51 protein-coding genes and 1 tRNA gene (2 of these 52 only partly in view) are annotated in these 56,387 nt (G+C 73.2%); 33 read left to right on the plus strand and 19 right to left on the minus strand.

All coding sequences use genetic code 11. The features are described 5' to 3' along the window. Together ABH931_RS02140 and ABH931_RS02145 are read left to right on the plus strand one after the other, a co-directional pair. Positions 1-432, plus strand: partial view of a (Fe-S)-binding protein gene (locus ABH931_RS02140; RefSeq protein ID WP_370109242.1) — the end only. 1,767 nt of this gene lie to the left of the window's left edge; only the last 432 of its 2,199 coding nucleotides appear in the window; its start codon lies beyond the left edge, outside the window; the stop codon is at positions 430-432. 80 nt (positions 433-512) lie between these two features. Continuing rightward, positions 513-1,355 (plus strand): LamG domain-containing protein, encoded by an 843-nt coding sequence (locus ABH931_RS02145; RefSeq protein ID WP_370109243.1) that lies wholly within the window; start codon positions 513-515, stop codon positions 1,353-1,355. A 47-nt stretch (positions 1,356-1,402) separates the two neighbouring features. On the opposite strand, the gene ABH931_RS02150 is transcribed toward ABH931_RS02145, so the two are convergent. Genes ABH931_RS02150 through ABH931_RS02160 form a run of 3 tightly spaced genes read right to left on the minus strand, consistent with a single transcriptional unit; the run spans position 1,403 to position 5,726 of the window. Beyond that, the gene (locus ABH931_RS02150; RefSeq protein ID WP_370109245.1) at positions 1,403-3,091 is read right to left on the minus strand and encodes an ArnT family glycosyltransferase; all 1,689 of its coding nucleotides are present in this window, start codon (positions 3,089-3,091) and stop codon (positions 1,403-1,405) included. Next, a complete protein-coding gene (locus tag ABH931_RS02155; protein ID WP_370109247.1) occupies positions 3,091-4,104 on the minus strand; it encodes a glycoside hydrolase family 26 protein in 1,014 nt (337 codons plus the stop codon). The genes ABH931_RS02150 and ABH931_RS02155 overlap by 1 nt, the downstream gene beginning before the upstream one ends. Positions 4,105-4,118: 14 nt before the next feature. Further along, a complete protein-coding gene (locus tag ABH931_RS02160; protein ID WP_370109249.1) occupies positions 4,119-5,726 on the minus strand; it encodes a glycosyltransferase family 2 protein in 1,608 nt (535 codons plus the stop codon). 214 nt (positions 5,727-5,940) lie between these two features. Between ABH931_RS02160 and ABH931_RS02165 the strand changes: the two genes are divergently transcribed. The 6 genes from ABH931_RS02165 to ABH931_RS02190 all read left to right on the plus strand — a co-directional run bounded on the left by ABH931_RS02165 (position 5,941) and on the right by ABH931_RS02190 (position 12,870). Continuing rightward, positions 5,941-7,176, plus strand: a complete 1,236-nt coding sequence (locus tag ABH931_RS02165) for a ricin-type beta-trefoil lectin domain protein (RefSeq protein WP_370109251.1) — start codon at positions 5,941-5,943, stop codon at positions 7,174-7,176. A gap of 79 nt (positions 7,177-7,255) precedes the next feature. Further along, positions 7,256-8,509, plus strand: a complete 1,254-nt coding sequence (locus ABH931_RS02170; protein WP_370109253.1) for a LamG domain-containing protein — start codon at positions 7,256-7,258, stop codon at positions 8,507-8,509. Further along, positions 8,506-10,167: a hypothetical protein gene (locus tag ABH931_RS02175; RefSeq protein ID WP_370109254.1), complete on the plus strand. Its 1,662-nt coding sequence runs from the start codon at positions 8,506-8,508 to the stop codon at positions 10,165-10,167. The genes ABH931_RS02170 and ABH931_RS02175 overlap by 4 nt, the downstream gene beginning before the upstream one ends. Before the next feature lie 4 nt (positions 10,168-10,171). Continuing rightward, entirely contained in the window at positions 10,172-11,098 is a 927-nt protein-coding gene (locus ABH931_RS02180) for a LamG domain-containing protein (RefSeq protein WP_370109255.1), read from the plus strand. A 75-nt stretch (positions 11,099-11,173) separates the two neighbouring features. Further along, positions 11,174-11,917, plus strand: a complete 744-nt coding sequence (locus ABH931_RS02185) for a Yip1 family protein (protein ID WP_370109257.1) — start codon at positions 11,174-11,176, stop codon at positions 11,915-11,917. Between the two features lie 86 nt (positions 11,918-12,003). After that, positions 12,004-12,870 carry a metal-dependent hydrolase gene (locus ABH931_RS02190; RefSeq protein ID WP_370109259.1) on the plus strand — a complete coding sequence of 289 codons (867 nt, stop codon included), beginning with the start codon at positions 12,004-12,006 and terminating at the stop codon, positions 12,868-12,870. On the opposite strand, the gene soxR is transcribed toward ABH931_RS02190, so the two are convergent. After that, a complete protein-coding gene (gene soxR / locus ABH931_RS02195; RefSeq protein WP_370109261.1) occupies positions 12,867-13,328 on the minus strand; it encodes a redox-sensitive transcriptional activator SoxR in 462 nt (153 codons plus the stop codon). The genes ABH931_RS02190 and soxR overlap by 4 nt on opposite strands. 104 nt (positions 13,329-13,432) lie before the next feature. Here soxR and ABH931_RS02200 point away from each other — a divergent pair, with 104 nt between their 5' ends. Beyond that, positions 13,433-14,404: a zinc-binding dehydrogenase gene (locus ABH931_RS02200; protein ID WP_370109263.1), complete on the plus strand. Its 972-nt coding sequence runs from the start codon at positions 13,433-13,435 to the stop codon at positions 14,402-14,404. 15 nt (positions 14,405-14,419) lie between these two features. On the opposite strand, the gene dcd is transcribed toward ABH931_RS02200, so the two are convergent. Then, positions 14,420-14,995 (minus strand): dCTP deaminase, encoded by a 576-nt coding sequence (gene dcd / locus ABH931_RS02205; RefSeq protein WP_370109265.1) that lies wholly within the window; start codon positions 14,993-14,995, stop codon positions 14,420-14,422. A gap of 83 nt (positions 14,996-15,078) precedes the next feature. After that, the gene (locus ABH931_RS02210; RefSeq protein WP_370109266.1) at positions 15,079-15,297 is read right to left on the minus strand and encodes a hypothetical protein; all 219 of its coding nucleotides are present in this window, start codon (positions 15,295-15,297) and stop codon (positions 15,079-15,081) included. 201 nt (positions 15,298-15,498) lie between these two features. Between ABH931_RS02210 and ABH931_RS02215 the strand changes: the two genes are divergently transcribed. The 9 genes from ABH931_RS02215 to ABH931_RS02255 all read left to right on the plus strand — a co-directional run bounded on the left by ABH931_RS02215 (position 15,499) and on the right by ABH931_RS02255 (position 25,655). After that, a tRNA-Gly gene (locus tag ABH931_RS02215) sits at positions 15,499-15,572 on the plus strand. A gap of 208 nt (positions 15,573-15,780) precedes the next feature. After that, entirely contained in the window at positions 15,781-16,113 is a 333-nt protein-coding gene (locus tag ABH931_RS02220; protein WP_370109471.1) for an ArsR/SmtB family transcription factor, read from the plus strand. Then, positions 16,097-18,814 (plus strand): HAD-IC family P-type ATPase, encoded by a 2,718-nt coding sequence (locus ABH931_RS02225; protein ID WP_370109268.1) that lies wholly within the window; start codon positions 16,097-16,099, stop codon positions 18,812-18,814. The genes ABH931_RS02220 and ABH931_RS02225 overlap by 17 nt, the downstream gene beginning before the upstream one ends. A 122-nt stretch (positions 18,815-18,936) precedes the next feature. After that, a complete protein-coding gene (locus tag ABH931_RS02230) occupies positions 18,937-20,604 on the plus strand; it encodes an LCP family protein (RefSeq protein WP_370109269.1) in 1,668 nt (555 codons plus the stop codon). A 213-nt stretch (positions 20,605-20,817) separates the two neighbouring features. Next, positions 20,818-21,621 carry an ATP-binding cassette domain-containing protein gene (locus ABH931_RS02235; RefSeq protein WP_370109271.1) on the plus strand — a complete coding sequence of 268 codons (804 nt, stop codon included), beginning with the start codon at positions 20,818-20,820 and terminating at the stop codon, positions 21,619-21,621. Beyond that, positions 21,621-22,268 (plus strand): ABC transporter, encoded by a 648-nt coding sequence (locus tag ABH931_RS02240; RefSeq protein WP_370109273.1) that lies wholly within the window; start codon positions 21,621-21,623, stop codon positions 22,266-22,268. The genes ABH931_RS02235 and ABH931_RS02240 overlap by 1 nt, the downstream gene beginning before the upstream one ends. Positions 22,269-22,497: 229 nt before the next feature. Beyond that, the gene (locus tag ABH931_RS02245; protein ID WP_370109275.1) at positions 22,498-23,445 is read left to right on the plus strand and encodes a hypothetical protein; all 948 of its coding nucleotides are present in this window, start codon (positions 22,498-22,500) and stop codon (positions 23,443-23,445) included. After that, the gene (locus ABH931_RS02250) at positions 23,438-24,097 is read left to right on the plus strand and encodes a class F sortase (protein WP_370109276.1); all 660 of its coding nucleotides are present in this window, start codon (positions 23,438-23,440) and stop codon (positions 24,095-24,097) included. The genes ABH931_RS02245 and ABH931_RS02250 overlap by 8 nt, the downstream gene beginning before the upstream one ends. Before the next feature lie 190 nt (positions 24,098-24,287). Continuing rightward, entirely contained in the window at positions 24,288-25,655 is a 1,368-nt protein-coding gene (locus ABH931_RS02255) for a S8 family serine peptidase (RefSeq protein ID WP_370109278.1), read from the plus strand. 117 nt (positions 25,656-25,772) lie between these two features. Here ABH931_RS02255 and ABH931_RS02260 read toward each other — a convergent pair whose 3' ends face one another. Further along, entirely contained in the window at positions 25,773-26,648 is an 876-nt protein-coding gene (locus ABH931_RS02260; RefSeq protein WP_370109280.1) for an NAD-dependent epimerase/dehydratase family protein, read from the minus strand. 62 nt (positions 26,649-26,710) lie between these two features. Here ABH931_RS02260 and ABH931_RS02265 point away from each other — a divergent pair, with 62 nt between their 5' ends. The 3 genes from ABH931_RS02265 to ABH931_RS02275 all read left to right on the plus strand — a co-directional run bounded on the left by ABH931_RS02265 (position 26,711) and on the right by ABH931_RS02275 (position 29,406). After that, on the plus strand, positions 26,711-27,355 hold the full coding sequence (locus ABH931_RS02265) for a DedA family protein (RefSeq protein WP_370109282.1): 645 nt from the start codon (positions 26,711-26,713) through the stop codon (positions 27,353-27,355). Positions 27,356-27,417: 62 nt separating this feature from the next. Next, positions 27,418-27,723, plus strand: a complete 306-nt coding sequence (locus ABH931_RS02270; protein WP_370109284.1) for a hypothetical protein — start codon at positions 27,418-27,420, stop codon at positions 27,721-27,723. A 159-nt stretch (positions 27,724-27,882) separates the two neighbouring features. After that, positions 27,883-29,406: a hypothetical protein gene (locus ABH931_RS02275; protein WP_370109286.1), complete on the plus strand. Its 1,524-nt coding sequence runs from the start codon at positions 27,883-27,885 to the stop codon at positions 29,404-29,406. A 37-nt stretch (positions 29,407-29,443) separates the two neighbouring features. Here ABH931_RS02275 and ABH931_RS02280 read toward each other — a convergent pair whose 3' ends face one another. Beyond that, positions 29,444-29,884, minus strand: a complete 441-nt coding sequence (locus ABH931_RS02280; protein WP_370109288.1) for a hypothetical protein — start codon at positions 29,882-29,884, stop codon at positions 29,444-29,446. A gap of 238 nt (positions 29,885-30,122) precedes the next feature. Here ABH931_RS02280 and ABH931_RS02285 point away from each other — a divergent pair, with 238 nt between their 5' ends. Beyond that, positions 30,123-32,723 carry an ATP-binding protein gene (locus ABH931_RS02285; protein WP_370109289.1) on the plus strand — a complete coding sequence of 867 codons (2,601 nt, stop codon included), beginning with the start codon at positions 30,123-30,125 and terminating at the stop codon, positions 32,721-32,723. Next, positions 32,720-33,406 carry a response regulator gene (locus tag ABH931_RS02290; protein WP_370109291.1) on the plus strand — a complete coding sequence of 229 codons (687 nt, stop codon included), beginning with the start codon at positions 32,720-32,722 and terminating at the stop codon, positions 33,404-33,406. Before ABH931_RS02285 ends, ABH931_RS02290 begins: the two co-directional genes overlap by 4 nt. A gap of 220 nt (positions 33,407-33,626) precedes the next feature. Here ABH931_RS02290 and ABH931_RS02295 read toward each other — a convergent pair whose 3' ends face one another. Together ABH931_RS02295 and ABH931_RS02300 are read right to left on the minus strand one after the other, a co-directional pair. Beyond that, on the minus strand, positions 33,627-34,559 hold the full coding sequence (locus ABH931_RS02295; RefSeq protein ID WP_370109292.1) for an SDR family oxidoreductase: 933 nt from the start codon (positions 34,557-34,559) through the stop codon (positions 33,627-33,629). Further along, positions 34,556-35,329, minus strand: a complete 774-nt coding sequence (locus ABH931_RS02300) for an SDR family oxidoreductase (protein ID WP_370109294.1) — start codon at positions 35,327-35,329, stop codon at positions 34,556-34,558. The genes ABH931_RS02295 and ABH931_RS02300 overlap by 4 nt, the downstream gene beginning before the upstream one ends. Before the next feature lie 103 nt (positions 35,330-35,432). Between ABH931_RS02300 and ABH931_RS02305 the strand changes: the two genes are divergently transcribed. The 4 genes from ABH931_RS02305 to ABH931_RS02320 are packed head-to-tail and all read left to right on the plus strand — an operon-like array spanning position 35,433 to position 38,860. After that, entirely contained in the window at positions 35,433-36,185 is a 753-nt protein-coding gene (locus ABH931_RS02305; RefSeq protein WP_370109296.1) for an enoyl-CoA hydratase family protein, read from the plus strand. 1 nt (position 36,186) lies between these two features. Further along, positions 36,187-37,035: a CoA transferase subunit A gene (locus ABH931_RS02310; RefSeq protein WP_370109298.1), complete on the plus strand. Its 849-nt coding sequence runs from the start codon at positions 36,187-36,189 to the stop codon at positions 37,033-37,035. Next, positions 37,032-37,784 carry a CoA-transferase subunit beta gene (locus ABH931_RS02315; RefSeq protein WP_370109299.1) on the plus strand — a complete coding sequence of 251 codons (753 nt, stop codon included), beginning with the start codon at positions 37,032-37,034 and terminating at the stop codon, positions 37,782-37,784. The genes ABH931_RS02310 and ABH931_RS02315 overlap by 4 nt, the downstream gene beginning before the upstream one ends. Further along, entirely contained in the window at positions 37,781-38,860 is a 1,080-nt protein-coding gene (locus ABH931_RS02320) for an NAD(P)H-dependent flavin oxidoreductase (protein ID WP_370109301.1), read from the plus strand. Before ABH931_RS02315 ends, ABH931_RS02320 begins: the two co-directional genes overlap by 4 nt. Here ABH931_RS02320 and ABH931_RS02325 read toward each other — a convergent pair. The 4 genes from ABH931_RS02325 to ABH931_RS02340 form a co-directional block, all read right to left on the minus strand. After that, the gene (locus ABH931_RS02325) at positions 38,857-39,213 is read right to left on the minus strand and encodes a winged helix-turn-helix domain-containing protein (RefSeq protein ID WP_370109303.1); all 357 of its coding nucleotides are present in this window, start codon (positions 39,211-39,213) and stop codon (positions 38,857-38,859) included. The genes ABH931_RS02320 and ABH931_RS02325 overlap by 4 nt on opposite strands. Next, a complete protein-coding gene (locus tag ABH931_RS02330; protein WP_370109305.1) occupies positions 39,210-39,938 on the minus strand; it encodes a hypothetical protein in 729 nt (242 codons plus the stop codon). The genes ABH931_RS02325 and ABH931_RS02330 overlap by 4 nt, the downstream gene beginning before the upstream one ends. Before the next feature lie 95 nt (positions 39,939-40,033). Then, the gene (locus ABH931_RS02335; protein WP_370109307.1) at positions 40,034-41,191 is read right to left on the minus strand and encodes an acetyl-CoA C-acetyltransferase; all 1,158 of its coding nucleotides are present in this window, start codon (positions 41,189-41,191) and stop codon (positions 40,034-40,036) included. A gap of 32 nt (positions 41,192-41,223) precedes the next feature. Next, complete coding sequence (locus ABH931_RS02340; protein ID WP_370109309.1) at positions 41,224-42,027, minus strand: SDR family oxidoreductase; 804 nt, start codon at positions 42,025-42,027, stop codon at positions 41,224-41,226. Positions 42,028-42,074: 47 nt separating this feature from the next. Between ABH931_RS02340 and ABH931_RS02345 the strand changes: the two genes are divergently transcribed. Genes ABH931_RS02345 through ABH931_RS02355 form a run of 3 tightly spaced genes read left to right on the plus strand, consistent with a single transcriptional unit; the run spans position 42,075 to position 45,061 of the window. Further along, entirely contained in the window at positions 42,075-42,941 is an 867-nt protein-coding gene (locus tag ABH931_RS02345) for an enoyl-CoA hydratase (protein ID WP_370109311.1), read from the plus strand. Positions 42,942-42,944: 3 nt separating this feature from the next. Further along, entirely contained in the window at positions 42,945-44,087 is a 1,143-nt protein-coding gene (locus tag ABH931_RS02350; protein ID WP_370109313.1) for an acyl-CoA dehydrogenase family protein, read from the plus strand. A 2-nt stretch (positions 44,088-44,089) separates the two neighbouring features. After that, entirely contained in the window at positions 44,090-45,061 is a 972-nt protein-coding gene (locus ABH931_RS02355; RefSeq protein WP_370109315.1) for an acyl-CoA dehydrogenase family protein, read from the plus strand. Positions 45,062-45,065: 4 nt separating this feature from the next. Here the strand turns inward: ABH931_RS02355 and ABH931_RS02360 are convergent, their stop codons facing one another. The 3 genes from ABH931_RS02360 to ABH931_RS02370 form a co-directional block, all read right to left on the minus strand. Continuing rightward, positions 45,066-45,500 carry a hypothetical protein gene (locus ABH931_RS02360; protein ID WP_370109316.1) on the minus strand — a complete coding sequence of 145 codons (435 nt, stop codon included), beginning with the start codon at positions 45,498-45,500 and terminating at the stop codon, positions 45,066-45,068. A 151-nt stretch (positions 45,501-45,651) separates the two neighbouring features. Further along, positions 45,652-49,167, minus strand: a complete 3,516-nt coding sequence (locus tag ABH931_RS02365; protein WP_370109317.1) for an FG-GAP-like repeat-containing protein — start codon at positions 49,165-49,167, stop codon at positions 45,652-45,654. Between the two features lie 249 nt (positions 49,168-49,416). Beyond that, positions 49,417-51,279: an APC family permease gene (locus ABH931_RS02370; RefSeq protein ID WP_370109319.1), complete on the minus strand. Its 1,863-nt coding sequence runs from the start codon at positions 51,277-51,279 to the stop codon at positions 49,417-49,419. 218 nt (positions 51,280-51,497) lie between these two features. On the opposite strand from ABH931_RS02370, the gene ABH931_RS02375 reads away from it, so the two are divergent. Then, positions 51,498-53,522: an APC family permease gene (locus ABH931_RS02375; RefSeq protein WP_370109321.1), complete on the plus strand. Its 2,025-nt coding sequence runs from the start codon at positions 51,498-51,500 to the stop codon at positions 53,520-53,522. On the opposite strand, the gene ABH931_RS02380 is transcribed toward ABH931_RS02375, so the two are convergent. Continuing rightward, positions 53,503-53,886: an ArsR/SmtB family transcription factor gene (locus tag ABH931_RS02380; protein WP_370109323.1), complete on the minus strand. Its 384-nt coding sequence runs from the start codon at positions 53,884-53,886 to the stop codon at positions 53,503-53,505. The two genes, ABH931_RS02375 and ABH931_RS02380, sit on opposite strands and share 20 nt — an antisense overlap. Positions 53,887-53,977: 91 nt before the next feature. Here ABH931_RS02380 and ABH931_RS02385 point away from each other — a divergent pair, with 91 nt between their 5' ends. Both ABH931_RS02385 and ABH931_RS02390 read left to right on the plus strand, forming a co-directional pair. Then, entirely contained in the window at positions 53,978-55,021 is a 1,044-nt protein-coding gene (locus tag ABH931_RS02385; RefSeq protein WP_370109325.1) for a P1 family peptidase, read from the plus strand. A gap of 51 nt (positions 55,022-55,072) precedes the next feature. After that, a complete protein-coding gene (locus ABH931_RS02390; RefSeq protein ID WP_370109326.1) occupies positions 55,073-55,894 on the plus strand; it encodes a protein phosphatase 2C domain-containing protein in 822 nt (273 codons plus the stop codon). Positions 55,895-55,949: 55 nt separating this feature from the next. On the opposite strand, the gene ABH931_RS02395 is transcribed toward ABH931_RS02390, so the two are convergent. After that, positions 55,950-56,387 carry the end of a pirin family protein gene (locus ABH931_RS02395; protein WP_370109327.1) on the minus strand. Its footprint extends 522 nt past the window's final position, so the window shows 438 of its 960 coding nt (coding positions 523-960); the start codon falls outside the window, past its right edge; it ends in the stop codon at positions 55,950-55,952.

Raw genomic sequence — 56,387 nt, forward strand, 5'->3', positions numbered from 1 at the left:
AACCCGGTCGAGGGTCTGATCACCTACCACGACCCCTGCTACCTGGGCCGCCACAACAAGGTCTACAGCCCGCCGCGCGAGATCATGGACAAGGTCCCGGGTCTGCGCCAGCAGGAGATGCACCGCCACAAGGAGCGCGGCTTCTGCTGCGGCGCCGGCGGCGCGCGGATGTGGATGGAGGAGCGGATCGGCAAGCGCATCAACACCGAGCGCGTGGACGAGGCGCTGTCGCTCAACCCCGACATCGTCTCCACCGCCTGCCCGTTCTGCCTGGTGATGCTCTCCGACTCGGTCAACGGCAAGAAGAACGACGGCGCCGCCAAGGAGTCGCTGCGCGTCGTGGACGTGGCCCAGCTGCTGCTGGAGTCGGTCAAGGCCGACCCGGCCGCGCCGGAGGCCACGGCCGAGGAGCCGGAGCCGGTCTCGTCCTGAGCGGCTGCCGCGCGAACCACTGACGGCCCGCCAGAACCTGGTTCTGGCGGGCCGTCAGCGTGTGGTTATGATCATCGGCCATGACCGATCACACGTACGACAACGAGCACGGTGGCCGGACGCGGGGGAAGCGGGGCATCGCCGGCGTGCTGAAGCGCGCGCTGGTGCCGGTGGCGGCCGTGGCCGCGCTGGCAGGCGGCATGGCCGCCGTCGCGCCGACGGCGTCCGCGGCGTCGCAGACCGGCCCCACCGTCCCGGGCCACCCGAACGAGCTCGCCGACGCCACCGGCCACCTGCCGCTGACCGTCCACGGGCCCAAGGGCGCCGTCAAGCACATCAAGGGCGGCTGGGTGCTGAACAGCAGCCGGTCCGCCGTCGCCGTCGCGCAGTCCGGCACCGCGGCGGTCGACGTCAAGCACGCCTTCACCGTCTCCACCTGGGTCTGGACCGGCAACGGCCGCGACCCGGGCGTCGCGGTCAGCCAGGGCACCGGCGAGAACTCCTCGTTCGAGCTCGGCCGCACCTACGACGACGCCCACCCGGGCGGTCCGGCGCTGTGGAGCTTCGACGTCAACGGCCAGGTGGGCGGCCAGTACACCGCCTACGCCCCGGCGGCCCGCTTCCACGCCGCCAACACCTGGGCGCTGCTGACGGGCGTCTGGAACCCGGCCCAGCACCGGGCCTATCTGTACGTCGACGGCGTCCTCGCCGCCTCGCACTACGCGCCCAACGTCACCACCAACCCGGGCGGACTGGTCCTCGGCGCGGCCCGCGAGGGCGGCGGCTGGGACAAGGCGTGGGAGGGCCTCATCGGCCACGTCCAGGTCTGGAACCAGGCGCTGACCTCCGCCCAGATCCTGCAGATCGCCAAGTACGGCGGCCCGCAGCACCTGAGGGCCACGCACTCCTGGCTCGTCGCCTGACCCTGATCCTGACCCTCTGATCGCCGCGTCGGCGCCCGGGGCACCCCTCAGTGGGTAGCGGGCGCCTTCGTCGTCTTCTTGACCGTGGTCCCGGTCTTCGCGGTGCCGGTCTTCGTCGCGCCCGGCTTGGCCGTCCGGGTGGGACGGTGGGCGTGGACGGGCTTCTTGGACGCCGGCGGCGTCAGCACGTAGACCCGGTAGCTGTACACGTGGCCGCCCGCGCCCAGGTAGTGGATCTCCTTGAGCAGCGTGTACCGGTGCGAGCCGGTCACCGCGGCCGCCAGGCCGGAGGAGGTGGGGCCGGTGACGGCGCTGTCCAGGACGACGACCTGGAACGAGCCGGAGCGCACCGCCGCCAGCGTGGCGTCCTGGCCGGTCGGCAGGCCGACCGCGGCGGAGACCCACTGGCCCGGGGTGGTCCTCGCGTCCAGGTAGTAGGCCCCGAGGCCGTCCACCTGGGTCAGGTACTGGCCCTTGGCGTCGACCCGCGAGTCGAGGGTGCTCAGCAGCGCCGAGCCGTCGGGCCAGCCCTGGAACTGCTGCGCCGACTGGTGGACGCCCAGCGCCAGCGTGAGCACCCACAGCAGGATGCCGAGCTGCGGGTTGCGGAAGTGGGCGCCGGTCACCCGGGAGATGCCGACGCCGACCAGCGGCGCGGCGAAGACCAGGCCGAGGGCGAGGTGCCGGGCGAGCGCCGTCTGGTCGCCGACGGCGGCCTGGTAGACGGGCACGAGCCCGGCGGTCCCGCACAGCAGCACGACCAGCAGCACCCGCAGCAGACGCGAGTCGTGCCGGTACTCGGCCTCGGGAGCCTCGTTCATCCGCTCGCGCAGGATGTAGGCGACGCCACCGGCGACCGCGATCAACACGAACAGCCCGCCCAGCCGTCCGGCGAGCCAGAGCGTGTCGAGCGCCCCGGCGCCGCCGTGACCGCGCGTCAGTGCCCCGTCCAGGCCGGTGAGCGCCTGCCGGGTGCCGCCGAAGGGCAGCAGCAGGCCCAGCGCCGGAGCCAGCAGGAGCAGGCCGCGCAGCAGCGACGCGCCCCAGCCGCGGTGCTTGGCCGCGGTCAGCACGGCCAGCAGGGCCAGGCTCGGCAGGACGACCAGCGCGGCGTACTCCGCCGCCACCGCGAGACCCGCGGGCACGCTCGCGGCCAGCACCCACAGCGGGTTGCGGCGGCCGGTGCGCACCACCACCCAGGCGGCGACGGTGACCAGCAGCACGGCCAGGGCGTCGGGCGAGGCGTAGAAGCCGAGCACCACGGTGGACTGAAGGACGGCGTAGGCGGCCGCGGCGATCAGCGCGACGCGCTCGTTGAACAGGCGCCGGCTCAGCGCGTACAGCACGGCGGTGGTGGCCAGCGCGCAGAGCAGGCCGATCAGGCGGGCGCCGGCGACCCGGTCCCAGGACTCCCCGAAGCCCGCCAGCGTCGGGTAGAACCAGGGCGCGCCGGGAAAGCGGTGCACCAGGTCGGTGCTGATCGGCGTGGAGTGCAGCAGGTGCGCGACCTCGGCCCGGCCGACGACCAGCGCGTTCGCCTCGGGGGTGTCCGCGGTGTTGCGCAGCCGCAGCGACAGCGCGGCCTGGATCACCAGGACGCAGAGGAGCAGCAGCCGGCTGACCCGGTCGCGGCGACGGCTGGGCGCCGCCGACCAGGCGCTGTCGGGGACCTCCGGGATCTCGTAGGGCACCCGGTGGTCCGCCGCGGTGAAGGGAGGTGCGGTGAAGGTGTCCATCAGGGATTCCGGATGTCGAAGCCGAAGAGGGGGTTGGACAGGCGGAGCTTGTAGTCGGCCAGTGGCTCGGGTGTCGTCTCGATGCGCCAGTCGGCGCGCTTGACGATGTCGAACCAGACGAAGCCGAGCACGTCCGGGTGGGACTGGATGCCGCTGAGCAGGTCGTCGACGTCCGCGAGCCGGCGCTTGGAGTTCTGGGAGGCGGTCTCGCTGATGAAGAACGGCTTCTTGGTGAAGCCGCGCACCTCGCGCATGGTGGGCTCGAAGAGCGTGTTCCAGGTGTGCTCGCCGTACAGGGCGTAGTAGCCGATGACCCCGACCCAGTCGACGTAGGCGTCGCCGGGGTAATAGGGCGCAAGCCGGGTGCTGCGGGCCGGGTTGATGATGTTCGGGCTCCACACCCAGATGACGTTGGTCGCGCCCGCCGCCTTGAACAGGTCGTGGATGTGCCGCCAGGCGGCGACGAACTGCGCGGGGGTGGCGGCCTGACGGCCCCAGGGGTACCAGTTGCCGTTGAACTCGTGGCCGAAGCTGATCGCCACCGGCAGGTCGACCGAGGCGACCGCCTTGGCCACCGAGGTGATGTAGGCGTCACTGGAGCCGGAGGCGATGGCCGCCAGACTCGGCTTGTACGGCTCCCACGCCATGTAGGGGATGGCCCCGGCGGCGAAGATCCGGCGGGCGCCGCTGGTGTCGAAGCCGTCGCCGAACGAGGCGTAGTACTCCAGGACGTTGGGCTTCTTGCCGATCTCCTGCTGGTACGGCCCGAGCGCGTCGAGCGACTGCGGGATGCCGGGCAGGGCCGCTCCGACGTACTTGTGCGAGGGGTCGAGCAGCGCGGAGACGTCGTAGGGGCCGCCGGCCGAGGGTGCGGAGACGACGCCCTCGTCCTGCCCGCCGGCACCGGTCAGGTCGGGCTCGGTGTTCAGGGCGCAGCCGGTCAGCAGCAGCGCGAGCACGGACAGCAGGGCGCCCAGGCGGGCGGCGCGCGGCATGGCGTGGATGGACTTCATGGCGTCTCCCTCGGTCAGTGCGCCCGGGGCTGGACGAGCACGCGCCCGACCACCGCGGCGTAGAAGAGGCCGGAGGAGAGCACCAGCACGAAGTCGACGGGGTTCATGGTCAGCATCCGGTAGAGCGCGGCGGTCACCCAGACCACGGCCGAGGTCGCGCCCCAGCCGATGACGCCGGCCCAGAAGCGGCGGGTCTTGTTCTTCTTGGCGCCGCTGGAGCCGGTCGGCTGCCAGCCCATCCGGTTGCGCCGCAGGATGTCCCAGATGGCGTACAGGTGCGCCCAGCCGTACATCATCCGGGTCGACCAGGCTTCCAGCCGGTACGGGTTGCGGTGCCACCAGGGGAAGATCATCGTCGCGTAGACCAGGCTCGGCAGCACCAGCGCCATGTTCTGGATCCGCAGCGCCTGTGGTACCGCGAGCAGCAGCATGATCGGGATCATCGGCGCGACGAAGGTGAACAGCGCCGTGTGGATGTAGTAGCAGAACCCGGAGAGATAGCAGAGCCGCGTCGAGAAGCGCATCCTGGTGCGCCAGAACTTGCCGCTGCTGAGCAGGCTCATCGAGCCGGAGCACCAGCGGTACTGCTGGTTGAAGAACGCGCCCGCGGTGTCCGGGCAGACGCCGGTGGACAGCGCGATCGGCACGTAGCGCAGGTCCCAGCCCAGGCGGCGCAGGTCGAAGCCGGTGTGCACGTCCTCGGAGTGCTCGATCAGCGTCGTGCCTCCGTTCTCCTCCAGGGCGGCGCGCCGGTACATGGCGCAACTGCCCACGCAGATCGCGCCGTCGTGGTTCTGCCGGGAGACCTGGACGGAGCGGTAGAACAGCTCCTGCACCGCTCCGGCACCGCGCTCGATCCAGTTCTGCTGGTCGGTGATCCGGAAGAACTGGGGCGACTGGACGATGCCGAGCCGCGGGTCCTGCTCCAGGTAGGGGACCAGCTCCTCCAGCAGGTCCGCGCGCGGCGCGAAGTCGGCGTCGAGGATGAGGATGTACTGCCCGTCGGAGTTCTCGAAGCCGAAGTGCAGGTTGCCGGCCTTCTTGAACCAGCCCCGGTCGTAGCGGGTGCCGTAGACGAAGCCGAAGTCCACTGCCATGGCCGCAAGTTCGGAGCTGGCGGAGTCGTCCAGGACGTACGGGGTCACCACGCCCGGATAGCGGTCGCGCAGCCGGGCCACGTGGGTCCAGGTGTTGTGCAGCACCTCGATGGGCTCACCGCAGACGGGCAGGAAGACGTCGACGCTGGGGTACTCGTCCGGGCGCCAGTCGCGCACCAGCTTCTTGTGCGCGGCCAGGTCGAAGTCCCGGCTGAAGCCGTTGACCTTCAGCGAGAGCAGGTAGTAGCCCGTGGTGAAGACCAGGAACGGCGCGTAGAGCCAGAGCCAGGGGGACATCCGCACCAGGGCGAACTGGCTGACGGACAGGCAGCCGAAGCTGACCAGCGAGCAGAGCGTGAGGATCCACAGCCGCCGTCGCGTGTAGCTGTACTTCTCGCTGTCCGTGGGCGGTTGCGGCAGCAGCCCGTGCGGCTTGGTGGGGCCGCCGCGTCGTGCCCGGCGTCGTCGGTCGCCGGACGGGGTCCGCTGCTTCGGTGCTGACGAGAGCTGACCGGTGACAGACATGGACTTCTCTCAGGAGAGGGCGAGGGGACCCCGGACGACTCCGGAAGCGGCGGACACAGCATCAACCACTAGGGTTGGCCATCCTAAGCAGCGCTCCTGAGCGGTCCGGACGACAAGTGACGAATCTGTGCGACTTACGGACAATTCTTCAGCGCATTGCAATCCGATCGTGATGATCCGGGCCTGGCTGTCCGGTGGAGGGACGTGCGTGATCATGCGCGCAGGGGCCGGCGGCAGACGACGCGTCGGAGAGGGCCTGGTGGGCCTTGTCTCGGCGGTGTGCGTCCTCGCGACGCTGGCGGCCTGTGCGAGTGGCGCGACCGGAGCCTCCTCGCAGGGCCCGAGCACCTGGGGGCCCGGGGCCTCGGTGAGCCCGAGCACCTCCGCCGCGGCCGTCGCGCCGGTCTCGTGCACCTCGCCGCAGGTTCCCTTCCCCAAGACCTCGGTCCAGGGCGGGTCGTACGTCATCGAGCCCGACCAGTGGAACGCCTCGGGCACCGTCTGCCTCGACACCCCCGGTACCACCGGCTTCACGGTGTCCAAGGTCGACAACATGGTGCCGAAGACGGCCGGCACCCCTGGCGCCTACGCCAACGTGGCCACCGCTCCCGGTGCCCTGGGCCTGCCCGTCCCGGTGACCGCGCTCGGTGACGCCACCTCGGACTGGAGCGCCGCCGCGAACGCCACTGGCAACTACGACCTGGCGTACGACCTCTGGTACGGCCCGAACGCGGGTTCCTGTGTTCCGTCCGAGAGCGCCGAGCTGATGGTCTGGCTGCGCTCCACCGACGACGTCCGCCCTGCGGGGGACCCGGTGCCGGGCACGATCACCCTCGCGGGCGACGACTACCGCGTCTACCTCGCGCCGAAGAGCTCCGCGCACACGGTGATCAGCTACGTCCGCATCCAGCCCACCGACAGCGTGCGGGGGCTGAACCTGCGCCTGTTCACCCAGGACGCGGTGCAGCGCGGCTACGTGCCGCTCTCCTCCTATCTGTGCAAGGTCTCCGCGGGCTTCGAGATATGGAGCGGCGGGGTGGGCCTGTCCACCCGGTCGTTCGCCTTCCACGGCCAGGTCGGCCTGCCGAGCGGCCCGATCGCGACCGCCGACGCGGCCGACTGCCTGGCGCCCGCCACCGGTTCGGCCGTGCGGCTGTCCTCCTGCGGGCAGCCCGCCGCCACCGGCCGGCCCTGGACGCTGGCCAACGACGGCACGCTGCGGGTCGGCTCCTCCTGTCTCCAGGCCGTCGCCCAGGGCCGCGCGCCGGAGCTGCGCCCCTGCTCGGGAGTTCCGCAGCAGCGCTGGGCCGCGGGCGGCGGTCGGTCCCTGGTGAGTTCCGTCACGCACTCCTGCCTCGCGGCGGACGGTGTGTCAGGCCAGGTGGTGCTCCGGCCCTGCAACGGAGCCGACCAGGAGCAGTGGACGCTGCCGCACAACGATTCGGAATGAATCGGGCGTAAACCGCCCGCGTATCGCGGGTCCTGGGACGGCATGGGCAGGCAAAGGGTCATGCCTTAGCATTCCGCCCATGACCGATCGACCAGTGAGCTCCGCAGGCGGGCAGGAGCCCCAGCCCGGCGCGCAGCCGTCCGCGCACGACGCACCGACACAGCGGGTCGGTCAGGTCTCCCCGCAACCGCAGCAGCCGCCGCAGGCGCCCGCGGGCTTCGGCCCGCCCGGGTCCGGCTACGGCTACCCGCCGCCGGCTTCCGCGCAGCAGCCCTCCGCGCAGCAGCCCTCCGCGCAGCAGCCCTCCGGGCAGCCGTCCTTCGCGCAGCAGCCGACCGTGCCTCAGCAGTCCGCCGCCTGGCAGCAGCAGCAGCAACAGCCGCAGCAGCCCTGGAGCGCGATGGGCCCGACCGGTCCGACCGGGACGATCCGCGGCGTCGAGCCGGACTGGACCATGCTCGCGGACCAGCACGAGAACGGACAGCGACGCAAGCGGAAGCTGGCGATCGGCGGCGGGATCGTCGCCGTCCTCGCCGTGGCCGGCACCGTCGGCGCGCTGCTCGTCACCGGCCACCACGACTCGACCCGGGCCGGAGGCGGCCCCACGCCGACCGTCTCGCACTCCGGGAGCGCCCAGCCCTCCGGCGGCCCGAGCAGCGCCCGGCCCGCCCCGGCCCCGGACCCGGGCACCTACGGCTCGATATCCCCGAGCCGCGGCACCCTGGCGCTCGGCGTCGGCAAGGACGCGAAGCAGGGCAAGGCCCCCGGCCGCTCCGTCGACGCGCTGCTGCTGCCCAGCGGCCAGGACTCGTTCGCCTCGACCACCGGTCCGGTCGTCGCCACCGGTGCCGGCTTCACCATCTCCGCCCAGGCCCGCTCGGACCAGCCCACGGGCGTCCGCACGGTGCTGAGCCAGGGGGCGGCCGACTTCTACTCCTTCACCCTCGGCCGCACCACGGCCGGCGCCGACAACCGCTGGGTCTTCAAGGTCCAGGTGCCGGGCGGCGGTTCGGTGGCGGTCCAGTCCAAGGGCAGCGCGGCCACCAACCAGTGGACGCTCCTCACCGCGGTCTACGACAGCGGCAAGAAGGAGATCGCCCTCTACGTCAACGGCGCGCTCCAGGGCACCGCCAAGGTCACCGGCATCCGGCAGACCCAGGGCGGCCTCCAGGTCGGCCGGGTCCGCTCCAACAGCCAGTGGGTCTCCCCGTGGCACGGAGCCGTCGCCGGCATCCAGGTCTGGAACCACGCGCTGTCCGCGGCCGACGTCGTCAAGGTCGCCGCCGGACCGTCCGCCGAGCCCCGCCCGGACTACGCCTGGCTGCTCGGGTGACCACTGGCACGAGGTCGGGCGGACAGTGGATCCGCCCGGGCGCCGACGGTGTTCCCGTGGTGACCTTCGACCCGAAGCCGTCCGAGCGGGACCGCGAGGCCGCTGCGCGGGAGGCGGCCCGGCCTGCCCGTGCGGGCGAGCCCCGGCCGCCGCGCGCCCGGTTGCGCCAGGACTGGCTGCCGCTGCTCGGCGTGCTGCTCGTCCAGGGCGTGCTCTCCTACCGGCTGGTCGGCACCAACACCGCCTTCGTCGACGAGGGCACCTACATCTACTCCGGCTACCAGGAGTTGGCGCACATCCTGCACGGCAGGCCGGTCGCGCCCTACGAGAGCTTCTTCTCCGGCGCCCCGGTCATCTACCCGGTGGTCGTCGCGCTGGCCGACATGGCGGGCGGTCTCACGGGCACCCGGCTGCTCAGCCTGTTCTTCATGCTGAGCGCCACCCTCGCGGTCCACCTGGCGACGCGACGGCTGCGCGGCTCGACGGCCGCGTTCTTCGCGGCGGCCCTCTTCGCGGGTCTGGGGCCGACGCAGTTCCTCGGCATCTACTCCACCTACGACGCCATGGCGCTGGCCTGCCTGGCCTGGGCCGGCTACTTCGCCGTCCGGCTGGCGACCGGCGGGACGTATCTCTGCGTCCTCCCGGCGGCGCTGGCCATGGCACTGGCGGACGCCACCAAGTACGCGTCGCTGCTGTGGACGCCCGCGGTGCTGGGCGTCGCCGTCTTCGCCGGACGCACCGGTTCGCCGTGGGCGTGGGCGCGTTGGCGCCGCGGCCTGGTGCTGTTCGCGGTCTGGGCCGTCGCGCTGGTCGTCCCCGCTGTGGCGGCGGGCGGGGTCTACTGGCACGGCTTCGACAGCACCACCCTGCAACGCAAGATCGGGACCGACGCCCCCGGGTACGTCGCGCGCGCGGCGGCGAGCTGGGTCGGCGCGCTGCTGGTGCTCACCCTGATCGCGCTCGTGGTCAGCTGGTTCGCCTCGCGGCGGCGCGGCGGCGTGCGAGCCGAGTTCTGGCTCGTGCTGGTGCTGCTGGGGGCGGGCGCGGCCGCGCCGGTCAACCAGATCCGCATCCACACCTGGCTGTCGTTGCAGAAGCACGTCGACTTCGGCGCCTGGTTCGCCTGCATCGCCGTCGGTGTGCTGCTGGCGCGGGTCTTCGTGGTGCTGGCCCGCCGGGTGCACGCGTCGCTCGCGGTGGCGACCAGCGCCGCGCTCGTGGGCGTCCTCGGCTGTGTGGGCGCCTCGCAGGCGAACGACATGTTCTCGGCCTGGCCCAACTCCAGCCCGCTGATCGGCACGCTCAAGCCGTACATCCAGAAGGGCACCGACCAGTACCTCGTCGAGGACTACGACGTGGTGGCCTACTACTTCAAGGACGACTCCAACTGGCAGCAGTGGAGCGACCTGGTCGGCAAGACCTACCAGGACCCGGTCACCCACCAGGTGCTGACGGGCGCCGACGCGATCAAGGCCGCCGTGGCCGCGCACCAGTACCAGGTCGTCGTCCTGGACTTCGCGCAGACGGCGGCCATCGACGCGGCCGTCCAGCCCGCGTTGAAGAAGGCCGGCTACCGGGTGCTCACCACGGTGGTCAGCACCGAGGGCCGCACCTCGGCCAAGTACACGATCTACCTGGCGCCGGGATTCGCGGAGTGAGCACGTGAGCTACAGTCCCCCACCTCCCTACGGGCAGCGCGCGGCCGAACCGGACTGGAACGCGCTGGCTGACCGTAACGCGCAGGAGGGGCGGGACCGCCGACTGCGCCGGGTCACGGCGGCGGCCGTCGCCGGGGCGTTCGTGGTCGGCGGGCTCGCCGGCTGGGGCCTGGGCCGTCTGGGGACCACGAGCGAGGTGGCCGCGCCGGGTCCCGTCGCCGTCCGGTCGTCCTCCGCTGCGGCCCCGACGCCCGCTTCCGGGCCGGCCGTGGGGCCCCGTCAGCTCGCTGACGGTGCCGGTGCGGCGCCGTTCGACCTCGGTCTGGCGGCGAGCGTGCGCTCCGTCGGTGCGACGCCCGGCGCCCTCGGGCATCCCGGGGCCACGGCGCACGTCCTGTGGGGCGTGGGCGATCCGGACTCCTACGCCGCGACGGCCGGTCAGGTCGTGGACACCGGCCACAGCTTCACCGTCTCCGCCTGGGTCCTCAACAAGGCCGCGGTGGACGGGCGCAGCGCGGTCAGCCAGGGGGACGGCGGCTACTTCGGCTTCGATCTCGGCCGTGACTTCTGGCCCCACCACAACAAGTGGACCTTCAAGGTGCAGACAGCCGAGGGGAACCAGGACGGCACCGTGAAGGCCGTCTACTCCACGGCGGACTCGACGGTCGGCCAGTGGGTCCACCTGACCGGCAGCTACGACGCGAGGGCGCACACGATCGCACTCTGGGTCGACGGGAAGCTCCAGGGCACGACGACGGTGAGCGGCATCGTCCCCGAGCCCGGTCCGCTGCAGCTCGGCCGGCTGACCGACCAGAACCGCTGGGCCGACCACTGGGTCGGGATGATCGCCGGAGTTCAGCTGTGGGATGCCGCGCTGACCCCCGCGGCCGCGGCGGCGACAACGCCCGTCCACAGCTGGCTGGAGAACTGAGCCGTTCCTGTCACAGCTGTGTTCCGGGTGATCACATGATCGTTCGACGGTGCGGCGGACGGGTACCGTCGGGTTGTGCGTCTACGAGGAATCAAGATCGGCGGGGAGCGGGGGCCGGTGGCCCCCGCGGGTCAGGCGGTCGCGGTCGATCCGGCCGACGAGCCGGGTCACACCCGCTCCTTCACTGTGCCCGAGATGGCCCTCCCGGCCGACCCGGACGCGGAGGAGCACGTCGCGGTCTACCGCGCGGGGCAGCCGCACCCGCAGGTCGGGTCGGAGCGGCTGCCGTGGCGGGAGCTGCTGCGCGGCATCGTGCGGCACCCCACCCGGACCTTCGCGCAGATGCGCGCCCACCAGGTCTGGGGCCCGGCGCTGCTGGTCTCCGCCGGCTACGGCCTGGTGGCCTCCCTCGCCTTCGGCGACACCAGCGGCCAGGTGCTGAACTCGACGTTCGCCGTCGCGGTCGCCATCCTGCTCAGCAGCGCCGCCGGGTTCGTCGTGGCCGGGCTGATGTTCGGCTCGGTCACCCACGCCCTGGCCCGCCGCCTCGGCGGGGACGGCGCCTTCGCGCCGACGGTGGGGCTGGCCATGCTGATCTCCTGGCTGACGGACGTGCCGCGCCTGCTGCTGGCCCTGTTCCTGCCGAGCGGCAACGGCGTGGTGCAGCTGCTCGGCTGGGCGACCTGGGGCCTGTGCGGGTGGCTGCTGGCGTCGATGCTGCGGCAGCTGCACGACCTGCCCTGGGGCAAGGCGCTGACGGCGGCCTCGCTCCAGCTGGTCATGCTGCTCGTGGTGATCAAGCTCCCCACGCTTGGTTGAGCCTCTTCAGGGGGCGTGCGGTTGAATGGGGTCAGTCCTCACGAAGGACCCCAGTACCCCCGTCGACCGTGCAACGGAGCCCGCTCATGACCGCGCCGTCCCTTCCCGACGCCTCCACCCAGGTGACCTTCCCCGCCGGAGGCGTCGCGGACCGGTCCACGGTCGTGGCCTCCCTGCCGCTGCCCGACGGCCGCCACGGCGTGGTCGTCGCGCGGACGCCGTTCCACCCGCTCGACCACACCTGGCCGGACCAGCCGGCCGACACCGGCACGCTGGGCGGTCAGGCGGTGCTCGACTGCGTCACCGGCGGGGTCGGCCCGGAGGGCGAGTTCGCGCTCGGCGCGGACATCCCGGTGCGCCGCGGCGACGCCGAGTGGGCCTGGCTGGTCGTCCACGTCGTCGCCGAGCCGGTCGCGGTCGGGGAGGAGGTCGAGCTGCTCGTCGACGCCGACCGCCGCGCGGCGCTCAGCGCCTCCCACACCGGGTGCCACCTGCTGGCGCTCGCCCTGAACGCGGCGCTGGCGCCGCGCTGGCGCAAGGACCCGGGCCGCAGCGACTCGCACGGCAACCCGGACTTCGACTCCCTCGCGATGGACACCTCGCGGATGGACACGGCCGCGAGCTACGACGTCTACCGGATCGGCAAGTCGCTGCGGAAGAAGGGCTTCACCGCCGACGAGCTGGCCGCCGACCTCCCGGCGATCACGGACGCGGTCAACTCCCGCCTCGCGGCCTGGGTCGCCGCGGACTCCGCGGTACGCGTCGAGGCCCCGGGGCCGGAGCTCACCGCGCGCCGCGAGTGGCACGCCGAGCTGCCCGAGGGCCACGCCTCGATCTTCTGCGGCGGCACCCACCTGCACCACCTCGGCGAGCTCGCCGCCCTCACCGCCGAGCTGCGCCTCTCCGAGGACGGCAGCGAGCTGACGGTCACCACCAGCCCGAAGCGCGCCTAGGGCCTGGCCGCGGGGCTTTCCAGCAGACGGCGGGGGCCGGGGCCGTTGCGGCCGAGTTCGTCGCCGGGGTTCGACAGGCGGCAGGTCCGCAAGGACAGGCAGCCACAGCCGATGCAGCCGTCGAGGTTGTCGCGCAACCGCTCGAGTTGCTCGATCCGGCTGCTCAGCCGTTCGCGCCACGTCGCCGACAGGCGCGTCCAGTCCGCCTTGGTGGGGGTGCGTTCCTGCGGCAGCGAGGCGAGCGCCGCGGCGATCTCGGCCAGCGGGATGCCCAGGTTCTGCGAAGCCTTGACGAACGCCACCCTGCGCAGCGCGTCCCGCCGGTACCGGCGCTGGTTTCCGGCCGTCCGGCGGCTGGAGATCAGGCCCTTGGTCTCGTAGAAGTGCAGGGCGGACACCGCGACGCCGCTGCGGGCCGCGAGTTCCCCGACGGTGAGTTCCGCGGTCCGGATGATCATGCCCGGAAGCGTCCCATGGTCCGGCGGTTGACCTCAACTTCGGTTGAGGTTGAAGAATCCGTGGTGTCGAAGAGGTCGTCATCCGGACAGGGGGAGTGATCAGCATGCGGACGGTGCAGGCGGTGCGTTTCGGGGGCCCGGAGGTACTGGTGCCGGGCGAGGCGCCGGAGCCGGTCGTCGGACCGGGACAGGTGATGGTCCAGGTGTCCGTGGTGGGCATCACGTTCGTCGAGACCCGGATCCGCCGTGGCGTCGACCCGTGGCATGCCAAACCCGACCTGCCGTACGTGCCGGGCGGCAGGGTGGCCGGCCGGGTGAGTGCGATCGGGGAGGGGGTGGAGCCGAGCTGGATCGGTCGGCTCGTGCTGGCGGACGCCGGGGCGACGGGTGCCTTCGCCGAGTGGGTGGCGGCGGATGCGGAGAGCCTGATCCGGGTACCCGAGGGGCTGGGCCTGCGCGAGGCCGCGGCCCTGCACTCGGACGGCAGCACCGCGACCGGCCTGGTCGAGGGGGCCCGGATCGCTGCCGGGGAGTGGGTGCTGGTCGAGGCGGCGGCCGGCGGTGTCGGCAGCCTGCTGGTTCAGTTGGCGCGGGCGGCCGGGGCCAGGGTCGTCGGGATGGCCCGCGGGGCGCGGAAACTCGACGTGATCCGTGGTCTGGGGGCCGAGGCCGCGGTCGACTACTCCGCACCGGACTGGACCGAACAGGTCCTGCGGGCGACCGGCGGCGCCGGTGCCGACGTCGTGTTCGACGGCGTGGGCGGGGAGATCGGCCGGACCGCGTTCGAACTGACGGCCCGCCACGGCCGGTTCTCCGTACACGGAGCCGCCAGCGGTGAACTGACGGTGATCGAGCCCGCGGAAGCGCAGAAGCGCGGGGTCGAGGTGATCGGGATCGAGCAGCTCTACGGGTTCCGGCCGAGGATGCACCGGTGGGCCGAGCAGGTCATGGCGGAGGCGGTCGCCGGCCGGGTCCGGCCGGTCATCGGACAGACCTTCCCGCTGGAGCGCGCCGCGGACGCGCACGCCGCGATCGAGGGCCGAACCGCGCTGGGCAAGACCCTGCTCCTGATCTGACGGATCCGGCCGTGCTCAGATCTTGGTCCGGTGGAAGTTCATGTACGACCGGGACGGCGTCGGACCACGCTGGCCGAGGTAGCGCGAACCGTAGCGCTCGGACCCGTAGGGGAACTCGGCCGGCGAGGTCAGCCGGAACATGCACAGTTGCCCGATCTTCATGCCCGGGTAGAGCTTGATCGGCAGGGTCGCCACGTTCGAGAGCTCCAGCGTCACGTGGCCGCTGAAGCCAGGGTCGATGAAGCCGGCGGTGGAGTGCGTCAGCAGGCCGAGCCGGCCCAGGCTGGACTTGCCCTCCAGGCGGGAGGCGATGTCGGTCGGCAGGGTCACCACCTCGTAGGTGGAGGCCAGCGCGAACTCACCCGGATGCAGGATGAACGGGTCGTCCCCGTCCGGCTCGACGAGCCGGGTCAGGTCGGGCTGCTCGACCGCGGGGTCGATGTGGGGGTACTTGTGGTTCTCGAAGACCCGGAAGAACCGGTCGAGGCGCACGTCGATGCTTGACGGCTGGATCATCTCCGGGTCGAAGGGGTCGATGCCCACGCGACCGGATTCGATCTCGTTCCGGATGTCCTTGTCTGAGAGCAGCACGGGTCGAGACTACGTGCATGGCAGGACCCCCGCCCAATCCGGCACGGGGGTCCTCGTCCTCATCCGGTTCCGCACACTCCGCGTTACGCGAGGGGGGCCACAGCCTCCCGGCGCAGCGCCTGCGTGATCTGCTCCGTCGACAGCACCGCCAGATCCGCAGGCACGGCACTCCGCAGCCGTGCGCACTGGGGACACCGCATCAACCGGCCGGGGCCGATCCGTGCGGGCCGCAGATTCTGAAGCGGGAAACTCGCGGTGCTGAACAGGTGCCCTTCGGCACAACGGACGACAGTGCGCTCCATTGCATCCTCTCCCCAACGCCGTAGGCCAGCGCAGCCACATTAGGGGATCTTCCGGACATACCGCCCACAGGCTCGCCGACCCGGCTACCGGCCATCCGGGCGTCACAGTACGCCCACGGCGCTCAGGGACACCACCGCTGCACGTGGGGCGGGTGATGGGGTAGAGTGAGGATGGATCGGCCGTCTCTGACGGGTGATCAGGCGGGCGTAGTTTAATGGTAGAACATGAGCTTCCCAAGCTTAGAGCGCGAGTTCGATTCTCGTCGCCCGCTCCAGCAGTAAAGGCCCAGGTCAGGGACATGATCCCCACCTGGGCCTTTGTCGTCCCAGGTGGGCTGTCGGCTCCCTGAGGCATCCAAGTCGAAGTCCCCGCGCCACAGTTCGGCCGTCCCCTTCGGGCGCGGAGCCTCGCGGGCTCTTCCGGTTGTCTACCCTGGTGGCCCGCCCGGGCGAGACAAGGGGAGGCCCACGTTGAGCGAGCTGATGCCGGACGCGGCGGACCTTGCGCCGGAGGTGGTGGAGCGGATGGCCTCCGGGTTCGCGCTGCTCTCGTCGCCGATACGGCTGCGCATGGTGTGGCTGCTGGCCGCCGGGGAGAGCGACGTGTCGGCGCTCGCCGCGCGGGTGGGGGCGGCGCTTCCGGCGGTGAGCCAGCATCTGGCGAAGCTCAAGCTTGGTGGGTTGGTCAGGTCCCGGCGTGAGGGCCGCCGGCAGATCTACTTCCTGGACGAGGAGTACGCCAAGGCCTTCGTGCGTCTGGCGGCGAGCCAGTTGCACGCGGCGGGTGGAGGGGTCCCGTATGCGCGGGTCGGCTGAGCTCCCGCTCCGTGCCGTCGCGGCGGACGACGCGGGCGGGGCCGAGGCAGCCGGCGGCGAGGCGGAGATCGGGGCGGCGGCAGCGCCGGAGTTCGCCGCGATGGGCGAGTTGCGGGCGCTGCGCAGGCTCGGGGCGGGCCCCCGGGGGCTGGTGGAGGCGGAGGCCGACCGCCGGCTGTTCGCCGGGGGCGAGAACCTGCTGCCGCCGCAGCTGCCGCGCCGCTGGACGCGGTGGGCCGCGACGGCGCTCGGCGACCCGTACACCGTGACGTTGATGCTGCTGGCCGGTGTGACCGCGATCGCCGGGGCGTTGACGAGCACGGTGGTCCTGCTCGTGCTGACCTGCGCGGCGGCGGTGCTGCGGTTCGTCGGCGAGCGCTCGGCCGACCGCGGGTCCGGCGCCGTGGCGCCGGACGCCAGGGAGGGGACCGCGACCGTCGTGCGGCGCGCGCACGAGGGGGCCCGGCCGGTGGCCAGGGAGCTGCCGTTCGACCTCTTCGTGCCCGGCGACACGGTGCGGCTCGCCGCCGGGGACCAGTTGCCGGCCGACGTGCTGCTGCTCTCGTCGAAGGGCCTGGCGCTGGACCAGTCGGTGCTGACCGGTGAGACGCTGCCGGTGCCCAGGCACGCCGCCGGCCTGGTGGCAGGGAGTGTGCGGCGGGGCACGGACCGGCGGACCGCCGCGGTCGAGGATCCGCGTCTGTGCCTGCGTGGCAGCCGCGTGGTCCAGGGGACCGCGACCGGTGTCGTGGTCGCCACGGGCGTGCGGACCCACCTCGCGGACCAGGCGCGGCCACGCGTTCCTTCCGGCCGTGCCACGGTCTTCGACGGCGCGGCCCGCTCGGTCGCCCGGCTGCTGCTGGCCGGGACGGTGTTCTCGGCCGTCGCCGCCGTGGGCGTCGAGGTCGCCGTGAACGGCGGCGGCTGGCCGCTGCTGCCCTATGCCGCCGCGGTCGCCGTGGGATTGACCCCGGAGATGCTGGCCCTGGTGGTGACGACGGTCCTGGCCCGCGCCGCGCGGCGGCTGCGCGGTGCGGGCGTCGCCGTGCGGCGGCTCAGCGCGGTCCACGACCTCGGCTCGCTGGACGTGCTGTGCGCGGACAAGACCGGCACGCTCACCAGGGACCGGCTACGGCTCGTCACCGCCGTCGACGCGGAGGGGGACGAGCGGCCGGAGGTGGCGCACTGGGCCGCGCTGGCGAGTCTGATGGCGATGGACCTGGGCGACCCGCCCCTGCTCGACGCGGTGGACGAGGCCCTGCTGGACCAGGCCTTCGCCGACGATCCGGAGTTCGGCGCGCGCACGACCGGCCTTGCCGTCGTCCCGTTCGATCCGGTCCAGCGGCTGGCCGGCGCCGTCGTCCGCGAGCCCGGGCGGCTCGGGTGCCGCACGGTGATCGTCAAGGGCGCGGTGGAGGAGGTGCTGGCGCGCTGCTCGCACGAGCGACTCGGCGCCGAGACGGGGGAGACGGGGGAGGCGCCGCTGGACGACCGACGCCGTGAGCGGGTCGTCGCTCTGGCCGACGCCCGGGCCGAGGCCGGGCTGCGGGTGCTGGCCGTGGCCGTGCGGGACCTCCCCGCGCGGGGCGGGGACGTGCCGGGGGTGCTCCCGCGGTCTGGGCTGACGCTGCTCGGCCTGGTCGGGCTGGAGGAGGAGGCCGAACCGGGAGCCCTGCGGGCGCTGGCCGACCTCGCGGCCGACGGCGTCGTGGTGAAGATCGTGACCGGCGACCGGCCCGGCAGCGCCCTGCGCGCCTGCCGGGCCGCCGGGTTGGCTCCGGGCGTGCCGCTGCTGGGGCGGGAGGTCGACGTGATGGACGAGGAGGCGCTGCGCCGGGCGGCCGGGTCGACCACCGTCTTCGCCCTGGCGAGCCCGGCCCACAAGGCCCGCATCGTCCGGGCGCTGCGCGCGAGCGGTCATCGGGTGGGCTTCCTCGGTGACGGTGCCAACGACCTGCCCGCTCTGCACGCCGCGGACGTGAGCCTCAGCGTGCCGCAGGCCCTGGAGGCACCGCGCAGCCGCTCCGACCTGGTGCTCACCGCGGCGGGCCCGGCCGGGCTCGGGGAGGCGGTCCGGGCCGCCCGCAACGCGCTCGCGAACATGAGCACCTACGTGCGGATCACCGTGGCCTCGAACCTCGGCAACGTCCTGTCCATGCTGGTGGCCGGGCTCTGGCTGCCGTTCCTGCCCATGCTCCCCTCCCAGGTCCTGGTCCAGAACCTGTGCTTCGACGCGGCGCAGCTCTCGCTTGCCTTCGACCGGCCGACCACCCCGGGCGGGACGCGGCCCGCGGTCCTCGACGGCCGGGGCCTGGCCCGGTTCGTGGTGGTGTTCGGCGTGGTGAACACCTTTGCGGACCTGCTCGTCTTCGCGGTCCTGCACCGTCTCGGGCACGGCTGGAACGCGCCGCGGGCCCAGCTCCTGTTCCACTCCGGGTGGTTCACCGAGAACCTGGTCACCCAGGCGCTCACCGTGCACGTCCTGCGCACCGCGGCCGGGGGCGTGCGGGCACCCGCGGCGTGGCCGGTGCGCTGGGCCAACCTCGGTCTGGTCGCCGTCGGTGTCCTGCTCCCGCTCAGCCCGTTGGGGGAGCCGCTCGGGCTGGGGGCCCTGCCGTTCGCGTTCTACCCGCTGCTCGGTGCGGTCCTGGTGGTCTACGGCGCGGCGCTGGTGGCGGTCCGCCGCCTCTTCCGCGCGTGACAGCGGAGCTCCCGGCATTCCACTTCCCCAGGTTCAGTTGCTAGATTGCGCAACCATGCAACTGGCGGGGGGCTCATCGGCGTCTCAAGGGTGCCACCTGCCGCCGAGTGAAGGAAGTGACGATGACCGCGGACCTGGAGGGCGCCATGTCCGGCACCCGCCGTGCCCGGCGCGAGGACGCGCCGCGCGGCCCGGTAGGCCCGGGAGGCCCGGGAGGCCCGGGAGGGCGCCGACCGCGTGGTCGCGGCCGTCGCGTCGCCAAGGTCACCGGCATCGTCCTGGCCGTACTGGTGCTGATCACCGCCGGTGCGGGCGCGTGGCTCTACAACAAGCTCAGCGGGAACATCAACTCGGTCTCGCTCGGCAGTGACAGCGCCTCCAAGCTGGGCAGCGAGAAGCCGGACGCGTTCGGGCGGACCCCCATCGACATGGTGGTCCTGGGCACGGACGCGCGGAACACGCAGGAGGACTGCAACCTCGGCGGCGACTGCAACATCGGCGGCGGCTACGGCAACGCGGACGTGGAGATGGTGGTCCACATATCCGCCGACCGCTCCAACGCCACGGTGATGAGCATCCCGCGCGACACCATGGTCCACGTCCCGGCCTGCACCGACCCCAAGGACCCCAAGAACACCACCCAGGGCTACTACGGGATGGTCAACAGCGCGCTGGGCTACGGGCCGCTGTGCCAGATGCAGACCATCCACCAGCTCACCGGCATCCCGCTGAGCCACTTCATGATGGTCAGCTTCTCCGGCGTGGTCAGCATGTCCGACGCCGTCGGCGGTGTGCAGGTCTGCGTCGACAACAACGTGTACGACACCTACTCCCACCTGAAGCTCGCCAAGGGCGACCACACCCTCAAGGGCGTCGCCGCCCTGGAGTTCGTGCGTTCGCGGCACGCCTTCGGTGACGGCAGCGACCTGGGCCGGACCTACGCGCAGCACATGTTCCTGTCCTCGCTGATGCGCAAGATGAAGAGTGCCGGAACGCTCACCGACCCCGGCGCGCTCTACAACCTCGCGAACTCCGCGACGAAGGCGCTCACCGTCGACAGCAGCCTCGGCAGTGTCGGGTCGCTGCTCGGCCTGGCCGCGGACGTGGCCAAGGTCCCGACCAGCCGGATCACCTTCACCACGATGCAGACCGCGCCGGATCCCAGCAACCCCGACCGCGTCGTCCCCGCCACCAGCGCGCAGGCGCTGTTCGCCGCCATCGCCAACGACCAGCCCCTCAGCGAGGGCGCCGCCGGCACCACCAAGCCGTCCGCCGCTCCGAGCACCGCCGCCCCCGCCCAGCCGGGCGTCCCGGCGGCCGACGTCTCCGTCCACGTGGAGAACGGCAGCGGCGTCACGGGCCGCGCGGGCGAGCTCGCCGCCGCCCTCACCCGCAAGGGCTTCGGCAGCGGCACCAGCGCGTCCAACGCCCCGACGCAGACCGCCACCACGACGCTGCGCTACCCCGCAGGGGACCAGGCCAAGGCCCAGACCGTGGCCTCCGCCCTCGGCATCCCCGCCGCCCACCTCTCCGAGAGCTCCGCCGTCAGCCGGGTCACCCTCGTCATCGGCAGCGACTGGACCAGCGGCGTCACCTACCCGGGCGGCGGCGGGAAGCCGGCACCCGTCAGCACGCACGCGGCGCTGTCCGACTCGCACGCCGAGACCGCCGACCAGGGCAACACCTGCGCGCCGGTCAGCACCTTCCGCACGGTCGAGCTCAACGGCGTGTCCATGACCCCGAGTCAGGCCTACGCCCGCGCCACGGACGTTCCCGACTCCGCCCCCTGACCGTCGCCCGCCGCCCCGAGAGGAGACGACGCTGGACCACCCGGAACTGCCGGACGGCCGTCTCCGTCTGGCTGCGGTGATCGCCGAGATCGAGGGCCTGTACAGCGCGTTCCTCCGCGCTCGCGGGCAGAGCTGTCCGCGACGCTGCTCGAGGGGCCGCCGAGCGTGCGGATCCTCACGGGGAGCGAACAGCCCCTCGCCTAGCCTGGGCGGGTGCGACTCGACGGGGTGGGCAAGCGGTACGGGCCGCGTGGGCCGTGGGTACTGCGCGAGGTGGGGCTCACGGTGGAGCGCGGCGCGCTGGTGCGGGCCGTGGGTGGGAACGGCAGCGGGAAGTCGACGCTGCTGCGTGTCCTCGCCGGTGTGGCACGGCCGACGCGCGGACGGATCGTCGACGGGTACGCCCGGCGCGCCTACGTGCCGGAGCGGTTCCCCGCGGAGCTGCCGTTCACCGCGCGCGACTACCTGTGCCACCTCGGGCGGCTGCACGGTGCCGAGGACCCGCGGGTGGAGGAACTGCTGGAGCGCCTCGGCGCGACCGGCTTCGCCGGCCGGCCGCTGCGGGAGCTCTCCAAGGGGAGCTGCCAGAAGGTGGCCGTCGCTCAGGCGCTGCTCGGTGAGCCGGAGTTGCTCGTGCTGGACGAGGCCTGGACCGGCCTCGACCAGGCCGCGCGGCAGACCCTGGACGAGGAGGTCGGGCAGCGGCTCGCCCGTGGCACGGCGGTCGTCTTCGTCGACCACGATCCGGCGAGGCTGGCCGGCCGGGCGGATGCGCACTGGTGCGTCGCCGAGGGCCGCGTGCGCGTGGACCGGGATGCGAGGTCCTATGACGCGGAGACGGTGGTGATCACGGTCACCGGAGTGCCGGCAGCCCGGCTCCAAGTCCTGAGCGGGGTGACGGAGGCCGCCGAACTCGGCGACGGAGCCCTGCGGTTGCGCGTGGCGGCCGGGGCGTCGGACGCGCTGCTGCGGGCCGTTCTCGCCCAACCCGGTGCCCATGTCCGCGAGGTTCGCTGATGAGCCGTCAAGTCCTGCGTTACTACGCCGCACTGGCGCTGCGTTCGCAGCGCCGGCTGCCGCCGCTGCTCTGCTGCGCGTTCCTGCTGCTGGCCGGCCGGGTCGGCGGGCAGCAGTACGGGGATTCGCTCGGGTGGTGCGCGGCGGTGCTGGTGCCCGTCTGCGGCTGGCTGACCCGGGCCGTGCTGTCGGCCGAGCCGGAGGCCGCCGCGGCGGTGGTGGCCGCGGCGGCGGGTGCCCGAGCGGCCCGGGCCGCGGCGCTGGCCGTGGGGCTCGGCGGCGGGCTGGTGCTGGGCGCCGCCGGGGCCGCGTTCGAGGTGGCGGCCTCGTCGGCGCCGGTGGGCCCGCACGCGCCGATCGGGACGGTCGTGGCGGACGGGCTGGTGGCGGTCCTCGTCGGCGTGCTGGCAGGGACGGCGGTCGGTGCGCTGCCGGTGCGCGGTCGGGCGGCCGGGACGCTGACGTTGACGGCGCTCTCGCTCGGGCTGCTGGTGGCATCCGTCTCCCCGGTCAACGCGGCGGTCCGGCAGACGTTCACTTCCTCACGGACGGACGCGGCGGCGTCGCTGCCGTGGCTCGCCCTGCTGGAGGCCTGCGCGCTGCTCGTCCTCTGCGGGGCCGCCGCCGTCCGCGTCGAGCGCTGCTGACACGCGTCAGCGTCCGGGACCAAAGTCACTGGTTCCGAGACGGGCTGCCCCGGCGCGGTGAGCCGGGGACGAGGGAGCGGTGCAGGTCAATGGGCATGTGAAGGCTGATGGGACTTTCGCCCCGAGGGTGATTCAGGGCGAAAACGGGTGAAACCGAACGCCCGGTGCCGGGCTTCCTAGCTGGCGTGTCCGGGAGACGAACTCCCGGTCCTGCTAGGAGGTTCACCCCATGCGCAAGGCACTCATCGTTCCCGCGATCGCGCTCGCCGCGACGACCGCCGTCGCCGCCCCGACGGTCGCCTTCGCGGCCGACGCCACCACCCCGGCCTCCGCCGGCGCGAGCGCGAGCCCGGGCACCGGTGCCGGCGACGACGCCCAGCCCCAGCACGGCCGCGTCGAGCTGGCCCTCTCCGCGTCCAGTGGAAAGGCCGGGGACCAGGTGCAGGTCACCGTCACGACCGACGCGAAGGTACGCGGCGTCAGCGTCTCCTCGAAGGCCTTCGGCGCCTTCAAGCTCGTCCAGGCCAAGGGCAAGGAGGGGGTCTGGACCGGGACCGCCACCGTCGCGAGGGCCGACGCGGGCCGGTACGGCGTGGCGGTCTGGGCCACCGGCGCGGGCAAGCCGCTCACCACGACCGGCAGCTTCACCGTCACCGCCGACAAGCCGACCCCCGCGCCGCAGGCGTCCTTCGTGCTGTCCAAGGACAACGGTGCTCCGGGCGACCGGATCGGCCTGACCGTCAAGAACGCCAAGGGCCCGGTGACCGTGGTCTCGGACGCCCTCGGCGGCACCGTGCACCTGGTGCAGGACCGCTCGGCGGCCGGTGTCTGGCACGGCGAGGCGACGGTGGCCAAGGGAGCGAAGCTCGGCTACTACGGCATCAAGGCCTACGACGGCTCCACGCTGGTCGGCACGGTCAAGTTCACCGTCACCGAGGCCCGCGGCGGCCACCACGACGGCAAGGACCCCGACCACACCAAGCCGGCCCCGCTGACCCCGAGCCGGCACAAGACCCCGACCGGCAGCGTCAACACCGGTATGGCGCCGGTGGGCGAGAGCGGTGGCGGGACCGGCGACCGGGCTGCCCTGGGCGCGGGCGCCGCGCTGGCGAGCGTCGGGCTGCTCGGGGGCGGCCGCGTGCTGCTGGGTCGCCGCAAGGGTCAGCGCAATGGCTGATCCGGGCGACCGGCGCGCCCAGGACCGTCGCGCGACCCTCGCGCGCGCGGCGGCCCTGGGGGCGGCCGTCGCCCTGGTCGCCGGCCTGGCGGTCGGCTGCGCGGGTGCGGGTGCGGGTGCGGGGCACGACGGCGCGTCAGCGGGCGCGAGCGCCGTGAACGTACGGGCGAGCTCGGCGCTCGCGCCCTCCGTGCCGGACCGGATCCGCATCCCGGCGATCAAGCTGGACGCCACGCTCGGCACCATCGGCCTCCAGTCCGACGGCACCCTGGAGACCCCACCGTTCGACCGGCCGACGCAGGCCGACTGGTACCGCCAGGGTCCGACCCCGGGCGAGCGCGGGGCGGCGGTCATCGCCGGGCACATGGACACCCCGCAGGTGCCGCAGGCCGTCTTCTTCCGGCTGAAGGACCTGAAGAAGGACCAGCGGATCGAGATCACCCGGGACGACGGCACGACCGCCGTTTTCTCGGTCGACGCCGTGGACACCTTCAAGAAGGACGCGTTTCCCTCGGGGAAGGTCTACGGCCCCGTGAACGACGCCGAGCTCCGGCTGATCACCTGTGGCGGCAGCCTGACCGCCGACCGACACTGGGACTCCAACGTCGTGGTCTTCGCGCACCTGACGGGGGAGGCCACGGACGGGCGCTGACGATCACGCAGGGCTTCCACCCCGATGCGGGGTTACAACCCCCGATCGGGGGGTGGCGCGAGTCAAATACTTGCGCGAGCATCGTTCGCACTGTCGCGGCTGTGCCGCGCGCGGGGGGCGTAGGGGTGACGTGGTGGTCTGGTTTTCCTCCCGTGTTCGCGTGCACGCCATTGTGAGCTTGAGGAGAACCATGGCTCGTTCCAACGCACGCTCTCGCTCCCTCCGTGCGGCCGCCGGCATCACCGCGAGTGCGGCCGCTGTGCTGGCCTTCTCGGCGGGTGCGCCCGGCTCGGCCGTCGCCGCGGGGACGTCGGCCGCGCTGCCGAAGCCGGTCCCGGCCTCTCAGGGAAACGTGCTGGCCAAGGGGATGACGTCGGTTCTGCCGACGAGCGTCTGCCTTAGCAAGATCCACATTCGCTGCTACACCCCGCTCCAGTACCGCAAGGCCTACAACCTGGCCCCGCTCTACAAGTCGGGCGTCAACGGCAAGGGCCGCACCATCGTCATCGTCGACTCCTTCGGCTCGCCGACGATCCAGAAGGACCTCAACACCTTCGACGCGGCCTTCGGCCTGCCCGGCACCAAGGTCGACGTCCGCAAGTGGGGCAGCAACTGGTCCTGGACCGGCACCTCCGACCAGCTCGGCTGGGCCGGTGAGACCACCCTCGACGTCGAGTACGCGCACGCGATAGCCCCCGACGCGAAGATCGTCCTGGTCGAGACCGGCGTGGCCGAGACCGAGGGCACCACCGGCTTCCCGGAGATGATGGCGGCCGAGAAGTACGCCGTCGACCACCACTGGGGCGACGTCATCTCCCAGAGCTTCGGCGCCACCGAGAACACCTTCACCGACTACGCCACCGGCGCCCAGTCCCTGAAGGCCCTGCGCTTCGCCTTCGTCGACGCCTACCGCAAGGGCATCACCGTCCTCGGCGCCTCCGGCGACCAGGGCGCGACCGACGCCACCACGGCCGGCCCGCTCTACACCAAGCGAGTCAACTCCTGGCCGTCCTCCGACCCGCTGGTCACCTCCGTCGGCGGCACCCAGCTGACGCTGAACGACAACGGTGTCCGCACCGCGGCCGACAAGGTCTGGAACGACGGCTACGGCGCGGGCGGCGGCGGCATCTCCGGCGTCTTCGGTCGGCCGTTCTACCAGAACGGTGTCAGCAAGGCCACGGGCGCGCACCGCGGCACCCCGGACATCAGCATGAGCGCGGCGGTCAACGGCGCGGCCTGGACCTACTCGTCCTACGACCCGAACCCGAAGAACGACGGCTGGGGCCTGACCGGCGGCACCAGCGAGGCGACCCCGATCTTCGCGGGCATCGTCGCGCTGGCCGACCAGAAGGCCGGTCACGACCTCGGTCTGATCAACCCCAAGCTGTACTTCATGGGCGAGCGCAACGCGACCCGTGACGGCATCGTGGACGTGACCACCGGCAACAACTCCTACAGCGGGGTCACCGGCTACAACGCCACCAAGGGCTACGACCTGGCCTCCGGCTGGGGCACCATCAACGCGACGCTCTTCGTCGACGCGCTCGCGCGGCGGTAACGAGGACGTCCGTCCCGACTGACGGGGCGCGAGGGTGACCACAGACCCCTCGCGCCCCGTCCTTTTTGTCGTCCCTCTGCCGCGGAGTCTCCCTCTGCCCCCTCTGCCCGCGCGGCGTCAGCGCAGCTGGTCGGCGAAGCCGGTGCGCCAGGTGGGCCGAGCCGGGGCCCAACCGAGGGCGCGGGCCCGCGCGTTCGAGGCCCCGCGCTCCCACCGGGCGGGCGGCGCGCCGGACGGGGCCGGCGCGGGCGCGCCGAGGGCTGAGGCCAGCACCGGCAGCCACGCCGCGGCGGGCGCGGGCTCGTCGTCCACGATGTTCACCGGCCCGGCGGGCCACTCCAGCGCCGTGAGGACGGCCCCGGCCGCGTCGTCCACGTGCACGAACGAGGCGACTCCCGCGTTCGCGGTCAGCCCCGCGAGGTACGGCCCGCCGTCCTCCCCGCGCAGCGCGGCGGCGACCGGGCCGCCCGGCGCGTACCAGGTGCCCGGTCCGTAGAGCAGCCCGTTGCGCAGGACGACGGCCTCGGGCAGCTCGCCCGCGATCCGCTCCAGCTCCGCGACGGCCCCGACCATCGCGTCGCGGGGCGCGGGAGCGTCCAGGTCCAGCGGCTCCGCCTCGGTGGCCGGGCCCTCTCCGCCGCCGTACACCCAGCTGATCGACTGCGCGACGATCCGCGTCACGCCGGCCGCGCGGGCGGCGTCCACGAGGTTGCGCGTGCCGAGGCGGCGCAGCCGCGAGTTCGCGGCGCCGTCGGCGGCGGACAGGTCCGTCAGCTGGTGCAGCACGGCGTCGGGCCGCGCCGCGAGGACGGCGTCCCGCAGCGCGGGCGCGTCGAGCGCGTCGAGGCGGACGGGCTCCGCCCCCGTCTCCCGCACGCGCCGCGCGCCGGCCTCGCTCCGCGACGTCCCCACGACCTCGTGCCCGGCCGCCACGAGCATGGGCACCAGCCGCCGCCCGACCGCCCCACCGGCCCCCGCCAGAAAGATCTTCACAGGCTGCACTCTCCCCGCGTCCCTGAGCTGAGGCAACTGGCTCATGGCGCAGACTGGCCCGTATGGGAGCGATCACCAACTGGCTGGCCGGGCTGTCCGGGCCCGTCGTGTACGCGGTTGTGGGCGCGCTGGTCTTCTGCGAGGACGCGATCTTCGTCGGTTTCGTGCTGCCGGGCGAGACCGCCGCCGTCCTCGGTGGGGTGCTGGCGAACCAGGGGCACGTGTCGTACTGGGCCGTCGCGCTGGTGGTCGTCCTCGCCGCCATCGCCGGCGACAGCGTCGGATACGAGATCGGCAACCACTTCGGTGACCGGATCCTCGACATCCGGCCGCTGCGTCGGCACCGCAAGCGGCTGGGCGAGGCCCAGGACATGATCCGGGACCGCGGCGCCGCCGCGGTCTTCTTCGGGCGCTTCATCGCCTTCTTCCGGGCGGTGATGCCCGCGCTCGCCGGTATCTCGAAGATGCCGTACCGGCGGTTCCTCCTCTTCAACGCGCTGGGCGGCATCACCTGGGGGATCGGCTTCACGCTGCTCGGCTACCTGGCCGGGCAGGCGTACCAGCGGGTGGAGAAGCAGGCGGGGCAGATCGTCGCCGTCGTCATCGCGGTGATCGTCGTACTGGTCGTCGGGGTCTGGGCGTGGCGGCGCCACCGGCGGGAGAACGCCGAGGAGAGCGGGGAGGGCGGCACCGGCGGCAAGGAGTAGCGGCTCGCGGACGGGCTTATCGTGGTAGGTGAGGGGAGTCTCCGGCGGCCCGGGAGGCCAGGATGACCACGCGGCACCACTACCACCTCGACCTCGACGGCCACTCCGTCTCGCTCGACCTGCGCACCGGCTTCACCTGGCGCACCGAGGACATCGTCCTCCTCGTCGACGGCAAGGAGGTCGGCTACCACCACCAGCGCGGCACCGGCACGACCGTGCTGGAGGCGGAACTGCCCGGCGAGCCCGCGAGGCCGCTGAGCGTGCGGATCGACCACCCCCACCACGGTGGCCACCGCCCGCACACCCCCGTCTGCACGCTGATGATCGAAGGACGCCGGCTGCCGATGCCGGAGAGCGTGCTCGCGTGACGCTCCCCCGAGCCGTCCCGGTGCCGCCAACAAGTCGTCAAGAACCGGCGTTCGAGCGCTAAGAGCGCGTCAGGACGCCGCTGGGTCACGCCACCCCGCAGCAGAGTTGAGCCCCGAGGCCGAGAGGCCCGACGACACGGGGAAGAGGGCTCGGCGGGGATGACGACGGTCGTGGCACCGGAGCGGCAGCGGGTTCAGGGGGAGAGGCCGGGAGCAGGCGGTCCGCAGCCGGGCGTGCCCGGCCGGCCGCACGGGCGGGGCCGCCCCCACCTGCCGGGACGGCTGCAGGGGCCGGGTCGCCTGCACGTGCCCGGGCGGCTGCGCTGGGGCGCGGCCGGGTGCGCGGTGCTCGCGATGCTGCTGGGCGGGCTGCTGGCCGGGGTCTCGACGGGCGCGCAGGGCAGCTGGAACCGGATCACCCAGCACGAGGCGCCGCAGGTCACCGACGCCGGCGCGCTCTACCAGTCACTCACCGACCTGGACGCCCAGGCGGCGAACCAGCTGATGTTCGGCGACGACCCGAAGCTCGCGACGAACCTCGCCACCGCGCGGCAGCTCTACGCCAAGGACCGCACCGACGCCGACAGGGACCTGCAGCAGGCCACCCTCGACGCGTCCGGCAACGCCCCCGCCCAGGTCGCGCTGGCGAAGATCCTCGACGGGATGGGCAGCTACCAGGACCTCGCGGCCCGCGCGCTGGAGCTCGACACCCACGCGAACGCCGCGGCCGGCCACCCCGACCCGGCCGCGCTGGCCGACTACCGCCAGGCCACGGACCTGATGCGGCAGCAGCTGCTCCCGGCGGCGCACTCGCTGGTCGTCGCCAACGACCAGGCCTTCGAGCTCAGCTCCACCGACGAGCACGGCGCGCTCGCCACCGCGGCTATCTGGCTGACCCTGCTCGGCGGCGGCCTGTTGCTGGCCCTGGTCGCCCTTCAGGTGTGGCTCGCGGTCCGCTTCCGGCGCCTGGTCAACCCGGCGCTGGCGGCGGCGAGCGTGCTGACGGTGGTGCTGCTGTCGACGGCGGGCTCGTTCCTCGGCGCGGAGGGCCAGGACCTCACCACGGCCCGCAAGGACGCGTACGACTCCGTCGTCGCCCTCACCCAGGCCCGCGCGACCGTCTCCGACTCGAACGCGGCCGAGAGCCGCTACGTCCTCGACGCGGGCCGCCGCGACCAGTACGAACACGACTTCGAGACCGACACCGACCAGGTCCTCTCCCTGAACGGCGCGGAACTCGGCGCCTACGACACCGCGCTCGCCCCGGCGGTGGCGGCGGTCCGCGCGGACCCGTCGGACATCCGCTTCGGCGGGGAGTACGGGCGCGAGTTCCACAACATCACCTTCGCCGGGGAGGGCGCGGCGGCGCTGAGGACGCTCGTCGCGTTCCAGGCGTACCAGGCAGACGACCGGAGGATCCGCGCGATGGTCGCCGCCGGCCAGCTGGAGCAGGCGATCGCCTACTGCACGAGCCTCGCCCCGGGCGGCTCGAACGCGGACTTCAACGCGCACGACGCTGCGCTCCAGACGTTGATCGGGATCAACGAGCGGGCGTACACGGACGCCTCCACGGCGGGCGCGGGGCGCGCGGACTCGGCGCTGTGGCTGCAACTGGGCTGCGTGGCGGGCGTTCTGCTCCTGCTGGGCGCGGGCGTGGCTCCGCGCCTGCGCGAGTTCCGCTGACGATCGCCTTCGCTCCCGGTGGGAGCGAACGGTCGCGTCAGTGGGCCAGGGCGACGCCGCGGCCGGGGGTGTGGTGGTAGAAGCCGAGGCGGGTGAGCAGGCTCGGGCGGGAGGCCGGGGCGAAGATCTCGTCCGTCGGGGCGGAGGCCTCGGAGGCGACCGCCTCCGCCAGGCTCTCGGCGCGGACGGTGACCGGCCGCACCGCGGCCGGCAGCTCCTCCGTTGCCAGCGTGCCGGTCACGACCTCGTCGAGCTTCGCGCAGGCGCGCTGCTCCCAGGAGTGGGCAAGCTCGGGGCAGGGACGGGTGCGGTAGAGCAACTCGCCGCCCGCGGGGGACCAGGCCAGGACCGGGACCAGGACCGCGCCCTTGCGGCGCGCCTCCGCCGCGGCCCGGCGCAGCTGCGCGCGGCCCTTCGCGGAGTCGCGGACACCGACGATGACACGGGGGGTCACTGCTGCGGTGGCGGTCTCGGACATGAGGTATCGGTTCTCTCCGTGAATCCCAGGCTCTGGGCGCCTTGGTGCCTTCAGATTAGCAAGCTTTCCGGCAGATTCGCATCAGTTTTAACGAGATCAATGCACTGTTCACCTAAGGATCGACGGAAGTCCCCCGTTGGGGGCCGAAGGTCCCGCGTCAAGATTGCGTATGGGGACCGCCACACAGTGGTACGCCCCGGCGCCGTCCGGCCAAGGTGGACCGGTGAGGCGCGGCGCGATGGCAGGAGACACCGGTGCGGGCCGGGGCAGGCTGAAGGTCTTCCTCGGGTCGGCCCCGGGGGTCGGCAAGACGTACAAGATGCTGGACGAGGCCCACCGCAGGGCGGAGCGCGGCCAGGACGTGGTGGTCGGCTACGTCGAGTGCCACCGGCGGGCCCACACCGAGGAGCGGGTGGGCGGTCTGGAGGTGCTGCCGCGGGCGCACCGCGAGTACCGCGGGGCGCGCTTCGACGAGCTGGACGTGGACGCGGTGCTGGACCGGCGGCCGGAGGTCGTCCTGGTCGACGAGCTCGCCCACACCAACGTCCCCGGCGGCCGGCACACCAAGCGCTGGCAGGACGTCCAGGAGCTGCTGGACGCCGGGATCGACGTGCTGACCACCGTCAACGTGCAGCATCTGGAGTCGCTCAACGACGTCGTCCAGAAGATCACCGGTGTGCCGCAGCGCGAGACCGTGCCCGACGACATGGTCCGCCGCGCCGACCAGATCGAGCTGGTCGACATGGCCCCCGAGGGCCTGCGCCGCCGGATGGCCCACGGCAACGTCTACGCGGCCGAGAAGGTCGACGCGGCGCTGTCCAACTACTTCCGCGTCGGCAACCTCACCGCGCTGCGCGAGCTCGCCCTGCTCTGGCTGGCCGGGCGCGTGGACGAGGGCCTGCGCCGGTACCGGGCCGAGCACGAGATCCACAAGGTGTGGGAGACCCGCGAGACCGTCGTGGTCGCCCTGACCGGCGGACCGGAGGGCGAGACGCTGGTGCGCCGGGCCGCCCGGATCGCGGACCGCGCGGGCAGCGGCGCACTGCTGGCCGTGCACGTCGCCCGCAGCGACGGCCTCGCCGACGCCGATCCGGCGGCGCTCGCCGCGCAGCGGCAGCTGGTCGAGTCGCTCGGCGGCAGTTACCACTCCGTCGTCGGCGACGACGTGCCGAACGCCCTGCTCGACTTCGCCCGCGCCGCCAACGCCACCCAGCTGGTCCTCGGGACCAGCCGCCGGGGCGTGCTGCGCCGCGCGCTGACCGGCGGCCGCGGCATCGGCGAGACGACGATCGAGCTCTCCGGCGACATCGACGTCCACATGGTCACCCACGAGGAGTCCGGTCGCGGCACCCACCTGCCGGACGGCCTCGGCGGCAGGCGCCGCCGCAGCCGGGCGGGCCTGCGGCGGTGGGCGGGCCTCGCCTGCGGGCTGGTCCTGCCCCTGGTGCTGACGGCGGTGCTGTGCCGGACCCGCGACACCATCAACCTGACCAGCGACACCCTGCTCTTCCTGGCGCTCGTCGTCGGCATCTCCACCCTCGGCGGACTGACCTCCGCGCTGCTCGCCTCGGTGCTGGCGTCGCTGCTGCTCAACTACTACTTCATCCCGCCGATCCACCGGTTCACCATCGCCGAGCCCAACAACGTGCTGGCGCTGGTCGTCTTCGCGCTCGTCGGCCTCGTCGTCGCCGGGATCGTCGACACCGCGACCAAACTGGCCGGCCGCGCCGCGCGCGCCACCGCCGAGGCCGAGACGCTCTCCGCGCTGGCCGGCAGCGTGCTCCGCGGCGACCAGGCCGTGCCCGCGCTGCTCGCCCGGTTGCGCGAGACCTTCGCTCTCGACCGCGTGGAGGTGGTGGAGCGCGTCGTGGCACCCGAGGAACTGGCCGACCAGCCCGGCGCGGAGGTCGTCCCCGTCGGCGCGGGTGCCTCGCTCGTGCTGCGCGGCCGCCCCCTGCCCGCCTCCGACCGCCGCGTGCTCGCGGCCTTCGCCGCGCACGTGGCCGTGGCCCTGGAACGCTCCCGGCTGGCCGAGGCGGCCGCCGAGGTGGAGCCGGTCAAGGCCGCCGACCGGCTGCGCACCGCGCTGCTCGCCGCCGTCAGCCACGACCTGCGCACCCCGCTCGCCGTGGCGCTCGCCTCCGTCTCCTCGCTGCTCAGCGACGACGTCGAGTTCAGCCCCGAGGACCAGCGCGAGCTGCTCGGTACGGCCGAGGTCTCCCTGGAGCGGCTGACCCGTCTGGTGGAGAACCTGCTCGACATGAGCCGCCTCCAGGCCGGTGCGCTCTCGCTGCAGCTTCATCCCACCGCGTTGGAGGACGTCGTCGCGACCGCGGTCGACTCGCTGGGCTCGGACACCGCGGGGGCGGCCGCGGGCGTCGTGACCCAGGGGCTGGGCGAGGGCCCAGAGGTGGTCGTCGACGGCCCGCTGCTGGAGCGCGTCGTCGCCAACCTGGTCGGCAACGCCCTGCGGCACGCCTCCGGGCAGCCGGTCCTGATCAGCGCGAGCGCGCTCGGCGAGCGCGTCGAACTGCGCGTCGTCGACCGCGGGCCCGGCCTGCCGGAGGCGGACCGGGAGCGGATCTTCCAGCCCTTCCAGCGGCTCGGCGACCACGACAACGCCACCGGAGTCGGCCTCGGCCTGGCGCTCGCGCGCGGACTGACCGAGGCGATGGGCGGCACGCTGCTGCCCGAGGACACCCCCGGCGGCGGCCTGACCATGGTGCTGTCGCTCCCGGCGGCGACGGCGCCCGAACCCGTGGAGCCCGAGCCGGAGCCGGAGCGGGAGCGGGAGCCCGAGCCGGGGGCCGAGACCCAGAGGGAGGAGGAGGTCGCATGACCCGGATCCTGGTCGTCGACGACGAGCCGCAGATGCTGAAGGCCCTGCAGATCAATCTCCGGGCCCGCGACTACACGGTCCTCACCGCGTCCGACGGCCGCAGCGCGCTCCAGGAGGCCACCCGGAACGCGCCCGACGCCGTCATTCTCGACCTCGGCCTGCCTGGGCTCGACGGCATGGAGGTCCTCCACGCCCTGCGCGCGTGGTCCTCGGCCCCCGTCATCGTCCTGTCCGGCCGCTCCGACTCCCACGAGAAGGTCGCGGCGCTGGATGCCGGGGCGGACGACTACGTCACCAAGCCCTTCGCCATGAACGAACTGCTCGCCCGTCTGCGGGCGGCCCTGCGCCGCCCCACGAGCGAGGAACCCTCGGCCGGGCCGGTGCGGATCGGTGACCACCTGGTCGACCTGGACCGCGCGGTCGTCACCCCGGGGGCGGAGGGCGTTCCGCAGGTTCGGCTGACGCCGACGGAATGGCGCATCCTGGCGGTGCTGCTGCGTCACCCGGGCCGCCTGGTGACCGGACGTCACATCCTGGAGCAGGTCTGGGGGCCCGGCCACGAGGCGAGCACCAACTACCTCCGCGTCTACTTCGCCGGCCTGCGCCGCAAGCTGGAACCGGACACGGCGCATCCCCGCCACCTGGTGACGGAGCCGGGGATGGGCTACCGCTTCGAGCCGTGAGGCGGTCGCCCTGCCCAGAGCCTCGCGCCCCTGGGCTACCGGCCCCGTGTACCGGGAGGTGCCCCTGCGTGGGCGCGAGCAACCACCCTGTGCGGATGGCCCTGCGCATCGAGGACCATCCTCCCGGCGGTGGCTTGTCGTGCCCACGCAGGGGGCACCCCCCGGCCGAAGGCTGGGGGAGGAGCCGCACATCCATCAGCAGAGCCTCGCGCCCCCGGGGCTACCGCCCCCCGTAGACCGGGAGGGGTGGCTCGGCGACGGCCAGGAGCTTGCGGGTGGCCTCTCCCGCCGCCGTGGGAGTCCACCTGGCCGACAGATCGGCCGTGGGGCCCGGCCGCCAGCCGTCCATGACGGTGATCCGGCCGCCCTCCGCCTCGAAGACCCGGCCGGTGACCCCCGCGGACGCGGCACTGCCGAGCCAGACCACCAGCGGGGAGACGTTCTCGGGGGCCATCGCGTCGAACGCGTCCCGCGTGTCCGGCGCGGCCATCGTCGTGGCGAAGGTCTGCTCCGTCATGCGGGTGCGGGCCGCCGGGGCGATCGCGTTGACCTGGACGCCGTAGGCGGCCAGCTCCGACGCCGCGACCAGGGTGAGGCCCAGGACGCCGGCCTTCGCCGCGCTGTAGTTGCCCTGGCCGACGCTGCCGAGCAGGCCCGCGCCGGAGCTGGTGTTGACGATGCGGGCGTCGGGCCTGCGGCCCGCCTTCGCCTCCGCGCGCCAGTGCGCCGCCGCGTGACGCAAAGGCAGGAAGTGGCCCTTGAGGTGGACGCGCATGACCGCGTCCCACTCCTCCTCGTCGAGGTTGACCAGCATCCGGTCGCGCAGGAAGCCGGCGTTGTTGACCAGGGTGTCCAGGCGGCCGAAGGCGTCCAGGGCCGTCCCGACGAGGGAGGCCGCACCGTCCGTGGTGGCGATGTCGCCGCCGTGGGCCACGGCCTCGCCGCCGAGCGCGCGGATCTCGGTGACGACCTCCTCCGCCGGACCGGACGACGCGCCCGCGCCGTCGAGGGAGACGCCGAGGTCGTTGACGACGACCCGCGCGCCCTCGGCGGCGAAGGCCAGGGCGTGGGCGCGGCCGAGACCGCGAGCGCCGCCGGTGACGGCGACGACCCGTCCGGCGCAGAGGGTGCCACGGGCGGACGGAGTGGTCATGGCTGCTGCTCCTCGGTCTGGTTGGCGTTCGCGGCGGCGAGGAACGCGGGGCGCTCGCCGCCGCCGTGGACGGTCAGTGCGGCGCCGGTGATGTACCCGGCGCGGGGGGAGGCGAGGAAGACGCAGGCCTCGCCGATCTCCTCCGGCTCGGCGAGCCGGCCGAGCGGGACGGTCGCGCCGACGGCCGCGATCCCGGCCTCGTCGCCGTAGTGCAGGTGGGAGAGCTCGGTGCGGACCATCCCCGGTACGACGGTGTTGACCCGCACCGACGGCGCCCACTCGACGGCCATCGACGCGGCGAGGTTGGCCAGACCGGCCTTGGCCGCGCCGTAGGCGGCGGTGCCGGGGGAGGGGCGGGTGCCACTGACGCTGCCGACCATCACCACCGAGCCGTGGCTGCGCCGCAGGTGCGGCAGCGCCGCGAGGGAGGCGGTCAGGGGGGCCAGCAGGTTGAGTTCGAGGACACGCAGGTGGCGGGCGGTGTCCGCCGCGTCGTCGAGCAGGCGGAAGGGGGTCCCGCCGGCGTTGTTGACCAGCACGTCCAGCCGCCCGTGCCGGGCGGCGACGGCGTCGAAGAGGTCCGCGACGGCGACCGCGTCCCGCAGGTCGACCGGGGCGAACCCGGCCTTGCGGCCCGCCGCCTGGACCGGTTCTGCCGGTGGTCTGCGGGCGCAGACCAGCACCTCCGCGCCCACCCGCAGGAACGCCCGCGCGATCCCCGCGCCGACCCCGCGCGTCCCGCCGGTCACCACGACGACCTGTCCGGTCACGGCGTCACATCCCCTCGCCTCTCCCGCAGCGCGGCTCCCGCTGCTACCGTCAACTCGAGAATGAACCTAACAAACGTTTGGTGGAAAGGTAGCTGATTCGCCGATGGGTGTCTCCACCTCACGTCCACAGCCCTCGATCGCCATCGTGACGGCGGCCTATCCACCCGTGAACGCCCTTCCGGTGCAAGGCTGGAGGGATCTCGCCGAGGCGGTGCGCACGGCCGGCCGGGACCCGGAGGTGCGCTGTGTCGTGCTCGCCGCCGAGGGGCGGGGCTTCAATGCGGGGGTGGACATCAAGGAGGTCCAGCGCGACCCGGGCCGGACGGCCATCATCGGCGCCAACCGCGGCTGTTACGAGGCCTTCGCCGCCGTCTACGAGTGCGAGGTGCCGGTCGTCGCGGCGGTCCAGGGGCACTGCCTGGGCGGCGGCATCGGCCTGGTGGGCAACGCCGACGCGATCGTCGCCGCCGACGACGCCTACTTCGGGCTGCCGGAGCTGGACCGCGGCGCGCTCGGCGCCGCCACCCACCTCGCCCGGCTCGTACCGCAGCACCTGATGCGCACCCTCTACTACACCTCCCGCACGGTCACCGCCGAGGAGCTGCACCGGCACGGCTCGGTCTGGGAGGTCGTCCCGCGTGACCAACTCCTGGATGCCGCTTTGCGGTTGGCGGGCGAGATGGCCACCAAGGACGGCGCGCTGATCCGGATGGCCAAGGCCGCGATCAACGGCATCGACCCGGTGGACGTGCGGCGCAGCTACCGCTTCGAGCAGGGCTTCACCTTCGAGGCCAACCTGAGCGGCCTCGCCGACAGGGTCCGTGACGGATTCGGCAGCAGGAACGGGGACAACTGACGTGGCGGACAAGGTGATGAGCGCCGAGGAGGTCGTCGGCCGGCTGCGCAGCGGCATGACGATCGGCATCGGCGGCTGGGGCTCGCGGCGCAAGCCGATGGCGCTGGTCAGGGCGCTGTTGCGGTCCGAGGTGACGGACCTGACGGTGGTCTCCTACGGCGGCCCCGACGTCGGCATGCTCGCGGCCGCGGGGCGCATCCGGAAGCTGGTCACGGCCTTCTGCACGCTGGACTCGATCCCGCTGGAGCCGCACTACCGCGCGGCGCGCGAACGCGGTGCGTTCGAGCTGGTCGAGCTGGACGAGGCGATGCTGATGTGGGGCCTGACGGCGGCCGTCCACCGGCTGCCCTTCCTGCCGATCCGGGCCGGTCTCGGCTCTGACGTGATGCGGGTCAACCCGAGTCTGCGGACCGTGCGTTCACCCTACGAGGACGGCGAGGAGCTGGTCGCGGTGCCCGCGCTCGGGCTCGACGCGGCGCTGGTCCACCTCAACCGCGCCGACCGGCACGGCAACGCCCAGTACCTGGGCCCGGACCCGTTCTTCGACGACCTGTACTGCGAGGCCGCCGAACACGCCTACGTCTCCTGCGAACGCCTGGTGGACACCGACGAGTTGGCCAAGGCGGGCGGCCCGCAGTCGCTGCTGGTCAAGCGGTTGTCCGTGACGGGTGTGGTGGAGGCACCGAACGGCGCCCACTTCACCTCCTGCGCGCCCGACTACGAGCGCGACGAGGCGTTCCAGCGCCACTACGCCGGCACGGAGTGGGCCGCCTTCGCCCAGCGGTTCCTCGGCGGCAGTGAGCTCGACTACCGGTCCGCCGTGGCCGCCTGGCAGGAGGAGCAGCAGTGAGCGAGGCCCTGACCGCCGCGACGACCCGCGCGGAGTACTGCGTCATCGCCTGCGCCGAGGCCTGGCGCGGCGACGGCGAGATCCTGGCCAGCCCGATGGGCACCGTCCCGTCCGTCGGCGCCCGCCTGGCCAGGCTGACCTTCGCCCCCGACCTGCTGCTCACCGACGGCGAGGCGCTGCTCGTCGCCGATGTCGCGGCGCTGGGCGAGCGCCCGCAGACGGTGGAGGGCTGGCTGCCGTACCGGCAGCACCTGAGCCTGGCCATGGGCGGGCGCCGCCACGTGATGATGGGTGCCAGCCAGATCGACCGCTACGGCAACCAGAACATCTCCTGCGTCGGCGACTGGGCCCGGCCCACCCGCCAGCTGCTGGGTTTCCGCGGTGCGCCGATGAACACCCTGAACAACTCCACGAGTTACTGGGTCCCCCGGCACAGCGCCCGGGTCTTCGTCGAGCGCGTGGACGTGGTCTGCGGGGTCGGCAACGACCGGGCGGTGGGGCCGTACCACGGGCTGCGGCGGGTGGTCAGCGATCTGGGTGTCTTCGACTTCGCGACCGCCGACGGGTCGATGCGGCTCGCCGCGGTGCACCCTGGCGTCACGGTCGAGCAGGTCGTCGCGGCCACCGGATTCCCGCTCGCGATCGGCGAGACGGTGGACTCCACCCGCGAACCCACCGACGAGGAGCTCCGGTTGATCCGCGAGGTGATCGACCCGCGCGGCCTGCGGGAGCGGGAGGTCCGGTCGTGACGCCGCCCCCCTCGGCGCCCGCGCCGTACTCGTTCGAGACCCCGCTGACCAAGCTCGTCGGCGTGCGGTACCCGATCGTCCAGACCGGCATGGGCTGGGTGGCCGGCCCGCGCCTGGTCTCCGCGACGGCGAACGCGGGCGCGCTCGGCATCCTCGCCTCGGCGACCATGTCGCCCGAGCAACTGCGGTCGGCCGTGCGGGAGGTGAAGTCCCGCACGGAGGCGCCGTTCGGGGTCAACCTGCGCGCCGACGCCGGGGACGCGGGGGAGCGCGTGCGGATCGTCGTCGAGGAGGGCGTCCGGGTCGCCTCCTTCGCGCTGGCCCCGTCCAAGGAGCTGATCACCCGCCTGAAGGACGCGGGCGTCGTCGTCATCCCCTCGATCGGCGCCCGCCGCCATGCGGAGAAGGTCGCCGCGTGGGGCGCGGACGCGGTCGTCGTCCAGGGCGGCGAGGGTGGCGGCCACACGGGTGACGTGGCGACGACGGTCCTGCTGCCACAGGTTGTGGACGCCGTCGACATCCCGGTGGTGGCGGCGGGCGGCTTCTTCGACGGACGCGGGCTCGTCGCCGCGCTCGCGTACGGCGCGGCGGGGGTCGCCATGGGGACGCGGTTCCTGCTCACCTCCGACTCCACCGTCCCGGACGCGGTCAAGGCCCGCTACCTGGCGGCGCAGGTCAAGGACGTCACCCTGACCCGCGCCGTGGACGGCCTGCCGCACCGCATGCTCCGCACGGAGTTCGTCACCTCCCTGGAGAACACCGGCCGCGCCCGCGTCCTGGCCCGCGCGATCCGGCACGCCGCCGGGTTCCGCAGGCTCTCCGGCATGAGCTGGCGGGCGATGGTCCGCGACGGCCTGGCCATGAAGCACGGCAAGGACCTCTCCTGGAGCCAGGTCCTCCTGGCGGCCAACACCCCGATGCTGCTCAAGGCCTCGATGGTGGACGGCCGCACGGACCTCGGCGTGATGGCCTCCGGCCAGGTCGCGGGCGTCATCGAGGACCTGCCGAGCTGCGCGGAGCTGGTGGAGCGGGTGATGACGCAGGCCCTCGACGTGATGGGCCGGTTGCGGCCCTAGCCTCGGTCAGGACCCTCCGCCGCGTCGTCGACGCGGCGGATCAGCTCCTTCAGTTGCGCGATCTCGTCGAGGAAGGCCCTGCGGCCCGCCTTGGTGATCCGCACCCAGGTGCGGGGGCGGCGGCCCTCGTAGCCCTTGTCGACCTCCACCAGCCCCGCCTCCTCCAGTACCTGGAGGTGGCGGGAGAGGTTGCCTGCGGTCAGGTCGAGCGCCTCGCGCAGGAAGGTGAACTCCGCCTGCGCCGACTCGTGCAGCACGGCGAGAGCACCGAGACGCGTGCGCTGGTGGACGGTGTCGTCCAGGCTCTGGGTCGGATGGGCCTGGCCCGCGGGACGTTCGTCGATAGGGCTCATGCGGTGCGGGCCTGCGGCAGAACGGACCGGTCGCGCAGCTGCCGGGCGAGGCCGAAGCCCAGTCCGCCGAGCAGCAGGGTGAACCCGGAGAGCCAGAGGTTGGGCAGCAGGTGCCACTGGGCCGACGGTGTCCAGCCGAGCAGCGGGGACTGGTTCTCCAGGTCGTAGAGGTTGGAGAGCAGGGCGACGACGAGGAAGAGCGCGGCGAACCCGGCCAGCGGGAGGCTCCGTTCGAGACGGGCCAGCACGAAGAGTCCGAGCGCGAGCGGGAGCAGCGGGGTCAGGCCGCGGATGGCCAGGTCCCCCGGGAGCGTCCACCCGCGTCCGAGGAGCAGGTGGCTCACCTCCGGTGTGGCGAGCAGCGTCAGCGCGAAGAGCGCGAACCCGGCGGTCACATAGGGCCAGATCCGGCCAGCCACGCCCACCCGCACGAAGTGGAGCCGGTAGTAGCCGAGCGTGGTGGCGTAGCCGATGGCCCCGGCGACCAGCCAGTAGAGCGACACGCTGAGGGAGCTCGGCGTCGGACTGCCCGCCAGCACGCAGATCCCGGCGCCGTGGGGGTCGCAGGTGGCGACCGGATACCAGGGCGCCGCACCGATCACGAGCAGACCGAACAGGACCAGCGGGAACCAGAACCCGCGCCGGGCCGCCAGGGCCAGCCGGCCGACCGCCCGCGTGGCAGCCAGGAGTTCGGCGGGTGACTGGACAGGTGGTTCGTTCTCCATCGTGCTTTCCCCTCCCGTGGTTTGCAGTGTCATCAGGTTTGCACTGCAAACCACTTCGCGCAAGACCAGGGAGGAAAAGGAAGGGAAGGCGCCGCCTACAGCCGCTCGACGATCGTCACGTTGGCCTGGCCACCGCCCTCGCACATGGTCTGGAGGCCGTAGCGGCCGCCGGTGCGCTCCAGTTCGTGCAGCAGGGTGGTCATCAGCTTCACGCCCGTCGCGCCCAGCGGATGCCCGAGGGCGATGGCACCGCCGTTGACGTTGACCCGCCCCGGGTCCGCGCCGGTCTCCTTCAGCCAGGCCAGGACCACCGGCGCGAACGCCTCGTTGATCTCGACCAGGTCGATCTCGCCGATCGGCATCCCGGCCTTCTTCAGCGCGTACGCCGTCGCGGGGATGGGCGCGGAGAGCATCCGGATCGGGTCCTCGCCGCGCACCGAGAGGTGGTGGACGCGGGCGCGCGGCGTCAGCCCGTGCTCGCGGACGGCCCGCTCGGAGGCGATCAGCATCGCCGCCGCGCCGTCGGAGACCTGGGAGGAGCAGGCCGCCGTGATGGTGCCGCCTTCCATGACGGGCTTCAGGCCGGCCATCTTCTCCAGCGAGGTGTCGCGGCGCGGCCCCTCGTCGGTCGTCACGTCCCCGTAGGCGACGACCTCCCGGTCGAAGCGGCCCTCGTCGATCGCGCGCAGCGCACGCCGGTGGGAGCGGAGCGCGAACTCCTCCATGTCGCGGCGCGAGACGCCCCACTTGGCGGCGATCAGCTCCGCGCCGTGGAACTGGTTGACCGGCGCGTCCCCGTAGCGGGCGCGCCAGCCGGCGCTGCCGAGGAACGGGCCCTCGGTCAGGCCCAGCGGCTCGCCCGCCTGACGGCTGGCGAAGGCGATCGGCACCATGCTCATGTTCTGCACCCCGCCGGCCACGACGAGGTCCTGCGTGCCGGACAGCACGCCCTGCGCGGCGAAGTGCAGCGCCTGCTGGGACGAGCCGCACTGCCGGTCGACGGTGACGCCCGGCACCTCCTCGGGCAGGCCCGCCGCGAGCCAGCAGGTGCGGGCGATGTCGCCCGCCTGCGGGCCGACCGCGTCCAGGCAGCCGAAGACGACGTCCTCGACGGCCGCCGGGTCGACGCCGGTGCGGGCGACGAGCGCGGTCAGCACATGGGCGCCGAGGTCCGCCGGGTGGACGGCGGACAGGCCTCCGCCCCTGCGGCCCACGGGGGTGCGGACGGCGTCGATGATGTAGGCCTCGGCCATGGCGGGCTCCAGTTCCCTTCAGCAGTGGCTCACTAGGCGTGCTGGCTGCTCACGGAGACCGTCTCGCCGGTCATGTAGGAGGAGTAGCCGCTGGCCAGGAAGACGATGACGTTGGCCACCTCCCACGGCTCGGCGTAACGGCCGAACGCCTCGCGTTCGGTCAGCTCGGCGAGCAGCTCCGGGGTGGTGACCTTGACCAGGTGCGGGTGCATGGCGAGGCTCGGCGCGACCGCGTTGACGCGGACGCCGAAGGCGGCGGCCTCCAGGGCCGCGCAGCGGGTCAGCGCCATCACGCCCGCCTTGGCGGCCGCGTAGTGGGACTGCCCGGCCTGGGCGCGCCAGCCGATGACGGAGGCGTTGTTGACGACGACCCCGCCCGCCCCCGCCGCCTTCATCGCGCGCAGGGCCGCACGGGTGCAGCGGAAGGTGCCGCCGAGGGTGACGTCGATGACGCGGTCCCACTGCTCGTCGGTCATCTCGACCAGCTCCGCGGTGCCGCCCAGGCCGGCGTTGTTGACCACGATGTCGAGGCGCCCGTGGGTCCGCCCCGCGCACGCGAACAGCTCCTGGACCTGGGCCTCGTCGGTGACGTCACAAGGGAGCGCGGCGACGCGGTCCGCGCCGAACTCGGCGGCCAGCGCGTCCGCGGACTCCTTCAGGCGCCGCGCGTGCGCGTCGCTGACCAGGACGCGGGCGCCCTCCTCCAGGAACCTGCGGGCGGTCGCGCCGCCGATCCCGGCGCCCGCGGCGGCGGTGATCACCGCGCTGCGCCCGGCCAGCAGACCGTGTGCGGCGGGGTAGGCAGGAGGTGTGCGGAGACCGTCGACGTCACCCATGTGGGTACGTTAACCTACCAAACACTTGTTAGGGAAGGAGTCCCGAGATGAGTGCGGCCCCCGACGGTTCGTCCGGCGAACCCCCGGTGCTCTACGAGCGAGTCGGCCCAGTGGCGTTGGTGACGATGAACCGTCCGCGCTACCGCAACGCCCAGAACTCGGCGATGACGTACGCCCTCGACGAGGCCTTCTACCGGGCCGCGGGGGACGGCGAGGTGAAGGTCGTCGTCCTCGCCGGAGCGGGCGAGCACTTCTCCGCCGGGCACGACATAGGCACCCCGGAACGCGACGCCCACCTGCCCTTCGAGCGCCGTGCCGGCCTGTGGTGGGACCACAGTGACAAGCAGGGCGCGGAGAGCCGCTACGCCCGTGAGTCCGAGGTCTACCTGGGCATGTGCCGACGCTGGCGCGAGCTGCCCAAGCCGGTCGTGGCGTCCGTCCAAGGCGCCTGCGTGGCAGGCGGGTTGATGCTGGCCTGGGTCTGCGACCTGATCGTGGCCGCGGACGACGCGTTCTTCGCCGACCCGGTGGTGCGGATGGGCATCCCCGGCGTCGAGTACTTCGCCCACCCGTGGGTGATGCCACCCAGGATCGCCAAGGAGTTCCTCTTCACCGGCGACCGGATCGACGCGCGCCGCGCCTACGAGGTCGGCATGGTCAACCGGGTGGTCCCGCGTTCCGAGTTGGCGGAGCGGACGCTCGAACTCGCGGAGCGCATCGCACAGATGCCGCGCCTCGGCCTCGCGCTCACCAAGCGCGCCGTCAACCAGGCCGAGGACCTCCAGGGCCTGCACGCCGGGATGGACTCCGTGTTCGGCCTGCACCACCTCGCGCACGCCCACAACGCGGAGGTCGCCGCGGACTCCCTCGGCGGCATGGACGTCGCCGCCATGAAGAAGCAGGCGGGGGCCTAGAGCGTGGACCTCACCCACGATCCCGAGGTCGAGTCCTTCCGCGCCGAGGCCCGCGCCTGGCTCGACGCGCACGTCCCCGCCGAGCCGCTGCCCTCACTGGAGACGCGGGACGGCTTCGCCGCGCACCGCGCCTGGGAGGCCGAACTCGCAGCTGGCCGCTGGGCGGTGGTCTCCTGGCCGGAGCCCTACGGCGGCCGCGGCGCGGACATCGTGCGCTGGCTCGTCTTCGAGGAGGAGTACTACGCCGCCGGCGCGCCCGGACGCGTCTCCCAGAACGGGATCAACCTGCTCGCCCCCACCCTCTTCGATCACGGCACCGAGGAGCAGCGGGCCCGCGTGCTGCCGCCCATGGCGCGCGGCGAGGTCGTCTGGGCGCAGGCCTGGTCCGAGCCCGAGTCCGGCTCCGACCTCGCCTCGCTGCGCTCGCGCGCGGTCCGCACGGACGGGGGCTGGCTGCTCAGCGGCCAGAAGACCTGGTCTTCGCGGGCGGCCTTCGCCGACCGGGCGTTCGGGCTCTTCCGCAGCGAACCGGGCCTGCCCAGACCGCATGCGGGCCTCACCTACCTGATGTTCGACCTGCGGGCACCGGGGGTGACGGTGCGTCCGATCGGGCGGCTCGACGGCAAGCCCGCCTTCGCGGAGCTCTTCCTCGACGAGGTCTTCGTACCCGACGAGGATGTCATCGGCGCGCCCGGCGAGGGGTGGCGCGTCGCGATGAGCACGGCGGGCAACGAGCGTGGCCTGACACTGCGCTCGCCCGGCCGCTTCCTCGCCTCCGCGCGGCGGCTGGCCGCCCTGTGGGAGTCCGGCGGCCGTGACCCCGGCGTCGCGGACCGCGTCGCGGACGCGCTGACCGGCGCCCGCGCCTACCAGCTGTTCACCTACGCCAACGCGTCCCGTTTCGCGGCGGGGGAGAGCATCGGCGCGGAGTCGAGCCTGAACAAGGTCTTCTGGTCCGAGTACGACATCGCCCTGCACGAGACCGCGCTCGACCTGCTCGGCGGTCGGGAGGCCGAACGTGCCGACGGCCCCTGGGCGGAGGGCTGGGTCTTCGCCCTGGCCGGACCGATCTACGCGGGCACCAACGAGATCCAGCGCGACATCATCGCCGAGCGGCTGCTCGGCCTGCCCAAGGGACGGCGGTAAGCGTGCGCTTCCTCCTCGACGCCGAGCAGCGGGACTTCGCCCGCACCCTGGACGCGCTCCTGACCGCCGCCGACACCCCGGCCGCCGCCCGCGCCTGGTCGCGCGGCGACCACGCCCCGGGGCGCGCCCTGTGGACCCGTCTCGCGGACGCGGGCGTCTTCGCCCTGGCCGTCCCCGGGTCCTTCGACGGCGCCGGTGCGCTGCCCCTGGAACTGACGCTCGCCTTCGAGGCGCTGGGCCGTCACGCGGTCCCGGGCCCGGTGGTCGAGACGGCCGCGACGGCGGTGCTGCTGGCCACCCTGGCCGAGACCGGCGACCCGACCCCGGCCAAGACCTGGCTCCCCCGCCTCGCCGCCGGCACGGCCCTCGCCACCCTCCGCGCGGAGACCTACGCGCTCGACGCCGACGTCGCCGACGTCGTGCTCGTCGTCGCCGGGGAGCAGCTGTGGCGGGCCGCCGGACCCGGCGCCGCCGTGGCGTCGCACGACCCCGTGCGGCGGCTCTTCGCGACCGCCGACGGCGGCGAACTGCTCGCCCAGGGCCCGCAGGTGGCCGTCGCGGCGGAGCGGGCGCGGGAGTGGGCGGCGCTCGCGACCGCCGCGCAGGCGCTCGGGGCTGGGCGCGCGCTGCTGGAGCGGACCGTCGCGTACGTGCGCGAGCGACGCCAGTTCGGGGTGGCCGTCGGCTCGTTCCAGGCGGTCAAGCACCGCCTCGCGGACGTGCTGATCGGGCTGGAGTTCGCTCGGCCGCTGCTGCACGCCGCCGCGCTCTCCCTCGACCCGGTGGAGCTCGCCATGGCGAAGCTCGCCTGCGGCGAGGCGGGGTACGCGGCCGCCCGGGCCGCCCTGCAACTGCACGGGGCGATCGGCTACACCGAGGAGCTGGACCTGTCCCTGTGGCTGCGCAAGGCACGCCCGCTGCGGGACGCCTGGGGAACCCCGGCCGCCTGCCGGGCCCGCGTCCTGCGGGGCTGAACCGTCAGTTCCAGGCGGAGGGGTGCCTGCGCTCGGGCATCTCCGGCTCGTACCACTCCAGCGAGGCCCGCCGGAACCGCTTCCGCGCGGTCCACAGTCCGTGCGCCCCGCGCGCGACCAGCGGCAGCAGCGCCGCCCCGAGCAGCGCGGCGAACCGCCACGCCTCGGGCCACCCGTCCCACCCGAGCGTCCCGTCCCGGTGCTCCACGAACCCGTCGAAGCAGAGCCAGAACACCGGCGTGATCACCAGGGCGGCGCGCAGGCCGCTGCCGCGCCGGGAGACGGCGGCACAGGCCGCGCCCATCAGTACCAGGCCGACCACGGCGTGCTTGGGCGTGGTGACCGCACCGGCCATGACCGATGCCGCGAGCGCGACGCCGAAGGCCACGACGAAGAGCAGGGGCGTCGGCATCGACGCGGGTGCGGAATCCTCGAACACCCCGCCATCTCACCCTCGCCGGGTGGTTGCCCCGTGCGATCTTGACGCCTTCCATACGCGGGGCGGGGACATCCATACGCCTCCCTAGCGCAGCGGAAAGCCCGAGGGGCGCGGAGATCCGCGCCCCTCGGGCTCTGTGCGACCGCCCGGCTCAGCTCAGCCGGGCGTAGCGCTCCCAGCTGTTGCCGCCGACCGCGCCGGTGAAGTGGAACCCGCCCGCGCCGGTGGCGGTGTAGAGGTAGCACTGGCCGTTCGGCAGGCGGCCGATCAGCTGCTGGTGGCCCTGCCCGTCCAGGTCGCCGCCGAGCACGATCGCGTTGTACTGGCCCCAGCCCGAACCGACGTAGACGGGGTGCGGCAGGAACCCGCCGTGACCGTTGCCGACGAAGGTCCACAGCCGGCCGCCGGAGTCGCGCGCGACCAGGTCGGCGATCCCGTCACCGGTCAGGTCGCCGTTCCCGGCGACGAGGTTGAAGGCGTTCCAGCCGCCGCCGACGCGGATCCGGCTGCCGAGGCCGCCGTTGGCGGTGCCGGGGTAGAGCCACATCACGCCGGAGCGGTCGACGGCCACGACGTCGGTGAGGCCGTCGCCGGTCAGGTCGCCGGGGGCGAGGATGCGGGTGTACTGGTTCCAGCCGTAGCCGTACAGGGACTTGTGGGTGCCGTCCAGGTTGCCGTCCCCGACGCCGAGGCCCCAGAACCGGTACAGGGCACCGGACGTGCTGCGGATCAGCAGGTCGGGGCTGCCGTCGCCGTTCAGGTCGCCGGCCGCGAGCACCAGGTTGAACTGCCGGCCGATGTCGCTGACGATGCCCACGCCCTGGTTGAGGCAGGCGTGCATGTCGCTGGAGCAGAAATCGGCCAGCTCGCCGTCCGACGTGGTCGCGGTGATGCCGCCGAAGCCCAGGCCCTCGTCCCACGCGCCCAGGTCGCGGCTCCAGCCGCGCTCCAGCGCGATCTTCGGCGCGGTCGCCGTGTAGACGCGGACCGCGGCCGAGGCGCAGGAGCCCACCGGGGTCGCCGAGGTCGCGATGACCTTGCCACCGGCGACGAGCGCACCGCCCGCGTCACCCACGCACTGGTCCTGCGGTGCCACCCAGGCCGCGCCGGGGGCCGGTGCGGTGCAGACGGAGCCGGACGGGAGTGCGTGGCCGAGCAACTGCGCGCAGGTGGCGGGGGACTGGAGCTGCACCGTCTCGGCGTGCGGGGTGCGGATACCGTCCGGCCCGTCCCAGCCCAGGTTGGACCAGGAGTAGAAGGTCGCGGTCGTGCCGGGCCGGTACAGGGCGCTGTCGGACGCGCCCGCGAGCGTGGCGACATGGCTCGACGCGGCGTCGTAGGAGCGCGTCACGCTCACGTCGTCCTGCCGGGTCGTCGCGTTGTAGCGCTGGTCGAGCAGGTACGGGGGGTTGCTGCCGCCGCCGTTGATCTCACCGGTCGACCGGTTGTAGTTCCAGCCGACGCTGCTCGCGCCGTGCCCGGTGTAGCAGTCGGCCGTGGCCAGCACGCGGGTCGGCGCCATCAGGACGCCGGTGCACTGACGGATGTCGGACGTGCCCGCGCCGTAGGTGAACGCGACCGGCGTCAGCCACGAGGGGACGGAGACGGGCGTGCTCGTCGGGGTCCAGGCCGCGGAGGCGGGGACGCCGACGACGGGGGCGACGTGGAACACGTTGTCGTCGCCGTGCCAGCCCACCTCCGGGCTGTAGCGGTCCACGGTCCAGGCCAGGTCACGGTCGGGGTAGGCGGAGCCGCCGCCGAGGGAGGCGATGGTCGTGGTCGCGGCGTCCGTGTCCGTGTGGACGTCGTCGAGGACCAACTGCCCGGCCGTCGCGTCGTGGTGGACGACGAAGCCGTCGCCGAGGAGGGCGTCGTCGTAACCGGTACCGCTTGCCGGCAGCCCGTAGCGGGCACCGTCGGCCATGTCGAGGATCCCGGCGGTGTGGGTGTCGCAGGCCCAGTAGAGCCAGCGGCCGACGACCTGCACCTCGGGACCGACGCAGGGTGCGCCGCTGTCGACGACTCCGGCGACGCGCTGGTGCGCCAGGTCCTCGATCGTCACCGCGCCCGCCCGGCCGGAGCCGGCGTACGCGAAGCCGCCCCAGACGGCGCCCGGGCGCTGCCCGGCGTTCCCGTGCGGAGCCCCGACCGGACCGAGGACGTCACCGGTCCCGAAGTCCGAGGCGGTCAGGGCGCCGCTGTTGGAGAGCACGTAGCGCCCGTCCGCGTCGACCGCCGTGCCGTTCGACGCACTGATCCAGGCGCTTGTGCCGGTGGCACCGGCCTTGGCGAGCTCGCCGTTGTCGTCGAAGGCCACGTGTCCGTCACCGGTGGCGATGACGGGCCCGGACGCGGAGCTGGTGGTCGCGATCGTCGTCGGGGCGCCGAAGGCGCCGCCGGCGAGGGTGCGGCTCCAGATCGTGTCGGTGTCGCCGCTCCACACGGTGGCCGTGCCGCGCTCCAGGGCGAAGCCCGCGACCGGGGACACCTGACGGTCCAGCGGGGCGATCTCCGCGGCTGCCGGTCCGGAGGCGCCGGGCGCGATCCGGTAGAAGCCCCAGGTGTCGCCGCCGTAGGTGTTCTGGGTGTTGCCCGCGACCAGGGCGCCGCCGTCGGGCGTCGCGAGCAGTGCGTCGTCGGTGAGCGCGAGCAGCGTGCCGCTCGCGCCGCCCGCCTCCGGGGTCGAGCTGAGGGCGCCGCCGTTCGTCGCCGCCACCTGCGGGGTCTGCACGGCCAGGACGGACCCGGCGACCTCGGCGAGGGCGGGGGCGTTCAGGTTGAGCTGCTTGGCAGGGGTCTGCACGGCGGCGGGCGCGGCCGAGGGGTTCGCCCGGGAGAAGAGCTGGACGGGGTTGGTGCCACCGGCCCAGAAGAGGATCGAGGTGGGGGACAGAGCCACCTGGGCGGGCGTGACGGCCGCGCCGGAGGCGTTGAGCTGGAGCGCGACGGCCGTACCCGAGGCGAGATCGACCAGCGCCTGGTGGGCGCCGGACGCGTCCGTGTACTGCAGCACGACCGCCGTGGCGTCGCCGGCCAGCACGTGGGTCGTCCGCCCGACCAGCGCCGTCGGCATGCCGGTGACCAGGACGTCCTTCGTTCCGCCGGAGCCGTCCGGCGTGAGCAGGTGCACGCCCGTGCCGGCGCCGCTGGTGCCTGTCGCGACCACGGTGCGGCCGTAGGTGCCGTCGTAGGCCAGGGTGCCGAGCGCCACGACGCTCTGTGCCCCGCCCGCGCCCATGTCGTACAGGGTCACGGAGGTCGGGGCGCTCCCGTCGAAGCGGGCGACGACGTCGGAGCCGGCCCCGTACTCGCCCGGGATCGTCAGCCGGAGGTTCGCCGGGACGACGCGGATGGGCAGCGTGAACGCCGTGACCGTGGCGCCGGTGTCGTACCGCGTCCACAGCAGGTCGCTGCTGCCGTAGCGCTGGTGCAGGAACCCGGTGGTCCCGGCGCTGATCAGGGTCTCCGCGGTCGGACGGGCCGCCACGGTACCGGGGAAGTCGACCGGTGTGCCGATGCCCGCGGCGCCGCTGCTCGCCGGGGTGGCCCCGGTGGCGGTGGCGGCCGTGGCGACGGCACTGCCGGTCACGGTCAGGGCGACGGCGACGGCTGCTGCGGTGAAGGCCGCGGCGGCCGTGCTCAGTACCCGGGAACGGTCGGACAGCACAGGCTCTCCCTCGGGAGGAACGTCGAAAGGCGCGTACCGGACGGTCCTGACCGATGCCGCCGCGCGGTGCGTACCGGGCTCGAGCCCTGGCGGGCGAGCCTGCGGCGGCCTCGGGCTCCCCCCTGGCGCAGGCGGAGCCTAACAGCCGCCGCTGACGTGGGGCGACGCACTTCTCCGTTCGGCCACCTCTTGGGCGGAAGGTCGGTTTTCGTCCCGGCCCTCCTGCGCCCTCCTGCGCCCTCCTGCGCCCTACGCGTTCAGGCGCAGGCGGAGGCGGCAGACCGTGGCGTCCGTGCCCCGCCGCACCGCGCGGCTGATCAGCGCGCCGCGCTGGTTGTGGAGGGGCCAGGTCCACCAGTGCTCCGGTTCGACCTCGGGGACGAGCACCGTGACGCGGTCGTACCGGTGGGCGCCGTCCTCCGCGCGCAGCCCGCGCACGTAGTGGACCAGCGGGCGGGCCAGTTCGCGGCGGGCGGAGGGGATTTCGACCAGCGGCACACCGGGCTGCCACAGCTCCCAGTCGCGGCGCAGCGCCTCCGCCGCCTCCCGCTCCTCCGTGTCGGACTCACCGGGGACGACCGTCACCGCGACGACCTCGTCGCCCAGCGAGACCGCCGCCGACAGGGCCTCGCGGGTCAGCCGCGACAGCGCGCCGACCGGGACGACCACCAGCGAGTGCCGCGGCTCCGGCGCGGCGGGGACCATGCCCAGCTCCAGCTTCTCGCCGATGCGGGCGTAGCCGCGCCGTACGGCGGTGAAGAGCAGCACCAGCAGCGGCAGCAGGGTGACGACCAGCCAGGCGCCCTCGGTGAACTTCGTCAGCGTCTCGACGACGGTCGCCGCCGCGGTGAGCAGCGCGCCGAACCCGTTCGTCAGCGCCTTGCCACGCCAGCCGGCGCAGCGCGCGAGCCACCAGTGCCGGACCATGCCGACCTGGGCGATGGTGAACCCGACGAAGACGCCGATGGCGAAGAGCGGGACGAGGCTGTTCACGTCGCCCCCGGAGGCGGCCAGCAGCACGGCGGAGGCCCCGGCCAGGGCCAGCACGCCGTGGCGGTAGACCTGGTGGTCGGCGCGGAGCGCGAAGACGTGCGGCAGGTGGTGGTCGCGGGCCAGCAGCCGCAGCAGGACCGGCAGACCACCGAAGGAGGTGTTCGCGGCGAGCGCCAGCAGCAGCATCGTGGCGAACTGCACGAGGTAGAAGAAGAAGCCGTGGCCGAACGCGGCGTCGGTCAGCTGGGCCAGCACCGTGACGCCGTCGACGGGCTGGAGGTGGAAGCGGCCGATCAGGACCGCCAGGCCGATGAGCATGACGCCCAGCAGCACGCCCAGCGCGATCTCGGTGTGCTGGGCGCGCCTGACGCGCGGGACCTTGAACGAGGGGACGGCGTTGGCGATCGCCTCGACGCCGGTCAGGGCGGAGCAGCCGGAGGCGAAGGCGCGCAGGAGCAGCAGCACACCGATCGAGGTGGCGTTGGAGGCGACGACCGAGGCGTGTCCGGCGGCGAGCAGCTCCACCGGGTGCGTGCGGAAGAGGCCGACGACGATGACGCCGAGGATCGAGGCGACGAAGACCACCGTCGGGATGACGAAGACCCGGGCCGACTCGGCGATGCCCCGCAGGTTGACCGCGGTGACCAGCGCCAGCACGGCCAGACAGAGCCACACCCGGTCCCCGTACAGGGCGGGGAGGGCCGAGGTCAGCGCGGCGACGCCGGCGGTGACGGAGACCGCGACGTTCAGGATGTAGTCGACGACCAGCGAGGCGGCCGCGACCAGCGCGGTGCGGTGGCCCAGGTGGGCCTTGGCCACCGCGTAGGAGCCGCCGCCGTCGGGGAAGGCGGCGATGACCTGCCGGTAGGAGAAGGTCAGCACCGTCAGCAGCGCGGCGATCGCCAGCGTCACCGGGAGGGTGAACCCGAGCCCGTGCGCACCGGCCGTGGCGAGCACCAGGACGATCGCCTCGGGGCCGTAGGCCACGGACGCCATGGCGTCCAGGGAGAGCGCGGCCAGGCCGCCGAGCGCCGAGAGCCGGTGCTTCTCGGCGGGGTCGGCGGCCCCGGGTATCGGATGCGGCGTGGACTCTTCGGTGGTGGCCGTGGAAGCCGACATGACCCCTCCCGGGGGACGGTGCGTCGTGGTGCGTGCGCGTCGTTCTGACGAGTCCCCATGCTGGCGGCCCGTGGCGCCGGCCGCGTCCCTTTCTGACGAGTCCTTGACGGTGCCCGCCTCGGCTTCTACGCGTTCCTGACGTGCCGGGGCTCCGCGGCCGGGAGGGGCCCCGCGCGGCGAAATATGGGGAGATGTCCGCTGTCGCCTAGTCTCGGTGCGTGGTGAACATCCCTCAGGTGGTGAAGCGGCTGCTGATCGGCCGGGCGATGCGCAGCGAGGAACTCGGCGAGACGCTGCTGCCGAAACGGATCGCACTGCCGATCTTCGCCTCCGACCCGCTCTCCTCGGTCGCCTACGCCACCCAGGAGATCCTGCTGGTGCTGACGGTCGGCGGCACCGCCTTCCTCTACCTGACCCCGTGGATCGGGCTCGGCGTCGTGGTGCTGATGGCGGTCGTGGTGCTCTCCTACCGCCAGGTGGTCCACGCCTACCCGAGCGGCGGCGGCTCCTACGAGGTGGTCTCCCGCAACCTCGGCGCCAACGCGGGCCTGGTCGTGGCCGCCGCGCTGCTGGTCGACTACGTGATGACCGTCGCCGTCTCGGTCGCCTCCGGCGTGGACAACATCATCTCGGCGTTCACCGGGCTGGCGCCCTACCGGGTGCTGATGGCTGTGGTCTTCGTCGTGCTGCTGGCGGCAGTGAACCTGCGCGGGGTGCGCGAGTCGGGCAAGGCCTTCGCGACGCCGACTTACCTCTTCATCGCCGGCATCGTGCTGATGATCGTCACCGGCTTCGTGAAGATGGCCTTCGGCCACGGCCCGGTCGCGTCCAGCGCGAAGTACGCCATCACCCCGACCGACCACCAGGACACCCTCACCGGCTTCGCCCTGCTGATGCTCGCGCTCCGGGCCTTCGCCTCCGGCTGTACGGCGCTGACGGGCGTCGAGGCGATCTCCAACGGCGTCCCGGCCTTCCGCAGGCCGAAGAGCAGGAACGCCGCGCAGACCATGTCGGCCATGGGCATCACGGCCGTGGTGATGTTCTCCGGCATCACCGTGCTCGCGCTGACCTCGAAGATCCACATCACCAACGACGGCTGCCAGCTCGTCGGCTTCCCGAACTGCGCCAGCGCCCCGCAGCAGACCGTCATCGCCCAGCTCGCCGCGGCGATCTTCGGTGGCGACCACAGCGTGCCCTTCTACTACATCCAGGTGGCAACGGCGCTGGTCCTGGTCCTGGCCGCGAACACCGCCTTCAACGGCTTCCCGCTGCTCTCCTCGATCCTCGCCCAGCACCGCTACCTGCCCCGCCAACTGCACACCCGCGGCGACCGGCTCGCCTTCTCCAACGGCATCCTGGCGCTGGCCCTGGTCAACGTGGCCCTGCTGGTCGCCTACAAGGCCGACGTCACCAACCTGATCCACCTCTACATCCTCGGTGTCTTCACCTCCTTCACGCTCTCCCAGATCGGCATGGTCCGGCACTGGAACGAGCTGCTGCGCGGCGGCGAGAGCGACCCGAAGGTCCGGGCCGGCGCGCACCGCTCCCGGATCATCAACGGCTTCGGCGCGTGCGTGACCGCGCTGGTCCTGGTCATCGTGATGATCACCAAGTTCACCGAGGGCGCGTGGCTGGCGGTCGTCGCGGCGATCTTCCTCTACGTCAACATGAAGGCGATCCACCGCCACTACGACGAGGTCTCCGACGAGCTGGCGGTCGAGGACCCGTCGATGGAACGGGCCCGCCCGGCCCGGGTGCACGGCGTGGTCCTGGTCTCCAAGCTGCACAAGGCGACCCTGCGGGCCATCGGCTACGCGCAGGCGCTGCGCCCCGACGTCCTGGAGGCGGTCACCGCGGCCGTCGACCGGGAGGCGGCGCTGGAGCTGGAACGGCAGTGGGAGGAGTTCGACATCGAGATCCCGCTCAAGGTCCTCGACTCACCCTTCCGCGAGATCACCAGGCCGGTGGTCAGCTACGTGAAGGGCCTACGCAGGGACTCCCCCAGGGACGCGGTCGCGGTCTTCATCCCGGAGTACGTGGTCGGCCACTGGTGGGAGCAGCCGCTGCACAACCAGTCGGCGCTGTGGCTGAAGAGCCGGCTGCTGTTCATGCCGGGCGTCATGGTGATCAGCGTCCCCTGGCAGCTGTCCTCCTCGCGGGGGGCGGGCGGCCCGGCGCGGCGCGCGCCCGGCGCCGTGCGGCGCGGCGAGCCGCCGCACCAGCTCACTCCTCCGCGGCACTGACCGCGCCCGCGGCGCGCAGGTGCGCGACGTGGTAGACGGCCTGGTCCAGCAGGGCGGAGACGTGCTCGTCGTACAGCGCGTACACCACGGACCGCCCTTGCCGGTCGCGGACGACCAGGCCGAGGTTGCGCAGCAGGCGCAGCTGGTGCGAGCAGGAGGACTGCTCCATCTCGACGTCGGCGGCGAGCTCGCTCGGCGTGCAGGGGCCCTGCCGCAGCCGCGACAGGATGCGCAGGCGCGAGGGCGTCGCGAGCGCCTGCAAGGTCCCGGCCACGCGTTCGGCCTCGGCCGCGTCCAGCGCGGGCGCGGCGGGGGCCGCGGACGCCGCGTCGTGCGGGTCCTCGAACGGGGCTCTGGAGACCATGGTTTTCATCGTACTCATCGGACGTTGCACGGCCCCTGCGGCGCAGCCGCTGAGGTAGTGCAACCTGCCGACCCGGTGAAAGGCTGACGCCATGGCAGACGACGTGCTCACCAACACCCTCGCCGACGTTCCCGGCTTTCGCGTCGGGCACGCGCAGCGCGTGGGAGACGGCGCGCTGACCGGGGTGACCGTCGTGCTCGCCCCCGAGGGCGGGGCGGTCGCGGGCGTCGACGTGCGGGGCGGGGGCCCCGGCACGCGGGAGACGGACGCGCTGGACCCGCGCAACCTGGTCCAGCGCGTCGACGCGATCGTGCTGACCGGCGGCAGCGCCTTCGGACTGGACGCCGCCGGAGGCGTCGTCGCGTGGCTGGAGGAGCGGGGACGCGGGTTCCGCGTCGGCGCGGAGCCCGGGCAGGTCGTGCCGGTCGTGCCGTCCGCCGCCCTGTTCGACCTCGGCCGCGGCGGCGACTGGCACGCCCGCCCGGACGCCGCGCTCGGCCGGGAGGCGGTCGAGGCCGCTGCCGCGGCCGAGGAGGGCGCGTCCGTCCCACAGGGCAACGTCGGGGCCGGGACGGGAGCCGTCGCGGGCGGCCTGAAGGGCGGCGTCGGCAGCGCGTCCGTCCGGCTGGCCTCCGGCGTGACCGTCGGCGCGCTGGTCGCCGTCAACGCCGTCGGGTCCGCCGTCGACCCGGCCACGGGCGAGCTCTACGCCGCCCGGTTCGGGCAGCCGGGCGAGTTCCCCGACCTGCGGGCCGAACCGAGCGCGTCCCCGCAGGACCCGGGCCTCAACACCACCCTCGCCGTCGTCGTCACCGACACGACGCTGACCAAGGCGCAGGCCCACAAGCTCGCCGGGACCGCCCACGACGGCCTCGCCCGCGCGCTGCGCCCGGTGCACCTGCTCTCCGACGGCGACACCGTCTTCGCCCTCGCCTCCGGGGCCCGTCCGCTGCCGGTCCCGGAGGGTGACGCCGCCTTCGCCGTGCATGTCGAGGCCGCCGCGCTGAACGAGCTCTACGCGGCGGCGGCCGACGCGGTCACCCGGGCCATCGGGCACGCCGTACTGGCGGCCGAGAGCGTCGGCGAGTTCCGCAGCTTTCGGGACATGTGTGCGAACAAGCCGAATTGCGGGTGATGGTGTGTCAAAGTCCTGCCATCGGCGCGCGAGGCATCCCACACTGACTCCATGCGCGTGGAGATAGCGGGGGAACCGCAACGGGGCGACCGCCCCTCGGAGGATTTCGTCGCGAGCTGCGGCGACGCGTTCGTCCTGTTGGACGGCTGCAGTTCGCCTGTGGCCATGGAGAACGGCTGCGAGCACGGCACCGCCTGGTTCGTCCGGCGGCTGGGCGTGCACCTGCTGGCCCGTCTGGTCGACCGCCCCGACCGGACGATGGCCCAGTGCCTCAGCGACGCGATCGCGGAGACGGCGTCCCTGCACGGCGCCCGCTGCGACCTCGCGCACCCGAACACGCCGGCGGCGATGGTCGTCGCCGCCCGCGTGCACGGGCCGAGCCTGCAGTACCTGGTGCTGGGGGATTCGCAGCTGGTGCTGGACCGGGAGGGCACCTACGCCGTCATAGGGGACAACCAGCCGTTCCCGGCGGGGGAGGGGCTGCGCCGTCAGGTCCACGCCGCCGCGCACGGCAGCCCGGAGCGGGCCTCCCTGCACATGCGCTACGCGCTGGCGGTCCGGGCGGCCCGCAACACGGGCCACGGTCCGTGGGTCGCGGCCGCGCTCCCGCGCGCGTCGGAACACGCGGAGACGGGCGCCGCCCCGCTCGGCGAGCTCCGCGCGTTCGCGGCGCTCACCGACGGGGCGGCGAGGTTCGTCGACCGGTTCGACCTGGGCGGCTGGCCCGACGCGATGCGCCTGATGGACCAGCGCGGCCCGGCCGAGCTGGTGCGCCGGGTGCGGGAGACGGAGTCGGCCGACCCTGCCTGCGCGCGCTGGCCGCGCGGCAAGGCCAAGGACGACGCCACGGCCCTGTACGGGCGGCTGCGCTGAGCGGCCGGCGCTGAACGGCCGGCGCTGAACGGAGACTGCCGAGCGGTCGGAGTGGTCAGTTCTGCGTCGGCGGGATCACGCCGAACTTGCCGGCGTTGAAGTCCTCGATCGCCTGCTGGAGCTCACGGTGGCTGTTCATCACGAACGGCCCGTAGTGAGCCACCGGCTCCTTGATCGGCTCGCCGCCCAGGATGATCACGTCCATGTTCGGCGAACGCGACTCCTGCATCGCGGACGCCTGCAGGGCGATGCTGTCGCCGTCGCCGAAGACCGCCGACTGGCCCTGGTGGATCGGCCGGTTCTCCTCGCCGATCGTGCCCTCGCCGTTCAGGACGTAGACCAGCGCGTTGAAGTCCGGACGCCACGGCAGGGTGATCCGCGCGCCGGGGCTGACAGTGGCGTGCACCAGGGTGATCGGTGTGAAGGTCGTGCCGGGGCCCTGGTGGCCGCCGAGCTCGCCCGCGATGACGCGCAGCACCGCGCCGCCGTCCGC

Source organism: Streptacidiphilus sp. MAP12-33, from assembly GCF_041261265.1.
In the GTDB taxonomy this organism is placed as follows: domain Bacteria; phylum Actinomycetota; class Actinomycetes; order Streptomycetales; family Streptomycetaceae; genus Streptacidiphilus.

Bases quoted from the DNA above. Each gene is read 5' to 3' on its own strand.
- ABH931_RS02145 (WP_370109243.1), top strand. From the start codon at position 513: ATGACCGATCACACGTACGACAACGAGCACGGTGGCCGGACGCGGGGG.
- ABH931_RS02150 (WP_370109245.1), bottom strand. From the start codon at position 3,091: ATGGACACCTTCACCGCACCTCCCTTCACCGCGGCGGACCACCGGGTG.
- ABH931_RS02155 (WP_370109247.1), bottom strand. From the start codon at position 4,104: ATGAAGTCCATCCACGCCATGCCGCGCGCCGCCCGCCTGGGCGCCCTG.
- ABH931_RS02160 (WP_370109249.1), bottom strand. From the start codon at position 5,726: ATGTCTGTCACCGGTCAGCTCTCGTCAGCACCGAAGCAGCGGACCCCG.
- ABH931_RS02165 (WP_370109251.1), top strand. From the start codon at position 5,941: ATGCGCGCAGGGGCCGGCGGCAGACGACGCGTCGGAGAGGGCCTGGTG.
- ABH931_RS02170 (WP_370109253.1), top strand. From the start codon at position 7,256: ATGACCGATCGACCAGTGAGCTCCGCAGGCGGGCAGGAGCCCCAGCCC.
- ABH931_RS02190 (WP_370109259.1), top strand. From the start codon at position 12,004: ATGACCGCGCCGTCCCTTCCCGACGCCTCCACCCAGGTGACCTTCCCC.
- soxR (WP_370109261.1), bottom strand. From the start codon at position 13,328: ATGATCATCCGGACCGCGGAACTCACCGTCGGGGAACTCGCGGCCCGC.
- ABH931_RS02200 (WP_370109263.1), top strand. From the start codon at position 13,433: ATGCGGACGGTGCAGGCGGTGCGTTTCGGGGGCCCGGAGGTACTGGTG.
- ABH931_RS02210 (WP_370109266.1), bottom strand. From the start codon at position 15,297: ATGGAGCGCACTGTCGTCCGTTGTGCCGAAGGGCACCTGTTCAGCACC.
- ABH931_RS02220 (WP_370109471.1), top strand. From the start codon at position 15,781: ATGCCGGACGCGGCGGACCTTGCGCCGGAGGTGGTGGAGCGGATGGCC.
- ABH931_RS02225 (WP_370109268.1), top strand. From the start codon at position 16,097: ATGCGCGGGTCGGCTGAGCTCCCGCTCCGTGCCGTCGCGGCGGACGAC.
- ABH931_RS02230 (WP_370109269.1), top strand. From the start codon at position 18,937: ATGACCGCGGACCTGGAGGGCGCCATGTCCGGCACCCGCCGTGCCCGG.
- ABH931_RS02240 (WP_370109273.1), top strand. From the start codon at position 21,621: ATGAGCCGTCAAGTCCTGCGTTACTACGCCGCACTGGCGCTGCGTTCG.
- ABH931_RS02245 (WP_370109275.1), top strand. From the start codon at position 22,498: ATGCGCAAGGCACTCATCGTTCCCGCGATCGCGCTCGCCGCGACGACC.
- ABH931_RS02250 (WP_370109276.1), top strand. From the start codon at position 23,438: ATGGCTGATCCGGGCGACCGGCGCGCCCAGGACCGTCGCGCGACCCTC.
- ABH931_RS02255 (WP_370109278.1), top strand. From the start codon at position 24,288: ATGGCTCGTTCCAACGCACGCTCTCGCTCCCTCCGTGCGGCCGCCGGC.
- ABH931_RS02265 (WP_370109282.1), top strand. From the start codon at position 26,711: ATGGGAGCGATCACCAACTGGCTGGCCGGGCTGTCCGGGCCCGTCGTG.
- ABH931_RS02270 (WP_370109284.1), top strand. From the start codon at position 27,418: ATGACCACGCGGCACCACTACCACCTCGACCTCGACGGCCACTCCGTC.
- ABH931_RS02275 (WP_370109286.1), top strand. From the start codon at position 27,883: ATGACGACGGTCGTGGCACCGGAGCGGCAGCGGGTTCAGGGGGAGAGG.
- ABH931_RS02280 (WP_370109288.1), bottom strand. From the start codon at position 29,884: ATGTCCGAGACCGCCACCGCAGCAGTGACCCCCCGTGTCATCGTCGGT.
- ABH931_RS02285 (WP_370109289.1), top strand. From the start codon at position 30,123: ATGGCAGGAGACACCGGTGCGGGCCGGGGCAGGCTGAAGGTCTTCCTC.
- ABH931_RS02290 (WP_370109291.1), top strand. From the start codon at position 32,720: ATGACCCGGATCCTGGTCGTCGACGACGAGCCGCAGATGCTGAAGGCC.
- ABH931_RS02295 (WP_370109292.1), bottom strand. From the start codon at position 34,559: ATGACCACTCCGTCCGCCCGTGGCACCCTCTGCGCCGGACGGGTCGTC.
- ABH931_RS02305 (WP_370109296.1), top strand. From the start codon at position 35,433: ATGGGTGTCTCCACCTCACGTCCACAGCCCTCGATCGCCATCGTGACG.
- ABH931_RS02325 (WP_370109303.1), bottom strand. From the start codon at position 39,213: ATGAGCCCTATCGACGAACGTCCCGCGGGCCAGGCCCATCCGACCCAG.
- ABH931_RS02330 (WP_370109305.1), bottom strand. From the start codon at position 39,938: ATGGAGAACGAACCACCTGTCCAGTCACCCGCCGAACTCCTGGCTGCC.
- ABH931_RS02335 (WP_370109307.1), bottom strand. From the start codon at position 41,191: ATGGCCGAGGCCTACATCATCGACGCCGTCCGCACCCCCGTGGGCCGC.
- ABH931_RS02340 (WP_370109309.1), bottom strand. From the start codon at position 42,027: ATGGGTGACGTCGACGGTCTCCGCACACCTCCTGCCTACCCCGCCGCA.
- ABH931_RS02345 (WP_370109311.1), top strand. From the start codon at position 42,075: ATGAGTGCGGCCCCCGACGGTTCGTCCGGCGAACCCCCGGTGCTCTAC.
- ABH931_RS02370 (WP_370109319.1), bottom strand. From the start codon at position 51,279: ATGTCGGCTTCCACGGCCACCACCGAAGAGTCCACGCCGCATCCGATA.
- ABH931_RS02380 (WP_370109323.1), bottom strand. From the start codon at position 53,886: ATGGTCTCCAGAGCCCCGTTCGAGGACCCGCACGACGCGGCGTCCGCG.
- ABH931_RS02385 (WP_370109325.1), top strand. From the start codon at position 53,978: ATGGCAGACGACGTGCTCACCAACACCCTCGCCGACGTTCCCGGCTTT.
- ABH931_RS02390 (WP_370109326.1), top strand. From the start codon at position 55,073: ATGCGCGTGGAGATAGCGGGGGAACCGCAACGGGGCGACCGCCCCTCG.